This window comes from Wenyingzhuangia sp. 2_MG-2023 (assembly GCF_030548295.1).
Lineage (GTDB): Bacteria > Bacteroidota > Bacteroidia > Flavobacteriales > Flavobacteriaceae > Wenyingzhuangia.
Map to the genome: position 1 here is coordinate 115,343 of NZ_JAUOSB010000001.1, position 57,671 is coordinate 173,013.

Sequence of the window (57,671 nt, forward strand, 5' to 3'; positions counted from 1 at the left end):
CTTTGCTCCATTTTCTCTATACATAAAAGTAACCTTCTTCTTTTTCTTTGTCTCAGAAATCACCGTTGGAACGGTTTCTTTATGTTCTATGTTACCTTTGTAGTTTGGGTTGTATGAAGGGTAGCTAGCATTCATTTCTGTCAACATAGCTGTAAGTTGAGCATTCATTTCAGCTGTTCTTTTAGGATCTATAGTCGCTAGGTTATTAGCTTCTTCTATATCCAACCGATTCATTGTTCCTTGAGTAGAATCATACAATCTATAAAGTTCAAACTCAGTAGTTCTTGGATTGTTTTTGTAATCGTAATTTCTGATGAATTTATAGTCACCAACACGTAAAGTACTTTGGTAAGAAGAGTGAGGGAAATGCCACATCATAGTAGTTCTTTTATTTCCACTTTTATTTGTTACCAATTTTGGGTTTGTAGGATCTTTTAGTAGTAAGGTCGATAAATCATCACCATCTAAAAGTTTTCCACTTGGTTTGTCAACATCTAATAAAGATAAAATAGTAGGATAAAAGTCAAGGCCATTTACTACAACATCAGACTGTATTCCTTTTTTAATTCCAGGTCCTGCAATAATTAAAGGGACTCTGGTTCCTCCTTCTTTGGCATTAATTTTACCTTTGTCTAAAGGATAGTTGTCAGTAAATACTTCTCCTGGATGCCCTTCCATTCCTCCATTGTCTGAAGTAAATATTATATAGGTGTTTTCGCTTAATGTATGTCCTGGCCAACGTGGATCGTCAGTTGTTTCTAAATAATTAAAAATTTGTCCAACATAATAATCCATCATTTCTACCATAGCACAGTAATAAGGATTGTTTTGACCTTCTAAATCCCAATGATTAGGGTCTGTTGGAAAAGCCACTCCTAACTTTTTACAATATTTTTCTAAAAGTGCTTTACTACGTGTGTGTATAGGTGCGTGTACTAAAAATGTAGCAAAATACAAGAAAAATGGATCTTGTTTGTTTTCTTTTATAAATGTTAATGCATCTTGACTGTTTTGATGAAAAGGAAATCCATTTTCATCCAATCGATAAGGATCTGACTTTTTATTTGTTGCAAAATCTGTAAGCCTATTTGGCTTTTGTGGAATTGTTACTCCACGATTTGCAGTTGAAACATCAAAACCTTGATCTGTAGGTTGTGGGTAGGCAAAGTGATCTATAGCCATGTGCCATTTTCCGGTATGACCTGTCGTATATCCTTTTTGTTGCAGCACTCTAGCCAATGTCATTTCATTTTCTGGCATACGTCCACTATACCAAGGATCCATAACACGCTGTATGTCTTTGCTAGCATAAACCGTAGGAGGGGCACCACCTACAACATGTGTTTTTTGAGCTCTGGCTGGGTGTGTTCCACTCATAATGGCACATCTACTTGGTGCACAGGTAGGTGCAGGTGAATAGGCTTGCCAAAACTGAACCCCTTTTTTTGCAAAGGCATCAATATTTGGGGTTTCATATGGAGACGGTTCATCTATATCATAGACTTTTACATCTTGCCAACCTAAATCGTCCGTAAGTAAAAGTACAATGTTTGGTTCAGGTCTATTTCCTTTTAAATCTTTGTAGCTAGATGTTTTTTGAGCATTTGCAATAAAAGAAATACTAGATACAATAATTAATAATAGATGTTTTTTTAAATGCATTAAGTTCAAATTTATTTCACACATAATAGTATGTATGGTTATTAGTAAAAAAATGCATTAACAAATTAATGTTAATGCATTTTATAACATTTCGATTACTTCAATATGGTAATTTATTTATTTTTCTTCTTTTTACCAGCATTCATTATTTCAGTTGCTCTCTCTTTACCAAAAGCATCATTTAATTTTTTTATTAAATTATTCTTGTTTGCTTTTACTTCGGTTTTGTATTTAGCAGGATCACTTTTTTTTAAGGCTCTTAAATCTAAATGCTTACTTATATAGGCTTTATTAAATTCAATAAATGTTTCTTTTTCAGACTCGGATAGTTCAATGCTTTTTTCTATTAGTTCAATTTTGTTATTTGTTATTTTTATAGCACGTTTTTCATTTTTAGACTGTGCCATAGTAGATACACTAATTAATAACCCTAATACGACTGTTAATAAAATTTTTTTCATTTTTCTGTTTTTAAATTATTATTGAGTTACGAAATAACAACGTTTTAGTGTTATTCATTGTCGGTAATCGTTTGAATCTTTGCTTTATTCTAGCATTTGGTCAATTTATTGCAATTTTTATTTTTAAAACCTCTTTTACCAGCTTTGGATATAGAATTAAACAATCATGTGTTTTCATATGTTCATTTGCTATTAAAGAGTTTATCTAATAATATGATTGCTGGGAGTTCTAATTAAAAAACATCAATAACAGTAATCTAATTAAAAATATTGAATAAAGGTTGTTTACCTAAACCAATCATAATACCCTTAGAGATTAGAATATAACACTATTCACAAAAGTCAAAAGGCAGCAATTTAAAATTGCTGCCTTTTGATTATCAGTTATTAAGATTATAACGTTGCCTATAAAAAAATATTTATTTTTTTACAATCTTTAACGTTTTAGAGCTTGATGGTGTCTTAACATTTACAAGATAAATTCCTGTTGCTAAATCACTAATATCATAATTATCTTTTGCATCAAATGTTTTTAATAAACGACCTGTAATATTATATATTTTTACGTTTTCAATAGCTGTATTAGCATTTAATTGAAAAGTATTGGTTACAGGGTTAGGGTATGCTGTAATTGTTGTCTCTTGAGTAGTAAGATCATCTGTAGATAAAGTTTCAGCTGCTGGAGTCTGTACCGCATCTATATAAAAAACGGCACCATTTGAAGCCTCACTACTATCACCTTGATTTACTAGAAATACAATTTCATCGTATAAATTATTAGGAACCCCTGAATCTGTTGGAGTTTCTGCTGATAAATCTATACTAACTTCATTCCATGTATTGTATACAAGATCAGTTCTTGAAGTTACAATTTGACCATCACCTGAACTGTTAGCTCTAACACGAATTTGCACATTAGGATCTGCTACATCTGGATTACATTCTGGATAAATTCTAAATTTTAAATTACCAGTTGTATAGTCAAAAGAATAGTTACCTGTTATTTTAGCTCCTGTTGATGATCTGTCATCACCTCTTGTTATTTTTAAAACAGTAGGGCTGCTATTACCATTAGTTGTTGGTGTAGCTTGAGCTTCTTCTACTGTAGAAGCAATAAAATCGCTTGCAGTTCCATTAAAAGCATCAGGACTATTATTGTACAACCATTGATTTCCTGAATCTAAATCAGCTGTATCATCAGCAAGAACTGCAGGTAAAGATGTATTTACTCGTGACCCTTCAAAAGCATCAATATACATAGGCTCAACTACAGCTGCTTGTAATGAATGTATAATTAACATTCTGTTATACCCACCAGCATCTGTAATACTTGCAGTAGCACTGTTTTCTGCAACTACTTCATCAATTATTTGCCATGAACCTCCTGTATTGTTTATTGCTACTACTTGATTTCTAGCATCTGATCCGTTTCCTAAAACGTCATTAAATAATCGAACACGTAATCTTCCTGATCCAACACCATTAGCTCCATCATTTGCTGTGTAATATTTCATTTTAAAAGTATCACCAGGAAAAAGAGCTTCTGGCAATATAAATGTAACTGTTTTACCTGCTGAACTTGCTTCAATACTCGTTACGTTTGTATTCATATTGTTTACATCTGGAGCTGGGTTTGCGACAGAATTAACTGTTGTTACCCCGTTGTTTGTGTCTTCTACAAAAAACACACATTCATCAGCAGCATGATAAGTGCTTTGTGAAAATCCAAACAATGATGTAAGGGCTAATGTTAAAGTAAGTAATCTTTTTTTCATAATTTAAATATTTTTAGATTAATAATATAGCAAAATTAAAGGACAATAGTTGTTTAAAGTTGCTTAAATCGGTCAATACTTTGCTTTTTTCTGCTTCACGCCGTTTATAAATTTCCGTAATAAAGCTATTTGTCTTTTATCATTATCTTTACTCAAAAAACTGTTTTGAGAATAATATTTAAGTGATTTTACTTTTTCACAAAACGAAAAACTTCTGTTTCATTGTTATTTAAATCAGCCTGTAATATATATTCCTTTAGTTAAAACTGAAACATCAATATTTTTATTCTCTTTATAACTTCCTACCAACTGCCCAAGTATATTGTAAACTTTTATAGATTTAGTGTCTAAATTTATATTCAATACCTCTTGTACTGGATTTGGAGACAGAAAACTACGAACTAAAATATCATAAGTTAATTCTTGTTGAGTTGCTTCAGAAAAATCTAACGTGTATTCCACCCATTTTTGACCAACACTTACTATTGAACTAATACAAATATTAGGATTGGTTTAAGATGTAGAAAAAACTCCTAAAGCTTAATTATTCACTGTTAAAAAACCTGATATTGTCTGATTGTAATATCATGAATTCCCTGCAATAAGCTAACCCACTTCAAGATCTTCCATACTTACATTTCTAGAGAATCCATCAAAATAATAAGTAGCTGTTGGATTTGCTTGAGTTCCTTGATTAAAGAAAAATTGGATATCATCATACTTTGCATTAAAATTTTCTGAAGCATCTCCTGAAACAACACTAAAAATAAAAGTATATTCTTTCCACACACCTTCGTCTGCAGCATCAAAATTTACATTACTAATCACAACAAAAAAGCACAGCTATAGTATAGCTGTGCTTTTTAGATTTAAAGAAAATTGTTTTAAGAATTATTTTTTAAATAAACAGAAGGAGATACACCATATAGTTTTTTGAAGGAAGTAGAAAAATATGAGTTAGACTCAATTCCTATTTGATACATTACTTCTGCAACGTTATATCCGTTATTCCCCTTTAACAATTCTGCTGCTCGTTGCAACCTAAAGTTTCGTAAATACACATTAGGAACTTGCCCCGTTAATTGTTTCAACCTACGATAGAATTGAGAAGTACTCAAACCTATTTTACCAGCCAATTCCTCTACTCCAAAATTAGAATCAGATAAATTTTCTTCCATAGCCTTAATAACATCGTCTAAAAACTCTTTGTCTCTTATAGGTAGTTCAATTATTTTTTCATCTGGGATAGAACTATTTTTAGAAAAATGATCTATTTTTTTAAGATTGTTTTTGATTAATTTATCAATCCTTAATTCAAGTTCTTTTAAAGAAAAAGGTTTTTTTATATACTCATCTGCCCCTAGTTCTAATCCTGAGATGGTATCTTCAACCTCTCCCAAAGCTGTTAACAAAACTAACGGAATGTGACACGTATCAGAATCTTTTTTAATTTTTTCACAAAACTGAAAACCATCCATTTCGTGCATCATTACATCACTAATGATTAAATGAGGTTCTTTTTCTTTCACCTTTTTCAACCCTTCAACACCATTACTAGCAAGTATAATGTTGTATTTTACGGATAAAGATTCTAATAAAAAATGTTGAATATCTTCTTCGTCCTCTACAATTAGAACATTGTACTTTTCAGATGTATTCTCAATTTCATTACTAGAAATTGACTCTGTTTTTGGTTTTATTAAAGGCACCCAATCTTTGATAAAAGACCTTCCTTCTTTAGTTACTTCATCTACATTGTAGTCATTTAACTTTTTTGAAGGCAATACTACTGAAAAACGTGTTTCTATTCCCGGTTTGCTTTTAGCTGAAATCTTACCTCCTAGCAATTCTATCAATGATTTACAAAAAGCCAACCCAATACCACCTCCACTAATATTGTCTCCTTTTTTCCCTAACTGATAAAAGCGTTCAAAAATATTGTTTATTTTTTCTTTAGGAATTCCTTTTCCTGTATCAACAACATCTATATGAATTATTTTTTCATCACCTATATTATTGATAAAAGTTTCAATACTGATACTTCCTTTTACATCTGTATTTTTAAAAGAATTAGAAAGTAAATTAAATAAAATACGTTCTGTTTTTTCTATATCAATTATAATTTCTTCGTTAGGAGAATTTACTTTGTAGAAGAAATTGATGTTTTTTTCTATTGCATAATCTTCAAAAGCTTCTGTAATAGAGTAGATAAATTCACTCAATGTAGTTTGGGTAAGATTCAGGTTAACATACCCTTGTTCTGCTTGTCTAAACGTTATTAACTGATCTACCAAACTTAACAACCTCTTTGTATTCTTTTGAATAATTGCTAAATATTTGGCATTATTAGGATCGTTATTTTGTTCTATAACTCTATCTAACGGACCTGATATAAGAGAAAGTGGAGTTCTAAACTCATGAGAAATATTGGTAAAAAAACGAAACTTGTTTTGATTTACCATATCCATTCTTTCTTTATCTAATTGCTCGTATTTTAAATTTTGTTTTAGCTTTTCTAATCTAATAAAATACGTAAATACTCCATAAATAGAAACCAAAACAATAATTCCAAAAAGCAAGAAACTCCACCATGTTTTGTACCAAGAAGGCAAAACATCTATCTTTAAACTTGTTGCTTTTTCACTCCAGACACCATCATTATTAGCTCCTTTTATTTTAAGCTCATAACTTCCTGGAGATAAGTTTGTATAGGTTATGGTTGTTTTACCTGTATTTTCTTCAATCCAATCATTGTTAAAGCCAACCAATTTATATGCTAATTTATTTTTAGTTGGTATAGCACTATGATCTACAAAAACATCTAAGGCAATAATCTGATCATTTTCATGAATACGAATTTCTTTTGTTTCAGATATTGATTTTGAAAGAATTGAATTAGATGGATTTGATTTATCCGCATTAATTGCTACTTTTTTATTTTTTACTTTTAACCCCGTAATTACTACCCTAGGTTGTTTTGTGTTTAGTTTGATCTTTTTGGGGTTAAAAACAGTTAAGCCATTCAAACCTCCAAAATAAAAATAACCTGACTTGCCTTTAAAATAAGACGATTGTCTAAAGTTATTATTTGTCAAACCATCTCTAACATCAAAAAAATTGAGTTCTTCGGTATCAATATTAAATTTACAAATTCCAGTATCAGTACTTATCCATAAATTATGTTCATCATCTTGTAAAATTCCATAAATAGCATTGTCTTTTAGCAAGTTGTTTTTATTATACGATTTGCTCTCTACAATCTCATCATTCTCATCAATTTTCATTTTATTCAAACCATTCCCAAAGGTACCTTCCCACAAATTGCCTTGAGCATCTTCTTTTAAAGTAAAAACCTTATTGTGATTTATTCCAGAAGGCATATGTCCTATGTAACTTTTTTTTATGGCCAGTTCATTGTTATCATAACTTAATTGCAACAATCCTTTATCTGTTCCTAACCATAATTTTTTCTTACTGTCTAACAAAACTTTATACGCTCTGTTGTTTCCGAGTTTTAAAAAACTTTCAACCTCTAAAACTTGTTGTTTTTCTTTTAAAATTTTCTGCCAAGGATTGGTCACCAACGTAAAATCATTTCCACCAAACACCATAGTGTCCTTGTTAATTTGGTAAATTCCAAAACAAATACCTAGCGTCAAAATATTGTTGTTGTTTTTTAACTGTATTTTTTGAAATGTGTCCGTTTTAGGGTTGTAAAACAGAATAGAACGATCTGTTCCTAACCAAATATATCCTTTTTCATCTTCATAAATAGACCTAACAACTTCTTTAGATGTTATTGGCAACTTCGCTTTTAAACTTTCAAACTCTATATTTTCTAATGTTGAGTCTGTAATTGTTTTTCTACTTCTACAAATAGAATTATTATAAGTTGCTACCCACAAATAACCTCTACTATCTTCTAAAATTGATGTTGTTAAATTTCCAGAAAGAGTATGTTTTATATAGGGGTTACTCTGATAGGAATAAAAAGGTTTTTGTGATACATTCAACTTATTCAACCCTCCTTGTCCTGTCCCAATCCACAAAACTCCATACTTATCTTCATAAATATTGTTGACAATCTGGCTACTAATTCCCTTTTTATTATCTACGCTGTACTCAAAAGACTTAAACTCCTCCGTATCAAACTCATAACACCACAATCCGTTCCCTCTAGTTCCTATCCAAACATTACCATTTTTATCTTCGTATATGTAATTAATGAATAACGGATACTTGTTTTCAATAGCAAAAGAATCTTTACTAAAATCTTTTAAAACATAGAGTTCTTTTTCATCAAGGCTCATTTTAAACAAGCCTAGTGAGCTTCCAACCCACAACACATTACCAATCAACTTGATTGATGAAATATGTCTCTGAGAATTTTTATAGAAATAAACATTACGTATTTTTATTTCTGCTAGTTGGTTGCTGTTTTCTATACTTAAATTCACCAAACCTTTTTGGGTCCCTAAAACAATCGAATTTTCACTAAAAACAAAACTATTAATATTTAGAATTTCAGGATATTTTTCTAATAAATTATCTGACAATTCAAAGGTTCCTTTGTATTTATCAACCAACTTGCACACGTATAATTTATTTTCTCCAGTAATCCAAACATTCCCTTTTTCATCAGAAACAATATCACTTATTTTTAAGTTGCCATCTAAAGGAAGCTTGTATTTTTTATCTAGAGAAAGAACGTTTACCACAACACCTTCTTGGGTACCTATCCACAACTGGTTGTTTTTATCATTATACAACTTAGTTATATGTGTGTTAAAATCGATCCTTACATTTTCAAAATCATACCCATCATATTTGATCAATCCGTTTGCTGTACCAATCCATAAAAAGCCATAAGCATCCTGTTCTATTGTATTTACCGTATTCTGATTGAACCCTTCTAGATTAGAAAACTTTTCTATTCTTTGGGCATAAGAAGTATATATATTAAAAAACAAAATCATACTTAACTGAATAATAAGTATGATTTTATAGGAGTTTGTATTCTTAAGCATTTATTATAACGTTATAAAGGTGAAGATTACATATTTAAATGTAACTTTATATAAGTTCAACAAAAATAACTTCTATATTTTATCTTTAATATGTTTTTTGAAGATTTTATTTAATATTTTCAATATTCATCAACAAATTATTCTAATTTCTCAAACATCTCTTTGTTTACATAAAAAAAGAGCATTATTTGTTAGTGCTTGTAAAATTTACAGTTATCATTTGAACAAAGTTTTTTAGATTATTTTTCTATTAATAAATTCTCTACTATTGATTTTTGTACTTTGTTTCTAATTGCCACAAACAACCTTTTTGCTAGGTTGTTAGACTTAGCTAAAAGGTTGTTCTTCTTGTGTTCTTACTAAAATTTATAAATCTACTCTTAAAAAGATTACATAGCTAATTTGTAAATAGCAATACATTCTAATGTTACTTCTCTAGAGTTACCATACCAACATCAGATGGTGCTTTTTAAACATTTCCTCAAAATCACCTTCTTTAGCATCTAATTTTCTTAGACCAGAAGGAATTTCAATAGCTTTTAATAATACGCTATGATAACTTATAAATCTCCTTAGGAGATTATCTATAAATAGTCTTTCATTAACAAAGCAGCCCCTAGTGCACTTTCATTTTTACAGTTTGGTATTTTAACCTCTACTCCTTGTTTCATTTGGGCAATGAACTCAATAAACATTTCATTTCTATTAAACCCTCCAGAAACATAAATTTCTTTTAAAGCATTGTTCTGATCTAAAATCAAATCAATACCCGCAACAACCTTTTTACTTATTTCATATGTTAATTGATAATAAGCTTCCTTATAAGACGAAAACTGAGATAAAAGACTTGGATTAGCCTCAAAATCAGTATCAATTCCTTCTGCTAAATACACTCTTTTACCTGTAGCAATTAACTCTTCACAATAAGATTTATCTAATTCTAACTCTAAATGTGTATCAATATGCACATCAAAATAGGTAGCTAATGGTTCTAAATATACTTCATGAATACGACCTAAAAATTGCATAGATGATTTTACCTGTTGCTTTTCTGGTGTCATAAAACACAAACAGTTATTGGTTAACTGGTGTTGTGTTAATTTTTCATGGCTATAAGGATTCATAGCAATAATCCAAGTTCCTGTAGATAACAATACAAATTCTTTGTCATTACTATTTTGTAATACAGGAATAATAGACGAAGAACTATCATGCAAACCTGAACCTACAGCTATTTTTTGACCGTTAATAGTTGACACTATTGCATCCTTACCATTACTTGGTTGAGGAAGTTTTATGTCTTTATCCTGAATCCATCGGTGATACTGCATGGTGTCAAAATCCCAAATTGCCGTATGTGCTCCAATAGATGTAAAATCCGCAGTTATTTTTTTGGTAAAAAGGTAACTTAAATACTGTGGATAATGTAAAACAGCATCTACCCTATCCCAAAACTCTGGTTTTTCTTTTTGCAATCTTAGTATCTGAAGTCCAGCATTTAACATTCCGTAAGCAGGAGATGCCGTTTTTCTAGAAAACTCTTCTTTACCTCCATAAACCTCATAAAGTTCATTATACTCTTCTAAGTTTAATGGCTTTAAATAATTGTATAAAGGCGTAATTCTTTGCCCATCCTTATCTAAATAGATAAGACTAGCTCCGTGAGTTGAGAAATTGATCGCTTTGATCGTGAATTCACCCTCTTCTTGTATTTTTTTTATTTCATTTTGAATCCAATTTTCTATAGATTCAATATCATCACAAGGGTAACCATCTTCGTCAGATACTTCGTCAAATCTAGTTGCATTTCTGTATACTATATCAAACTCTTCATTGAACAAGAGTATTTTTTTATTTGTTTTCCCTATATCGATTACAGCTATTACGTTCACCATCACAATTCAAAATTAAAAAAAGGTGTTTGATCCTTGTTTAAAAGGACCAAACACCTTTTTAGTTATTCTTTAAATCCGTATAACGGACCATAATTTTTACAAGCTCTATAATCAGCCCCTTCTATTGCTTCTCCAAATGCAGACCATGCACTAGGTCTAAACACGTCATCTTCACTAACATTATGCATGTTTACTGGAATACGTAACATAGCTGCTAAAGAAATTAAATCAGCACCAATGTGTCCGTGAGAAATTGCTCCGTGATTTGCTCCCCACTTAGCCATTACCGTATAAACATCTTTAAAACAACCAGTTCCTGTAAGTCTTGGTACAAACCATGTAGTTGGCCAAGTTGGGTTGGTTCTTTCATTTAAAATTTCGTGAACATCATCTGGCAACTCAACACTCCATCCTTCTACTATTTGTAAAACAGGTCCTAATCCTTTTACTAGGTTCAATCTACACATAGTAATAGGCATAGATCCTTTGGTTTTAAATTGAGAAGAGAAACCTCCACCTCTAAAGTATTCACCAATAGCTGCAGGCCATTTTGTATTGTCTAAACATTTTTGAACTTCCTCTTCAGTAATCTCCCAGAATGGTTTCATTGTAGGATTTCCTTCAGCATCTGTTTGTTCTGCTGTTGCATCTAAAGTTGTAGAACCAGAATTGATTAAGTGAATAATTCCATTCTCAGCAATTCCTGTTAATTTTTTACCTGTAACTCTTTCTACAGACTCAGGACTCCAGTATGTACGTACATCAGAGAACAGTTGAGCTTTGTTGGTTAACAAGTGTCCAAACAACATAGAAATTGCATTTAAACAGTCATTTTCTGTAGCGAAAGTATATGCTTGACGAATTCCGTTCCAGTCAAAAGAAGAGTTTAAGATAGACTCCGTATAATCTGCATTTGGTTGATAATCTGTCCACTGACGTTGCCCTTGGAAACCTCCCATAATTGCATTTCTACCTTTAGACTCTTCACCGAATCCCATTTCTTTTAACTTAGGGTTTCCGTTCATTAAATCTTTACAGATCAAAGTCATTTTTACAACTTTTTCCCACTCAGCATCTTTTACTTCTGCTGATTTTTGTGTTTCTGGAGTGTTGTAATCTTTTCCTTCTTTACAGTTTTCTTTTGTCCAAGCTAAAGCTTTTTCAAATTCATCGTGATCGTAAATACCTTCATCCATACGTCTTAAAAGCTCTACAGACTCTACAAACTCTGCTCTAACTCCTAAGTAATCTTGTAAAAAGTTAACATCAACCATAGATCCTGCAATACCCATAGAACTATAACCTATAGATAAATAAGATTTACCGTTCATTTGAGCTACAGCTAACGCTCCTTTTACAAATCGTAAGATTTTTTCAGAAACATCTTGAGGAATAGTTTGATCACCACCGTCTTGAACTTCTTTACCATAGATTCCAAAAGCTGGCAACCCTCTTTGAGAATAACCTGCCAATGCAGCTGCTAAATATACAGCCCCTGGTCTTTCTGTTCCATTGAATCCCCAAACTGCTTTAGGAGTTAACGGATCTGTATCCATAACCTCTGTTCCATAACACCAACATGGAGTTACTGTTAATGAAACCTCTACTCCTTCTCTTTTAAATTTATCTGCACAAGCTGCTGCATCTGCAACACCTCCAATAGTTGTATCTGCAATTACGCACTCTACTTTTTCTCCACTAGGAAAACGCAATGTTTCTTCAATTAGTTTTGCTGCAGCTTTAGCCATGTCCATTGTTTGAACTTCTAAAGACTCTCTAACTCCTAATTCACGTCCATCAATCACCGGACGAATTCCTACCTTTGGTAGTCTCCCAATTAATCTACTCATGATTATAATGCTTTTTTATTTATATAAACTGCTCTAATTCTGTCAACTGCTCGTTAGACAATCCTGCTGGTTTAAATCCTGCTGCCCAACATGTTAACAATAATTTAGCTCCTTTGTTTGACACATCTAAAAAGTCCCATGCTTTCTCTACATCTGGTGCAGTTGCAGTTGCCCCGTGCTTTTCCCATAAAGAAACATTTCTTGTTTTAAAAGCCTCCATAGTAACCTCAGCCAATGCAGCAGTACTAGACAATGCATATGGTGTACAATGAACTCCTTTAGGTACAAATACTCTTACCTCAGGACACATCATCCACAATTGTCTGTTTAATTCTTCTTCGTTATCAAACAACTCATGGTGACTCATACAGATCAATTCAATTGGGTGTGTATGTACAACCGCTAAGTTTTCAGGATTGTTTATAGAATTAAATAAATGGATACTTGCATGAGAAATTAATTCACACGTAGGTCCAAAATTCGGTCTTTTTCCACCCCATATAACCGAATAAGCACTTGCTTCTTCATTAATATAAAGAATACATGACACCTCTTCTATCATATCTACTAAATCTCTTAAATAACATCCAGTTCCTGTAATGTAAATTACAAAACCTGCACATCCTTTAGGAAAATCAAAAGGAACTTCTTCTCCAATTCCTTTAACCTCTTCTTTATCAAAAAAAGATGTTAAGTTCATTGAGATATTTCCTGCGTTTCTTTCCGCCCATTCTCTTTGCCATAAATATCCTGCTACTTTAGATACTTTTTTCAACTCTGCTTGTACTTCTAATGGAAGTTTAATATTGCTCATGATATATTTTTTCTAAATTGTTATTTATTTTGTAAAATTAGAACGATAGGTTAGATTTATAGATATTTAAAACCTGTATATTTGTGTATAATTCAAACATTGCCAATATGAAATTTGTCCAAAACACAGAATTAGGAGATCCATCTGCTAACAAACAAAATTTTATAGATGTTAAATTAAAGCTGCTTTGCTGCCGTTACTGGTACTTGGATTTGTGGGATTGTCACGATATGATTTTTCCCTTTTGGAGACTGTACTGGAACAAGAATACCGGAGGACAATTAACCTTTCAGAAAAAAACGTATGAAATAGACCCTAACTATCTATACATTATATCTCCCTTTACTTCCTTTTCTACACAATTTTCAAAGAATCACAAATACAGTTCTGGAATACATGTGGCTGGAAAAAATCTATCCGAAAGACACAATATTGATTATTATGAAAAACGTTCTCTAATTCACTTTTTCACACATTTTAATTTAGGAACTCCTTTTGACAATGTTTTTCCTGGAATTTTTAAAATTGAATTGACCGATTATTTAAAAGACAAACTAAACTACTTAACAGAAAGACTAACTATTGAAAACCAAAACTTTAAACTCACCTTTAATTTAAAATTACAATCATTTGTAAGAGAAGCTATTTCTAACATAGGACCAGAGCTCTGGAAAACCATTAACATTGACGATCGTGTATTATTTGTACATAGATATATTGAGGCTAATATTGATAAAAAACTAAGCAACACTCAGCTTGCAGGCCTCGTAAACATGGCTCCAAATTCTTTCTCAAGACTCTTTAAAGAAGAGATGGACATTACATTACACAACTTTATTCAGAATAGAAAAATTGCAAAAGCTTGCGAATTATTTGAGCACTCAAACGCTACTATAGAAGACATCTCACACAACCTGGGCTTCTCAGACAGGTATCATTTCTCTAGAGTTTTTAAGACCATCACAGGTATTACACCCGCCAGTTATAAGTCTGGAAAATACACATCATAGTTCCAACTAACTTAACCTTAAAACAGCTATTCCGTAAACTTTTCTTAATCAACAACACAAAAAACAAATGTTTAAATTATACATAAAGTAGTTTGTTATAGATAAACACTAAACAGCATTGGTTATATAATTTTGAAACTCAACTATAATTTTTAAATTGAAGTCATTTTTAAACAATATTTAATTTTGTCTTTCCTTTATTAAAAATTAAACAATTTAGTCTTAAGAACACTATAACAACTATAACAATTTAACAACATTATGAAAGAATTTAAGCAATACATTAATGGTAAGTTTGTAAACTCAACTTCTTCTGACGTTACAGAAGTATTAAACCCTTGTACTGAAGAAGTTATATCTATCATTCCTGGAGGTTCTATTGCAGATGCTCAAGCTGCTGTTGATGCTGCATTTCACGCACAAAAAGACTGGAGAAAGCTAGCTGCAATTGAAAGAGCTAAATACTTAAACCAGATGGCGGATATTATCCGTGACAACAGAGTGTTTTTAGCAGAAACTTTAGCTACTGAACAAGCAAAAGTAATGAGTTTAGCACAAGTTGAAATTGATGTTACTGCAGAGTACTTTGACTATAGCGCTGCATGGGCAAGAAGAATTGAAGGAGAAATTATCCAAAGTGATAATCAAAAAGAACACTTATTCTTACACAAAATGCCTATTGGAGTTGCTGTTGGTATTTTACCTTGGAACTTCCCATTCTTTGTAATGGCAAGAAAAATGGCTCCGGCTTTGGTTACAGGAAACACAAGTGTAATTAAACCAAGTTGTATTGCTCCAAATACTGTTTTAGAATTCTTTAAATTAATTGAGAAAATTAATTTACCTGCAGGTGTAATTAACTACGTATGTGGACATGGTGCAACTGTTGGTAACTCTTTAAGTAGTAATTCAAAAACAGGAATCGTTAGTTTAACTGGTTCTGTATTTGCTGGACAAAAAGTTATGGAAGCTGCTGCTCTAAATATTACTAAGGTGTCTTTAGAATTAGGTGGTAAAGCTCCTGCAATTGTATGTGCTGATGCTGATTTAGAATTAGCAGCTACTGCTGTTGTAAACTCTAGAATTAATTTTAGTGGACAAATTTGTAACTGTGCAGAAAGATTATATGTAGAAGAGTCTATCCATGACCAATTCTTAGATATGTTGAAAGAAAAAATGTCTGCTGTAAAAGTAGAAGACGCTTTTTCTGAAAACAACCCAGACATGAGTGCTCAAGTATCTAAAATGCAATTAGACAAAATTGCAGAAATGGTAGAGTTCGCTAAGAAAGAAGGTGCCGAAGTAATTGTAGGTGGTGGTAAAGATGGATCTAAAGATAAAGGATACTATTTCCAACCAACATTATTAACTAACGTTAATAACAATATGCAAATTGCAAGAGATGAAATTTTTGGACCTGTTTTACCTGTAATGACATTCTCTACTTTGGACGAAGCTATTGCAATGGCAAACGACTGTGAATACGGTTTAACATCTTCTATTTTCTCTGAAAACTATAACAAAATTATGCATGCATCTATGGAGTTAGAGTTTGGTGAAACTTACGTAAACAGACAACACTTTGAAGCAATTCAAGGATTCCACGCTGGTTGGAAAAAATCTGGTATCGGTGGAGCTGATGGTAAACACGGTATGGAAGAATACTTACAAACAAAAGTTGTATACTCTCAATACAGATAATTTAAAGTAACTATTTAAATAAAAACACTATAGTTTACAAAAGCTATAGTGTTTTTTTTAAAAATTCAATAATAGCACATAAGTGCATTCATCTATTAACTATTCTTTACTATGAACAGCCAACAAAAAATACCTGTAGTTTCTAAAGAGGTTTTATTTCCTTTTATATTAATTACTTCATTATTCGCTTTATGGGGTTTTGCGAATGATATTACCAATCCTATGGTAGCTGCCTTTGCAACCGTTATGGAAATATCTACAGCAAAAGCTGCATTGGTACAATTAGCCTTTTATGGCGGTTATGCTACTATGGCTATTCCTGCAGCTTTGTTTGTTAGAAATTATAGCTATAAGAAAGGAATTCTTTTAGGTTTAGCTTTGTACGCTATTGGTGCATTATTGTTTTATCCTGCTGCACAATTTGAAATGTTTGGATTCTTTTTATTATCACTATACATTTTAACATTTGGATTGGCTTTTTTAGAAACAACAGCAAATCCATATATATTATCTATGGGTGATGAACGTACAGCTACACAACGTTTAAACCTTGCTCAAGCTTTCAACCCTATCGGGTCTTTATTTGGAATGTTTGTCGCTTCTAAATTTATTTTAACCGCATTAGATTCTGACAAAAGAAACGAAATGGGTGAATTGATTTTCACAAAACTAGATGAGGTTCAAAAAGTAGTAATTAGAACACACGATTTAGGAATTATTAGAAACCCATACGTAATACTTGGTGGGGTTGTAATCCTTATGTTTATTGTAATTCTTGTTTCTAAAATGCCAAAAAGAGATATTACTACTAAATACGGACCTGCTGCAGATTCATTCAAAAGACTTTTCAAAAACGGAAAATATAGAGAAGGAGTACTTGCTCAATTGTTTTATGTTGCTGCACAAATTATGTGTTGGACATTTATTATTCAATATGCTGACAACTTAGGTATCTCTAAATCTACGGCACAAAACTATAACATTATTGCAATGTCTATCTTTTTAGGTAGTAGATTTGTTTCTACTTTCTTAATGAAATACATCAACTCTAAAAAATTATTGACCATTTTTGCAATTGGTGCTATGATTACTATGCTAGGAGTTATTTTTATAGAAGGAACCTTAGGATTGTATTCCTTAGTAGCAACGTCTGCTTTTATGTCTTTAATGTTTCCTACCATATATGGTATTGCCTTAAACGGTCTTTCTGCAGAAGATTCAGCACTTGGTGCTGCCGGATTGGTAATGGCTATTGTAGGTGGAGCTTTAATGCCTATTTTACAAGGGATGATTATTGACATGGGAACTATCGGATCATTTGCTTCTGTAAACATATCTTTCTTTTTACCTTTTATTTGTTTCTGTTTTATTGCTTTTTATGGTTATAGAACTTTAAAGATTCATAGCAATTAAGAAATACATCTGATATTATATTACCTTATAGGCTAATAGTTCTTTCATGAATTATTAGCCTATATTTATATATAGTATTTTTAGTTCCTAAAATCTTAAACTCTAATACCGAATTATGAAACTTCATTTATTAGACAGAGGCAACCTTAACAATAGATCTTTTACAACCAAAGTGAACGATTATCCATATTTCTTAAAAATATGGCACTACCATCCTGAGCTAGAACTTGTCGTTATTTTAAAAAATGAAGGAACCTGTTTTGTGGGTGATAATATAGAAAAATTTGAGTCTGGGGACATTGTTCTACTGGGTAAAAACCTACCACACATGTGGTTAAATGAAGATGATTTTTTTAAAGCAGGAGTCAATCAATCCGCCATAGCAATACATTTCAAAGAAGATTACCTTGGAACAACTTTTTTTGAAACTCCTGAAATGGAACATATTTTAGCTCTTTTTAAAAAAGCTCGTTTTGGTTTAAAGTTTTTAGAAGTACCTAAAAAAACAATTAAAGAAATAAAATCTATGTTAAAGCTAGAAGGATACGAAAAAACAATTTCCTTTCTAAACATACTAAATAAATTAGCTAGGAGCAAACAAACAAAGTCGCTGACTAATGAAGGCTTTATCAATTCTTTTAAAACAACACAAAATCAGACACAAGACAAAGTGTTGACTTATATATTTAAAAACTTCAACAGAGTAATTACGTTAACAGAAGTTGCTGAATTAGCACATATGAATCCTACAGCATTTAGTCGTTATTTTAAACGAACAAATCGCAAAACGTTTTCAAGATATTTGGCTGAAGTTCGTATTGGATATGCTTGTAAATTACTTTTAGAAAACAAACATAACATATCTTCCATCTGTTACAAATCAGGGTTTAATAATATATCAAACTTTAACAGACAATTTAAACTTATCATGAATTGTTCCCCCTCAACGTACTCAAACAAACACACAAATAACCATTAAGAATTAAAACCAAACTTAATAACTGATTTTAAACCAATTACACCTTATCTTAAATTTAACAACAAATGCAATAATTGCTATTATTCTAAGTAAAATCAAGGATTAAAGCAAAAATAGTATCACAAATTATTAAATATTAAGAAGATTACCACTTCTATTCATTGTAAATTTGGAGCAAATAGTTATGCATTATAAATGGACAACTTAATCAAAAACTACAAAATTATATTTTTTAAACTAAATAAAATATGGAATTAACAATTAATCCAAAATATCCATCAGTAGATGATTTACGAAAAAGAGCGATGGTAAAAATGCCAAAGTTTGCTTTTGAGTATTTAGATGGAGGATGTAATGAAGACATCAATTTAGATAAAAACAGAACAGATATTCAGAAAATAGAATTGATGCCTCAATACTTGTCTAAGTTTGAAAAGTCAGAAATGAAAACAGAATTATTCGGACATACATATGATGCTCCTTTCGGAATTTCTCCTGTAGGATTACAGGGATTGATGTGGCCAAATTCACCAGAAATATTGGCTAAATCTGCAAAGAAACATAATGTTCCATTTATATTAAGTACCGTTACCACTTCTAGTATAGAGCGTATTGCTGAAATTACAGAAGGTAAATCATGGTTTCAATTGTATCATCCTGCAGAAGAAGCTATGAAACGTGACTTATTAGACAGAGCTGCTGCTGCGGGTACAGATGTATTGGTTATTTTGGCAGATGTTCCAACTTTTGGATATAGACCACGTGACGTACGTAATGGACTAGCAATGCCTCCAAGCATGAGTGTGAAAAACATTATTGAAGTAATGAAAAAACCTGATTGGGCTTTGCAGACTTTGATACATGGACAACCTAGTTTTAAAACTTTAGAAAAATATATGCCTAAAGGATTAAATTTAAAGAAACTAGGAGAATTTATGGACATCACTTTTTCAGGTAGATTAAACGAAGACAGAATTGCTTCAATTAGAGATCAGTGGAAAGGTAAATTAGTTATCAAAGGAGTTGTTAGCGAAGAAGATGCTCAGAAATCCATAGACTTAGGTGTTGATGGTATTATTGTTTCTAATCACGGAGGTCGTCAGTTAGATGCAGGTCAATCTTCTATTGTACCCATGACAAATTTGGCTCAAAAATTTGGAGATCAAATAAAAATCATGGTAGACTCAGGTTTACGTGGAGGTCCAGATATTGCAAGAGCAATGGCTAGTGGAGCTGAATTTACTTTTATGGGAAGAAGCTTTATGTACGGAGTTGGAGCTTTAGGTAATGAAGGAGGAGACCATACAATCTCTTTAATGAAAAGAGAGTTGTTACAGGTTATGGAGCAAATTTGTTGCCAAGAAACAGGTTCTTTCAAACCACATTTAATTAAATAATTGATACATACCCCTACCCTAGTTAAAAAGGCCAAACACAATATTGTGTTTGGCCTTTTTCTTATTTTATACTAATTGAAATACTTTTTCCATTTCAATCCACTTTTCTCCGTTCTTAGCCCAAGGCAAACCTTGTTGGTATTTCCACATCAATTGTTCCCATTCTTGCACTTTAGGATTGTTAGCATCCATTTCTGCTTTTTTATTCGGATCAAAAGTTTCATCACATTCCATAATCATAAACATTCTGTTTCCAGACAAATAGATTTGCATGTCTACAATTCCAGCATCTTTAATACTTGCCGTAATTTCCGGCCAAGCATTTCCTGCTGCATGATATTCTTTATATTCTGCTATTAACTTGTCATCATCTTTCAAATCACAAGTCAAACAATATCTTTTTATACGCATCTTTCCTTTTAATTTTTAGATTTTTTATAAGTTACCATTCCATATCTAGCAACAACAATCAAACAGATTAATGGTAAAACGAAAGAGATATTAACTTCAGGAATATATCCTAAAATTTTCATATCAGAGAACCCTGGTCCTCCCCAGTCTAAAATACTTCCTTGCAAAACAGGCATTAAAGCTCCACCTACAATAGCCATCACCAAACCAGCAGAACCAATTTTAGCTTCATCCCCCATATCTTTTAATGCGATTCCGTAAATAGTTGGGAACATAATCGACATAAATAAAGAGACTCCTACCAAAGAATATAATCCCAAAGTTCCTGGAAGCAAAATTGCTCCAGAACAAGCCAACACACCACCTATACCAAACATCATTAATACTTTAGAAGGATTCATTGTCTTCATTAATCCAGTTCCAATCCATCTACCAGATAAAAAGATAACCATGGCCGCTACGTTAAACCAAGTAGCTGTTAACGCTTCACTTTCTGTTAAACTCTCATTGATGTTATCTACATATTGAAAAATATAGGTCCAACACATAATTTGAGCTCCTACATAAAATGCCTGAGCAATAACCCCCTGAACGTAATTATTATTTGCAAATAATATTTTAAAAGATTCCGATAAACTCATTTTATCTTCTTCTGCAGTTTTAGGAATTTTTGTAAAAATAATTAGAACCGTAATGGCTACAACCACCAATCCTAAAACAATATAAGGAACACTAATCACACCCAAATCATTTTCTCTTACTATTGCTTTAGCAGATTCAGATAGGGTATCATAAACTAATTCTCCTGCTTCATTTTTATCATCAGATCTTAATGCAGAAATTACAAACTGTTGCGCAACAATCATTCCCATTAAAGAGCCAATTGGGTTAAAAGCTTGTGCTAAATTTAAACGTTGCGTGGCTGTTTCTTTATCCCCTAAAGCTAAAATTAAAGGATTAGAAGTAGTTTCTAAAAAGGCCAAACCACAAGTAATAATCCATAAAGACACCAAGAAATAATTGAACTCTTGAAAAGCGGCCGCAGGATAAAATAAAAAAGCTCCAATTGCATACAAAGCCAATCCTAAAAGAATTCCAGATTTATAACTAAATTTTCTAATGAACAAAGCAGCTGGCAATGCCATAAAAAAGTAACCAAAATAAAATGCGAATTGTACTAATGATGCTTGCATGTTAGACAATTCTGGCATTACTTTTTTAAATGCAGAAACCATTGGATTGGTTAAATCATTTGCAATACCCCATAATGCAAATAAGGATGTGATAATAATAAAAGGAAATAGCAATTCCTTGCTTACTACCGGTTTTTTAACTGTGTTGTTCATTCTTTTGTTAATTTTAATCAATTACGAATTACTGACAATATCCGTTATCTTGTGAAATCATATGTCTTTGAAAGTATTACATATGTCTTTTTAGTACTTTATCTTCATAAACTACTATTGATTCACTTAGATCAACCTTTAATCTTTTCAATCACTGTAGTAATTTCATTAAAAATTGACTCTTCTAACTTTCCTTCTTCCCAAGCATTTAACAAATCTATCATTTGTTCTTTTTTACTAGGTCCTACTACAACCCTATCAGCTTCTTTAGTAGAGAACACATATCTTAATGCCAATCTTGATAATGGAATATCGTGCTTTGTAGCAATCTTATTTATTTCAAGCGCTGTATCTACATCTAAATTAGTCACCCATTCGTTGTTTGGTCTTTCTTCATTGTATTGATCCAGTCGTCTACCTAACAATCCCATGTGTAGTGCAGATGCAGCGTAGTATGCTATATTTTCTTTTTGAATTTGAGGAATGTCTCTTTCAAAACCAGATAAATTACAAGCATCCATTTTTAAGAATCCAGAAAGCACATCAAAATTATCTTTGACCATATGTGGATAAAATGGCTCTGTTGGATTCCCTCCAATTCCTAACATACCTACTACTCCTTCTTTTTTTAAACCATTCAAACAATCCATAATCTCATCCATTCTTTCTACAGGCACCAAATGTGGTTCGTGTAAAAACAACAAATCAATTTTATCCACTCCAATTACCTCTAAACTTTCGTAAACGCTTTTTCGCATGGTTTCTGTTGAATAATCTACAACACAATCATCAGCTCTATCTGCTTTTAAACGTCCTACTTTGGTACTTATAAATGGTTTTTCTCCAGTCCATTCTTTTAAAGTTTTCCCTAAAAACTCTTGAGATCTATTGTAAGAAGGTGCAGTATCAAAAACACGAACTCCGTTTTCTAAAGCATAAGTTAATGTTTCCACAGCATCTTTTTCTGCGATAGGTCTCCAAACACCTCCTAACCCAGAACAACCACAAACTAATCTACTTTGGTTGTTAAAAAATTCACTTTTTGTATAATCTCCTTTTATGTAAGTTGGTTTTGTTTTCATTTTTTATTCTTTTATAAATTGTAAAACTTTACAGCATTTGATCCCATTATAGATTCTTGTTCATCTATGGTTAATGGAGCTATAAAATCGGTTGTTATTTTTCTTACTTTTTCATAATTACCGGCTACTAAACATACAGGCCAATCAGATCCAAATAAAATTCTATCAGCTCCAAAAACATTTAAAACCAATTGCATATAAGGCACCAATTCATGATAAGACCAAGTTTTGTAATCTGCTTCAGTAATCATTCCAGACAGTTTACAATACACATTAGAGTAACTTGCTATTTCTTTCATTAGCAATGCCCAACCGTCATAAAAACCATCTTTAATGTAGGGTTTTGCTATATGATCTATGACAAATTTGATGTTTGGAAACTTTTTCACAAACTCTAACACCGACCCTAATTGATGTGGAAACACCAAAATATCGTAGGTAAAATTGTATTGTTCTAGCTTAGCAATTCCGTTTAAAAAATCAGGTCTTAACAAAAAGTTAGGATCTGATTCTCCTTGAACTACATGACGAAATCCCTTTATCTTTTCAAACTGACTGTAGTGTTTCAAAACTTCATCAATATCAGCTCCTCTAAAATCTACCCAACCAACAATTCCTTTGATAAAATCGTTTTTAGTAGCTAAATCTAATAAGAAATCTGTTTCTGCCAATGTTTGGTCTGCTTGTACAGCTACACAGCCATCAATGTTGTTTTGTTGATAAACACTTTTTAAATCTGAGGGCATAAAATCCTTTCGAATTACTGCCATCTCATCGTCTATCCAACTATGTTTTACGGGTTCGTATTTCCAAAAATGTTGATGTGAATCTATATTCATAACTACGTTTTTATAAGTTTTCCAGGCAATATTTCACCCCTTTATTTTCTACTTCTTGGATTCTTTCTGTTACAAAATCTACCAATCCGTTGTAGATAGACAAATCATCTCCTACTATGTTTTTGTTTGCTAAAGTATGTGCTACCAAATCTTTTAATGTTTGATTTCCCTTATCTACTTTATCCCATTCCGTTTTAAAGAATTCCAATGCTACTGCATCATCATTTACAGCAATGGTTTCATTGTCAAAGCTTCCTTTGTAAAAACGAATCATACAAGCTAAAGAGAAAGCAATACGTTTGGGAAAAGTTCCATTTAAAGTGGTGTATTCTCTAAAAGCAGGTAACAATCTGGCCTGAAATTTAGAGGTACTATTTAGAGATATTGCTAATAAAAAGTGCTTTAATGTTGGATTCTTAAAACGATCTATCACCGCATTGACAAACGCATCTACTTCACTTTCAGAAAAATTAGTCAACGTTGGTTTTATTTCTGATGACAATACTTGCAATACATGATTGCTAACCAAAGCATCATCCATACTTTCTTTTACGGTTCTTAATCCTGATAAATATCCTACAGGAACCAATGAAGTATGAGCTCCATTTAGAACTCTAACTTTCATCTCTCTATAATCAGACAAATCATCTACAAACTGAACGTTCAAATCTGTTTTGGCAAACGGCAATTCTTCTTGCACCAAAGCAGGCCCTTTAATTACCCAACTATGATAATCTTCACCTGCGACCAACAAATCATCATTAAAACCAATTTGCTCAGTAATAGCAGCTTTTCTAGCTTCTGGAAACCCAGATACAATTCTATCTACCAACGTGCTGCAAAAGTAATTATGATCTACAATCCATGCTGCAAACTCTTGACCTAAATCCCAAAGTTTTATGTATTCTAAAATAGTTTTTTGTAATTCTACACCATTATTTTCTATCAACTCACAAGGCAATAAAACACACCCCTTGTCTGCTGCTCCATTAAAATGAGTAAATCTATGGTGCAGCCATAAGGTTAATTTTGCAGGGAATTCATGCGGAGGACAATCTGTTTGTTTATCTGTATTAGAAAATTTGATTCCCGCTTCGGTAGTATTAGACACTACAAAACGCATTTCCGGCTCTTCTGCCAAAGCCAAATATTCCGTCCATTGTGTATAAGGTTGAATAACTTTACTTACAGATTCTACCAAAGTAACTTCTGAAACCAACTTTCCATTTCTAACTCCATCTAAAGCTACATGAAACAAGCCTTCTTGCTCTCTTAACTCTGTATAATCACCTCTTTTTGTAGGTTTTACTACAGCAACACTACCATTAAAATCTGTTGATTTGTTCAATACATCAAACATCCAATCACAAAAGGCTCTTAAAAAATTACCTCCTCCAAATTGCATTACTTTTACAGGATATTTGACTGGTTTATTAGCTGTTGTTCTATTTAATGAATTCATTTTTTTACTAAAATTGAGTAATGAGTACACTTCACAAAAGTTTGTCTCATTATTTTTAACATAATTAATTAACTATCCATTCTAATACTGAGTCATCGTATGCCAATAACTCAGTATATTATATTTACAGAGACACTCCTCTTTTCCAAGGAATAAAATCATTATTTCCGTGCAATACAGCTTTTGATGGAGTTTCACCACTAGCCACTCTAATTACGTGATCTAATATTTTTTCTCCCATGGTTTGAATAGTATCCTCTCCTGTAATAACCGTTCCTGCATTGATATCGATAATATCGACCATGCGTTCATATAAATTGGTGTTGCTAGACATTTTTAATACGGGTGCTACAGGATTTCCTGTTGGAGTTCCCAACCCTGTAGTAAACACAACAATGTTACATCCAGAACCTACCAAACCTGTAGTAGACTCTACATCATTCCCTGGTGTACATAACAAATTCAACCCTGGTTTGGTCACCTGTTCTGTATAATCTAAAACTTCAACCACTGGAGAAGTACCTCCTTTTTTAGCTGCTCCTGCAGATTTCATAGCATCTGTAATCAAACCATCTTTTATGTTACCTGGAGAAGGATTGTTTTCAAATCCAGACCCCACAGCAACTGCTGCTGCTGAATAAGCTCTCATAATATTGTAGAACTTTTTAGCATCGTGCTCTGTCACACACCTATTGATGATTTCTTGCTCAACTCCATTTAATTCAGGAAATTCTGATAATACTGGACTACCCCCCAAGGCTACCAATAAATCTGATGCATATCCTAAAGCAGGATTTGCAGAAATACCAGAAAATCCATCAGAGCCTCCACATTCTAAACCAAGAACCAACTTACTTAATGGTGCCGGTTGACGAGTTAGTTTGTTTGCCTCTGCCAAGCCTATAAATGTATGTTTTACGGCTTCTTCTATCAAAGCACGTTCACTAGCACTTTGCTGTTGTTCTAAATAATGAACTGGTTTGTCATTATTAGGGGCAATAGCATTGATAGCGTTTTGCAACATTTCTATTTGTGCATTCTGACATCCTAAACTAAACACAGTAGCACCTGCTACATTTGGATTGGAAATATAACCCGCTAATAATTTACACAAAGTTTCAGAATCTTGACGAATACCTCCACAACCACCATCGTGCTTTAAGAACTTAATTCCATCTACATTTGGAAAGATTCTGTTTTTAGACATTTCTTCTTTAGTAGTAATGATGGGTGTATTGAAAATTTCATCAGTACTCGCTCCAGATTTGTATTGTTGGATTAAAGCATCTGTATCTACTGCAAAATCTTTTTTGGTTTCGTATCCTAACTTTTCTGACAAAGCTCCTTCTAAAACATCAATATTTCTGTTTTCGCAAAACGTTAAAGGAATTACCAACCAATAGTTAGCAGTTCCAACTTTTCCGTCTTTTCTATGAAAACCGTCAAAGGTTCTTCCTTCAAAATTAGAAATATCTGGAGCCGTCCAGGTAAATTTCTCTGCACTTTCTTTGTATGCTGCCGATGCGTGTTTTACGTTTTCAATAGTAATTGCGCATCCCGCTGGAATTGGTAATACTGCTTTTCCTATCAATACTCCGTACATAAAAATTTCATCTCCAATAACGAAATCGTACAAAGAAAATTTGTGTTTTTGTTTGATGTCTTCTTTCAACATCAAACTCTCTCCTGCTACTTCTACAAAAGTGTCTTTTGCCAATGCTTGAATGGCAACAATTACATTATCTTTTGGATCTATTTGTGCGTACTGAGTTGACATATATTTACCCTCTTACTTTTTTTATTGTTTCTAAAGCTTTTGCTACTGTTTTTTCTAAACCTGCAAAGTCTTGATCTGCTAAAATTTGTTTGCTAATTAATTGAGACCCCATTCCAACACAAACCACACCAGCATCAAACCAGCCTTTTAAGTTATCTTCTTCTGTTGTAACTCCACCTGTAGGCATGATAGATGTCCATGGTTGAGGCCCTACAATTCCTTTTACAAAATTTGGTCCGTATAAATTTCCTGGAAATAATTTTACAATTTCACATCCTAGTTCCTCTGCTCTTGCAATTTCTGTCAACGTTCCACAACCTGGATTCCAAGCTACTTTACGTCTGTTACAAGCAATCGCAATATCTTCTCTAAACACAGGTGTTACTATAAAATTAGCACCCAAAGACATGTACAATGAAGCAGCTGCAGCATCTGTAATAGATCCTACACCCATAATCATCCCTGGTAATTCTGCAATGGCATATTTTGTCAATGCAGCAAAAACTTCGTGAGCAAAATCTCCTCTAGCGGTAAACTCTAACAGACGAGCTCCACCATCGTAACATGCTTTTAATACTTTTTTTCCTAATTCAATATCTGGATGGTAAAACAAAGGAACCATTCCTGTTTCTTTCATCACTTGTGCTACTTCTATTCTTGAAAACTGTGCCATTTTTTTAATCTTTATTCGTTTAACTTTTTAATTTGTTTGCCTAATCTATTGTTTAATTGTTTGTTTTGCATTTAACAATCAAACCACATCACCTTACCTGTCTACCAATGCAGATCCGTCACTTTCCATAAAATCGATGACTTCTTGTTTAGAAGCTCTGTTTACATCTCCAAAAATGGTGTGCTTAATTACACAAGCAGCAGTTGCAAAAGCTACTGCTTTTTGCAAATCGTTTTTATAATCTATCAGACCATATAACAATCCTCCCATAAAAGCATCTCCTGTACCTACTCTATCTACTACTGGTGAAACTTCATTAATTCTTGCTCTGTATAACTGATTGTTTTTGTACAATAGACCACCAATACGTTGGTGAGATGCATTTACGGAATTTCTAAACGTCATTCCGATAGTGTGTACATTTGGCAACAACTCTATAATTTTGTCAAACTGTTTTTTTACTTCTTCATCTTTGCTATAATCTGGGTTGATTTTAGCTTTTCCTAGCATAAACATTGCTGTATCAACATCCGCTAAAATAACATTGCTGTATTTCAACAAAGCTGGCATCACCTCTTTCGGTTCTTTACCATATTTCCAAAGTTTACTTCTATAGTTTAAATCTGTAGAAATAGTCAAACCTCTTTCTGCTGCTGCTTTTACAGCTTCTAAGCAAGTGTCTGCTGCATTTTGAGACAATGCAGGAGTAATACCACTCCAATGAAACCAAGTTGCTCCTTTAAAAATTGTATCCCAATCAAATTGACCTGGTTGCACTTCTGACATAGCTGAATTGGCTCTATCGTATACAACAGCACTGTTTCTTCCAGAAGCTCCGTGTTCTAAAAAATACAATCCTAATCGGCTTCCTTGTCTTAAAATATACTTGGCTCCTACATTTCTACTTCTAATGCTTTGCAGCACACAATCTCCAATAGCATTGTTGGGAACTGCTGAAATAAATTGAGCTCTAATTCCGTAATTTGCTAAAGAAGCTGCTACGTTAAATTCTCCACCTCCATAGATAACTTCTAAAGAATTGGCTTGACTAAACCTTAGGTGATTGGGAGGAGACAATCTTCCCAAAATCTCACCAAAAGTGATGACTTTATGCTTTGTTGAGAACATAGTAATTGTTAATTTTTGGTTTGGTTAATTTCTATATAAAATCTACAGTTGCTTTGATAACTCCAGTAGCTGGTTTTGTCCAACTATCAAAATTTTCAATCATTTCTGTAAAAGGAACATTGTGTGTAATAAATGAGCTTGTTGGGAATTGGTCTAACACACTAATTACATGTTCAAAATCTTCGGTAGTTGCATTTCTACTACACATAATAGTAGTTTCCTTTGCATGAATTTTTGGATGTGCAAAAGTCAAATCACCCTTAGACAATCCAACCAATACATAACGTCCTCCATGAGACATATAATCTGGTCCTATTTCTAATGCACCTTTAAATCCAGTAGCATCAAACACAGCAGTTGCCATGTCTCCATTTGTAATTTCAGCAATTTTCTCAACAGGATTGTTGTTTACATTAATTACATAATCTGCTCCAATTTCTTCTTTTGTATATTTTAAACGATCATCATTTACATCCAAAACAATAACTTTAGCACCTGCAATTTGTGCTAATTTCACCATTCCTATTCCGATAGGTCCACAACCCACAACAACAACTGTTTCATCTTTCTGAACATTTGCTCTACGAATGGCATGTGCACCAATTGCCAAAGGTTCTACAATAGCCATTTGATCATCTGACAACTCATTTGCTGGCAACAATAAATCTTGACGAACTGTGATAAACTCTTGCATACCTCCATCAGAATGTACACCTAGCACACTAATATTTGTACAACAATTTGTTTTTCCATTTCTACAAGCAATACACTTTCCACAACTAACGTATGGCATAACCACTACATTGTCTCCTGCTTTCAATCCTCTTTCATTTTCTCCAATCTCTACAATTTCAGAAGCCAATTCGTGCCCTAAAATTCTTGGATACGTGAAAAATGCTTGGTTTCCAGAATAAGCATGCAAATCTGTACCACAAATCCCTACTTTTTTCACTCTTAACAAAGCTTCATTTTCTTTACGAACAGGAGCTTCTTTTTCCTTTAATAAAAACTTTCCAGGTTCTTCACAAACTATGTATTTCATCTTATTATTTGAATTTAAATTCTTTGTTCAAACGTTTGAACAAAAGGGTTAAAAAAATTAACAACCGAAAAAACATCAATTATTAATCTCACAACTTTCGCACATTAAACATCCTATATGTTGAATAAAACAATTAGAATATTTACATTTGCTCAAACGTTTGAACAAATATAGTAATATTTTGAATATGAAAAAGAAAACCACAATAAAAGATATTGCTAATGTTTTGAAGATTACCCCCTCAGCTGTTTCTAGAGCTCTACACAACCATCCTAGAATTAGCGACAAAACCAAAGAAGCCGTAAAAAAAGTAGCCAAAGAACTTGAATACCAACCCAACCAATTGGCATCTGCTTTGCGAAGTGGAAAAAGTAAATTGGTAGGAGTTATTGTACCTAGAACCAATAGTTATTTCTTCTCTTCTGTAGTAGAAAACATGGAAGAAGAATTGAATAAAAAAGGCTACAATGTAATCTTTACACAATCTAACGAATCTTACGACAAAGAATGTAGAAATATCGAAACTTTACTACAAACTCAAGTTGATGGTATTATCGCATCATTAACCAACGAAACCGTTGACTTTAGTCATTATGAAAAAATTAAAGCTAAAGAGATTCCTCTAATTTTATACGATAGAGGTGATAATGACATTGGTGTTGATTATATTGGTATTGACGATTACAAAAGTAGTCACATTGTGGTAGACCATATGGTAGCACAAGGATGTAAAAGAATTGCTCACATTGCTGGTTACAGACATACACGAATATACAACAACCGTATTAGAGGCTATATTGATGCGCTTGAAAAACACAATTTACCTCTTGAGAAAGAATTGATACTAGAAGGAGATCTTACTGTTGAAGGAGGTAGACAAAAAATGAAAGAACTTTTAAAACTTCCTAAAAGACCTGATGGTGTTTATGCTGCTGGTGATTATGCTGCTTTAGGAGCTTTACAAGTTTTGCTAGAAAACAACGTAAAAGTACCCGAAGAAATTGCCTTGGTCGGTTTTAGTAACGAGCCCTTTACCTCTTTGGTTACACCTGCCATATCTACCATTTACCAACACAACGAAGAAATTGGAAAATTAGTAGCTAAGCAATTTTTAAAAAGAGAAAAGGACAAAACATGGAAACCAAAACTAAATAAAATTATTTTAGATGCCGAACTTATAGTCCGAGCATCCTCTAAAAAAAAGAATTAAAAAAGGTTTTGCCCTAAGACAAAACCTTTTAACAAAACCAAAAATTAACTTATATTACAGTGTTAATTCTAATACGTAAGCATAATCTCCTGGTTTATCTTTTGGTAATTCTACCTGTAAACCATCAGCATTTTGCTTCCATTGTAAAGTATTCCCAGTACTCAACATTTTAATAGATTTCACTGTAATATCTTTTGAATACTCATTACCTAACCCCAATGAATGAATTTTTACACTTCCTATAGTTGGCCACTCCATTAAAATAGCATACAACTTTGTTCCATCTTCACTTTGTGTAAAACGGATATCTTGCCCCGTAAAATCTTTATTTTTTCCTTCTGAATGATGTCCTTTTTTAACCTCTGTAGGTCCTTCTCCAAAAGTTCTCCAATATTTTGTGTTGTAAATTGCATCACCATTAGTACCTAGCCATTCTCCCATTTGCAATAATATTTTTGCCTGGTCATCTGGGATTGTACCGTCTGCTTTTGGTCCTACGTTTAATAATAAGTTTCCGTTTTTAGAAACAATATCAATTAAATTATCTAACAAATCATTGGTTGTTTTAGATTTCCAATTAGAAACGTGACTCCAAGAATTTTTACCAATAGAAGTATCTGTTTGCCAAGGTAATTTTCTAATATCAGCCAATTTCCCTCTTTCTAAATCATACACAACAGTTCCTTCTGGAAAAGCTTGTTCGTAAAAGTTTTTGTCTTGCAACACTACTTCTTTACCCCACTCAATTCCTTTGTTATAGTAATATGCGGCTAATTTTGGACGGTATTCTCTAAAATCAGGAGTATCTAACATAAAATCAAACCACAAGATATCTGGCTTATAATTATCAATTAAATCTTTCGTTCTATCCCACCATCTTTTCTTAAACGCCTCTGAAACTGGCTCTGTTAAATCTTTTCCTTTTGATGAATATAAATCAGCATATTCAGGGTCTGTAGTATCAAAATGATCTTTTTTGTTAAAGAAAGACCAGTTGAACGCAAAGTGAGAAGAAGCACCCATAATCAACCCTTGCTTACGCCCTTCTGCCATTAACTCTCCTAAAACATCTCTTTTTGGCCCCATATCCACAGAGTTCCATCGAGTTGTATTTGATTTGTACATCGCAAAACCATCGTGGTGATCTGCAACAGGGACTATATATTTTGCTCCAGCTTCTTTAAACAACGTAATCCATTCTTTTGGATTGAATTTTTCTGCTTTGAACATCGGAATAAAATCTTTATATCCAAATTCTTTAGGATTTCCATATGTTTTCACATGATGCGTATAAGCCTCATGAGGTCCAGTTTTTTGATGTTTTAACTGTGCTGTAAACACCGCAGTGTCCATGTACATGTTTCTTGGATACCATTCTGAAGAATACGCAGGAACCGCATAAGCTCCCCAATGGATAAAAATCCCGAATTTCTGTTTGTTAAACCATTCTGGATCTTTGTAGTTTTTCTTGATAGATTCCCAGTTTGGTTCAAACACCTTCTTAACTGCAACCTCTTTTTTTTTCTCACTTGAACCCTTGCAGGCTACCAATAAAAATGCTCCTACAAATAGAGCTAACACGATTTTTTTTAACATTTTCCTTAAATATTATTTGAAATAGAAATCCTTATCAATACCAAATATCGATTTAAAGCAAAGATCATTTTTTAATACCTTTTATAACAAAACAAAAGGTTCATTCACTAAAACAAATGATTTAATTTTCATCAATTACAAGTATATACTACATTTTAGACCTATAAATCAAACACCTGTGGTAAATTTAAAAACTGATGAAATGGAAACATTTCCTGTATTGTCTTTTGAATGTACTTTCCAATAATAGGTAGTATTGGGACTTAGAGACACATTTTCTAAAATAGATTTATCTAGAATTGTATGTAATGTTGATGGATTACTGTCAGTATCTAAATACACCTCATAAGAAACAATATCATTATCCAAATCATTAGAACTCCAAGACAATGTTATAGTTTTAGTTGCGGTAACAATTCCCATAGATGGTGCTACCAAAGTTGCTGGATACGGAACATGACTTTCGGTTCCTTCTGCAGCGTTGTAAAATATCCAAATTTCACTTTCTGAGGTTTTAGATGTTGTGTCTGATTTAGAAACCACATGCCACTTAAAAGAAATTCCTCTTGACAAATTCACCGATGCTGTAGTACTACTACTCACTATTTGTTTCACACTATTATCTTCCAAACTTTCTATCACCACAATGTATTGATCTGTGTTTTTTGAAGCCTCCCAAGAAAAAGTAATTGTGCTTAGCAATTCTGACAACACACTTCCCTGATTGCAAGGCTCATCTTTTAGAGGAGACACCAATATTGCAGCTGTAGGTATTGCTACAACTTTTTCTACTTCTTTAGAACTATCACCTCCACAAGCAACCATTAAAAAAAGTATAACGGCAACAGCTACTATTTTTGTGTATTTTGACTTCATAATTTTCCTTTTTAATATACAACTCAACCTTGAAAACTATTTGATAAGTAATTTTGATTTCACGGTCATTTCCTCTGACTTCACTTCCATTTGATACAAACCTGTATTCAATTCACTTGTATCTACTACCAATTGTTGATTGTAATTTTGAAAATTTTCAGCTAAAATTAAACTTCCTAAAACAGAATAAATCTTTACGGATATTTGAGAATTCCACTTCGTATCAAATTGAATATTCACATAATCTTTTGCTGGGTTTGGAAAAATTTTTGTTGTTCCATATGCAATAAGATCTGTGAAAAAACCTTGACAATCTTGTGCTCCTTTTATTTCAATTGTATTTTCACCTTTCTCAAGAACTATATTGATAATTTCACCACTGGTTACATACGTATTATCATTGTGCTGAATGGTAAAAACATCACTTCCTTCTAACTGATATCGCACCTTATTTTTGACAATATTTTTGTTGACAATCTTTATATTTTCTGGTTCAGAAACCACTACCACATAGTGTTCATCTATCAAATTGTCTTTTGATGAAACAGCTACAGAATACGATCCTGAAAGCAACTCTGTAAAACTAATTTCTTTTTGAAAATCCTTAATTTCATTAAAATTCTCACCATTTATTTCAACTTCATAATCCCCACTATACAAAGCATCCACTTTTATTACACCGTAATTCACCCCTTCACAAGGATTGTTTACTATACTTACTTTTATCGTTTTTTCATTGGTTTTATACACTCCTTTAGCCCAACCACTTCCTTTTAAAGCAATCCAAAAAACATTTTCATTTTCAGGATCTGGTTTAAAATCAGTAATAGTATCTGGCTGACCTAAATTTTTATTCACCTTTTCCCAAGTAATACCAGCATCAAAAGAAATATAAGCTCCTGGATTAAAAGTAGTAGCTCCTTTATTTTCATGTGGTAAAGCAACATTAACAGTAATAATATTAGGATTTATAGGAGAAGTTTCTGTTTGCCAGATATATGGCATGTCAAAAATTTTCTCCCAATTAGCACCATTATCCCTACTTCTCCACACACCACCTTCTACAAAAGAACCTTCTTCTCTACCACAAGAAATATAAATATATTCATTCGTCTTATCTACAAACACATTGTTCACCGCTTTTATGCTTGATGGAATTGTAACTTTAGACCAATTAGTTCCTTTGTTGGTTGTTGTATACAAGCCTCCGTTACCTCCATCTGTTCCTATATTTAAAGCCGCATATAAAACTTCTGGATTTTTTGGATCCATTTTAATTCTACGCACACTTGCTTTTGTTGGCAAACCCGTATTTTCTATAGACCATGTAAGACCTCCGTCTTGACTTCTATAAACTCCCAAACCGGTAAAATCATCTGGCAACAACTTTCCTGAAACTTCTGCAATCGGATTCGCTATTACACAGAAATAAATATTATTAGGATTGTTATAATCAACGGTTAATGAATATTGAAAAAGATTGTCTGATGACAAATTCCCTCCATACGGCACAGGATATGAAAGATTTGACCAAGTTTTTCCACCATCAACAGAACGTCTAAATTGCCCTCTATGATCTTGTCTAAACTGTAACGTATAGATTTCATTAGGGTTTTTAGAGTTTACGGCCACAGATGAAATGGAAGTAGCTCCACTATGATTTACTTGACCTTCTATCTGTTTTACAGCAATAGCATCTTTATCAGGATAATCACCTAAATCCGCAGATTGCCACAAACCATGTTCTCCGCTACAAAACAGTTTTCTATTGGCAACCCCTGTTTCTAGCAACATAAATCTACCTGGTAAATTACTAGCACCTCTACCTACCCAAGCATCAGAACCAGGAGCTGTTTCATTATCATCAACTTGTTTCCATGAAACTCCTTTGTTATTAGATCTCATCACTTGCTGATCTAAACAAATAAAAACCTCTCCATCTTTATTAATTTCTAAAAAACGATTTCCATAAAACTCTTCTTGTTCGGCTTTTTCATACTTTAAATGTGCAAACTCAGTATTTATTCCTTTAGGATTGTTTCTGCCCGTCCAATACGTACCGTTTTTATCTTCTGACCAATATGTTCCAGATCTTGCTGTTGCGAACCAATTTTGACCTCCATCATTTGTTTTCCAAACATCACCAGGACCAAAAGCATAATCGTGTTTTACGTTATGAGAAATATAAATATCATTTTTGTCTTTAGGATTCACTACAATTCTATTATACACCGAATACACACTTGATGGATAATCTGGATACATACTTTTAGCTTCGGCTTGAGAAACATCAAACCAATAAGCAATAGCTCTCCAATACTTATTTTGCGTATTGTAATTGGTTATTTCAGTTAAATCCATCGCTAAATTCCCTGAAATACTTTCCCAATTAATTCCTCCATCTAAACTTTTATAAATTCCTCCTTTAGAAATTACTGAGTTTCCAGATTTTTCATAAAACGTTTGCTCTACCAGGTACAAAATAAATTCTCCTGTAACAGCATCGTAATAAGAAGTCATATCTCTTGGCGAATTGTTTGGCAATCCTGCCCCGCTTAACTCCCAAGACTCCCCTTTATTGGTACTTCTATAAACCCCTGAATTGGTTGCTATAACTACATTGTTATTGTTTGTAGGATCTACAATAATCCTTCCCACATCTAATGTACTAGGCAATCCTGTTTTTTTCTTTTGCCATGTAACTCCTTTGTCGGTACTCTTGTATACATGACCATAATCTGCATAGGCATATACATATCCACGTAAATCGTTGTGTTTTCTATGATTTGCTTTTACGTTCCAAAAATCACCAGCACCCATATACCAAATAGCATCATCGGTAGGGTCTACGGTTAACTCGGCATGTTTTCCCCCCATGTTTTTCACAAAAGACCAAGTTCTACCCCTGTCTAGAGTTTTGTACAATTCTCCTCTTACATCAATTGCAAATCCAAAATCTGCATCTTGATGAGAAAAAATAATCGACTGGATTCTTCTCATATCTTTTCCAGATCCATCAACATCTTTAATCGTTTGCCAGGATTTTCCGTTATCCCAACTACCATAACTATTATACATATCTGGAGACATAAATAGTACATTTACATCTGTAGGATGACACCAAAACTCCTCACAATAACCAGCCATACCTGGACCAAATTGTTTCCATTCTAATTTATCACTAGATGCTATTTTCTGTGATTGTAATTTTTGAAAATAAGTGGTATTTAACTGTGCGTTCACTAAAGAACACGTGCAAAAAAAAATAAAAATGCTTTGAAATATCTTCATGTTATTGTTCTTTAAAATTATTGAGATACAAATTCTACAGTAGCAGTTTCTAAACCGTTACTTTTTGCTACAAATTCTATTGTTCCAGATGCTTCTGAAGTTTTAACAATAGCCAAACATTTTCCGTTAAATGCTTTTCTTTTGGAAGCTTGGAAAGAATCATGATTCATATTATCTCCATTTCCTACTCCAATTAAAGTAGCGGCTCCATTAACTTCAAACTCAATTAAATTAGCTGCTTTTGGGACTACATTTCCATCTTTATCTAAAATAGTACACTCTACATACGCTACATCTTTTCCGTTTGCTTGCAATTCCGTTCTTCTTACAAATAATTTAATTTTAGCCGCTTTACCTGCTGTTTTCACTTCTTTTGTAGCAAACTCTTTTCCGTTTTTGTATGATATTGCCTTTAAAGTTCCTGGCTGATAAACAACTTCCCATTGTTGGTATTCTACTCCATTAATATCATTTTTTTGTTTCCCTAAAGATTTTCCATCCTGAAACAATTCTACCTCATCACCATTAGTGTATGCATATACGGTTACTTTTTTTCCTTCTTGTCCTTCTAAATTCCAATGAGGGAAAATATGCACCATAGGTTTATTAGACCATTGAGATTGATAAAAATAGTATCCGTCTTTTGGAAAACCACATAAATCTATAGGAGCAAAAGAAGAAGATCTAGCTGGCCAACCATAAGGAATAACCTCTCCCAAATAATCCCAACCTGTCCAAATAAACTGCCCCATAATATCAGGTCTGTTTTTAATATCTTTCCAAGCTTGTACTCCTCTATAACCTATTAATTCTCTTTGCTCTACCCAATTGTACGCATCATCGTATTTATAGCCTAATTTATCCCACCATTGTTTTTTCTCATCTCCATACAAATAAGTACCTCTAGGATAGTAAGATTGTGCAGAAGCACATTCTGTTACAATTCCCATAGCATTTGGAGCTATTTTATCTTCTCTGTCTAAACCATTTTCTTTAATGTAATTATACCCTCTAATATCGCTTGTAGATGCAGCAGCTTCACTTGGCCAAGCATCCCAACCGTATCCAATTAATCCGTTGGTTACAGGTCTATCATCTAGATTGTGAATAATATCAATCAATCTATTGGCAATAGGCACACCTTCATCGGTTTTCATTTGATCAATTTCATTCCCAATACTCCACATAACAACTGATGGATGATTACGATCTCTCAATACAAAATCTGTTAAATCTTTGTCTGCCCATTCTTTAAAAATATCCGCATAGTATTTTACAGGAATCCGTACTTTTTTACCGTTTTGAATCGTAGCAGGTTCTTTCACTACTTCCCATTCATCAAACATTTCGTTCATTACTAAGAATCCCATTTCATCACAGGTATCTAAAAACTCTGTAGAAAATGGATTGTGCGATGTTCTTACCGCATTACATCCCATTTCTCTTAAAATTTCCAATTGTCTCTGGATGGTTCTTTTGTAAATAGCCGATCCTAAAGGACCTCCTGCATGATGTAAACAAACTCCTTTTAATTTAATTTGTTCTCCGTTTATAGAAAAACCAGTGTCTTTACTGTATCCTAAAGTTCTAATTCCTGTTCTAGTGGTTTCTTTTCCTACTAAAACGCCTTCATCAAATAACTCTACTTGAACAGTGTACAATTCTGGAGTTTCTGGAGACCATAACTTTGGATTGTTAATAGCTAAATCTACCTTAACTTCTGTAATTTTTTCTGATGAAACTGTTTGATTTACTTCTGTAGAAGCCACTACAGCTCCATTATTAATAGCACTGATTTTAGCGACTATGTTTTTTGTTTTAGCAAATTCTGTTTGAATATTAAAAACAGCATTTACCGTTGCTTGTTCTTTAGTAATTGTAGGAGTAGTTACATATAAACTCCAATTAGGAATAAAAGTTTTATTTCTAATTTTTAAAGTTACATCTCTATAAATTCCTGTTCCAGAATACCATCTATGTCCTGGTTGAACCGAATTATCTAATGTTACGGTTAATACATTTTCACTATCAAAATTGATGTATTCTGTTAAATCGTACTGAAAACCAATGTAACCTAAAGGTCTATATCCTACTTTATTTCCATTTATATAAACTACTGAATTTCTGTAAGCCCCATCAAAATAAACAAAGACCTTGTTCTCTTTTTCATTAGCATCTACCGTAAAAGATTTTCTGTACGTACATTTTCCTGTTGGCAACCAACCTCCTCTAGAAAAAGAAGGATTGTCTTTAGAAAAAGGACCTTTGATACTCCAATCATGGGGAACATTTACCATTTCCCAACTAGCATCATTGTACTCTGGCTTAATTGCTTCTGCAACTTCTCCTTTGGTAAACTTCCAACCTTTGTTAAAATCTATATCTTGACTATAATTCTGTTTTTCATTAGAACAAGCTATTGTTATGAAAAGCACAAGAAGGTTCCATAAAATATTTTTCTTTGATTTTCTTTGGTTTGAGTAATTTTCCATTATTGCTTTTTAACGTTAGATAATTTAATTTCAAATTAAAACGAATTCTATATTCTTAAAGATTAGATATGATTTTTAAGCTAATACAAATGGTTTAATCGTGATACAACCTTAAAACAAAAAGAGACTACTCAGGAGCAGTCTCTTTTTATTACATCAAACAAAAACAATGAGTTTGATTTGAAATTTATTATGGTCTCTCTGAATATTTCTCAATGACAAGATCATCAATATAAAAATTAGCATATGCTGACCAAGTTGGTAATATTGTTAATGAAGTAGTTTCTCCAATAGCATCATTATCTCCCACAAAAGTAATTTCTGATTCTAACCATTGATCTAACTTAGTTGGATCTCCTTTCAAAACACTAAAACTTGCATCTTTTCTTATACTTCCTGTTTCAAAACGGAAAACAAGATTACCTGCACTATTTGCATTATCAGGATTACTTCCAATATATCTCTTAAAGCTAATTTTATAAGTAACATCTCTTTCCATTTTCAAACTACTAATAGTTTTTAGTTTTGCATTTGTAGTAGAAGTAGACATAGGATCATCTATATTAATAGTTGAACGGAATACATTACCCGTTGGTACTACAGTTCCTCCTGCTGGTGGATTACTTACTATTTCTGCAAAAGCAATATCTACCCCACCTACTTTTCCTGAAGTAGAACTCCAATCAACACCAATTTCATTGTTAAAAGCTCCTTTACCTCCTAAAACATCTATTCCAACATTTTCTACATTCTGTAATGGTATCTCTGCCAAAGCTCCACCTCCAATAGAAGTTATATCTCCTATTGCAGAATATGAAATTTGGATGGCATCGTTATCGTAAATAGGATCTGCCAATTCAATGTTAAGTAATTTATCATCGTCTTCACTCAAAGTTACTGAAACTACAGATGTACTAACACCATTCACAGTAACTTCAAATCCTTTAGTGGCATCATCTGAATTTGTTATTGAAAGAGGATCTACACCTTCATCTAATTTTAATGAAATCATCTCTTCTCCTCCATATTTTTTAATGGTTCCGACTACACCAATTGGTGTTGGTACATAAACTTGTACAGCCACATCTGTAAAAGACTGAAACGGTCTTAAATCTAAAGAAGTCAATCCGGCTACAGTACTATCATACGACAATGTCACTGTTTTTGTAGCATCGCTTGGTTCTAGTGGCGTTTCTAAAACAATATTTATTTTAGTTAGATTTCCTGCTGGTTGAGAAACAGAAGCTATAGATCTTGAAACACCATCCACTTTTAGGTCAAAGCCTGCCAAGGCTTCGTTTCCAAAAGTTACAAATTTAGAAGATCCAATAAATTCAATAATATCCGTGGGACCTTCTACAATATTTCCTTTTAATACAAAATCTTCATCTAAAGGTTCTACTTTAAAAATAACTGGAAAAACATAAGTATCTGTACTCGATCCTACCGTCTCTGTTCTATCTCTAGTCGCTTTTAATTCTCCTTTAAAAGTACCTATAGATTTGCTAAAAGTTAACGTGTCAATAGTTGTATTTCCAGACGCAATACTTACTCTATTTTTTATATCATCGGTAATTGTATATATTTTCCAACTTGTTGTTGTAGGTCTTGCATTGTTGTCTGGTAACTTTGCACTTAAATCTTCAAAAACCAATTTATCATCAAACTTTAATCTAATCGTATCTAAATTTTTATAATCAATTACATTTGCTGCCAAATCTCTAATCTCAGCCACCGCAACAACGGTATCATATACATCTAAAACAGTTGTATACTCATACACCCATTTATCACCTTTTTTTACTGTTCTTGTTGTATCTAATATCTGTTGATTAGCAACAGCATCCCATCCTACAGGTAACACAAACTCGGTATATTCATCAAATTCATTATAAATTGTGATTGGTGTTATGGTATTTCCTTTTTTAAATAAAACATTTACAGTTCTATCTGTAGAGACTGTGTCTCCAGGATTTATGATTGATTTATCATAGCTAGTAGACCCTACCTGAAGAGGTCCCTTTAAGAAAAAAGCTCCTTTAGGAATTCTCCATTCATGATGTGTTGCTCCTGCCGACAAATCCATAAACGTAGCAAACTTATTTACTTCGGACTCTTTAACTCCACCAGCAAAAGTACTTGTGAAAATTACATCTGTAAATGTATTGGGAGCCTCATATTCTTCGTTCTGACAACTAACAACTAGTAGTGTTAGAAATAGATATTTAATTATTTTTCTAAGATTTTTCATCTATTATTTTTTTTAGTTAAACAATCCAAAAACAGAAATTAGTCCTATTTTGTTTGATTCCATTTTAAGTTAGCAGTTACTTCATCAAGTGGTATTGGATAATAAGAATGCGTATTCTCGTCAAAGTTTTCAGCCCCTCTTATCATGTCTTGAATTCCTGTTGGTTGAGAGGTAACACTTAATCTTGAAGTATAAGTTGTAGGAGCTTCTCCTGAAATTGTGATAAAACACTTATATCTATCTCCATGTTTTCCATTAAAATTCTTATCAAAACTCCAATAGTCATATTTTATAGAGGCTATGTTTTCTAATTGAGTTTTGAATACCCCCCATCGTCTTAAATTCAACGCTCTCTCTTCTTCTAAAGCTAATTCTAAAGGATATTCTGTAAAACGTAAATGCTCTTTTAAATTGTCTAATGTTACTTCCTCTTCTCCATTTGATGAATCCAAATCAATATCATCCATATAAGTGGTCTCTGCATTTGCAAACTCTGCTCCTGCAATTTTTCCTAGTAAAATAAGATGTGAACGTTTTCTAATTCTATTGATGTATTTTAAAGCCTCAGTCAAATCTCCTTGCTCAATCATACATTCTGCATATGATAAATAGACCTCTGCCAAACGAATTACAGAAATATTAATTCCAGATTTATTGTTCATATTTATAGATCTATCTTCTCCTAGTCCCCCACCAATGGTATTCCAATGCGTAAATTTTTTCCACAAGTTAGGCTTGGTTCTAGCTAAAGGCGAGGCTCCAGCAGCATTACCATACTCCGCTGTCGTTACACCATAATACGGTGTATCAATATCATCAACCATTGCTATAGAATTACTTGCTCTAATACTATATCTTCTTAATCTATCTTCTGTACCTATAACTTCACCAGTAGCTGTGTCATAAATATCAGCTCCAACATGCATATTTTCTGGATCTGCTGGATCTATTTTTTCATCTCTATACTTAAGAGTAATCCATGAACTAGGTTGAACATTTCCTTGTGACATTAAGGCTGTTATATTATGATAAAAAGTTTCCTCTCCATCATTGGTTAAATTCAAATCTGTTGTGTAATTAATTTCAAAAATAGACTCTGTATTAAATTCATCAACTCCTGTTACACATTTAGAAATATTATCTGTTAGTGAATAACCATAATTCTCTATTACATTTTTAAAATAAGTTGCTGCTTTAGGAAAATCATTTTCTATCAAATAACTTTTCCCTAACATTGCTTCACAAAAACCACCTGTTACACGTCCTAAATTATTGCTCCCAACAGTCTCCCAATCAGAGTACGTTTTTGGCAAACTATCTAGGCCGTACTGTAAATCTTCTCTGTAAAAATCTTTGACTGCCTGTGAAGTTGACATTGCTTGTTGAAACTCATCTATGTTTTTAGGAACAAAATCTAGCAAAGGAACACTACCATTGTTGTAATATGCATTTAACAAATAATACAAATAACCTCTTATAGCTCTAGCTTCGGCAACAATTTTATATCCTTTATCCATTGTTGTTTTATCTGTAAATGTAGGTTTCAACTTCTCATAGTTTTCTATTACCTGATTCGCTCTAAAAATTCCTAAATACAAAGCAACCCATCTATTTCCTACTTCTTTTGTAGTTAAATCAAAATTCTGAAAATAGAAAAGTGTTCCTATTGAATTTTGTCTAAAACTACTTGGTACTGAATAATCTACTCTCGTTGATTCATAAGGAATCCCTAGAATATCCGTGTCTTTTAAAGCACTGTATACTGAGGTTAAACCTGCATCTAAATCTGTTATATTTTGCCAAAAATTACCTACTGTTATTTTATTTGGATTTGTTTGCTCCAAAAAATCATCGGTACATGCTTGCATTATAAAAGCAAAAAGCAGCAATGGAATCCATCTATTTATATTAATGATTCTATTTTTCATCTTTAAAGTTTTTTTATGTTTTCTTGTATTGTACATCTTCCTCTAATTGTTAAAATTGAAGTTGTAAACCTAATTTGTATTGAGCAGACACTGGATATGTTCCTTGATCTATACCTCTCGTACTCAATCCACTATTCCCTACTTCTGGATCAAATCCTGTGTACTTGGTAAATTTTAATGGATTTTGTGCTTGTATGTAAAATCTTAATCTACTCAATCCTAAAGTTTGTAAGACTTGTTTTGGTAATGAATACCCTAAAGCCACATTTCTCAATCTCACAAAGGTACCGTCTTCTAAAAAGTAATCGGATCCACCTCTGTAAGAAGGACTTGTTGAGGTTCCATTATACCATGGAATATCTGAGTTTGTATTTTGTACAGTCCACGAATAAAATAAATCCTTAGCAGTACCAGCCTGATTAGCATATGCTTTTGTACCATTCATAATTTTACCTCCAAAAGAACCGTACCATTGCATTGAAAAATCAAAATTTTTGTAATTCGCACCAAAGTTCATTCCCATCACAAAATCTGGAATACCACTTCCCTTGTATACTTTATCATCTTGATCAATTTTTCCATCACCATTTTGATCTACATATCTTAATTCTCCCATTTGTGCTGATGGATCAATCTTTTTATATGCTGCCAATTCATCAGCCGTTTTGATGACCCCATCAGTTTCACGTAAGAAAAATGATCCAGCCTCATATCCTTCTCTAATAACACTTACCAATTCTTTACTACCTCTACTAGATAAATAACTATTTGCCAAATAAATAACTGGGTTATTTTCTGGTGTTTTAGTCACCCTATTTTTGTTTTTTGAATACGTTAATGAAGCATTCCATTTAAACCCTTTTTTACCAACTTGTCTATATTTAATAGCGTATTCACTACCCACATTTGTCATATTTCCAATGTTCTGTACCGTATAACGATTACCTCCAGAAACACCAGTAGATGGTGGATTTACAACATTAAACAATAAATCCTTTTTTTCACTGCTATAATAATCTGCAGAAATCATTAATTTATTTTTGAAAAAACTAAAATCATACCCTAGGTTACGTTCTATAGACGTTTCCCATTTTAAATTTGCATTGGCATATCCTAATTGAGTAGTACCTATATTTACTGTCTCTGTAGTTGTATTCAAGCTTGTCTGACTACTTCCAAAAACATAATCTTGACCAATCCCTACAACTGATTGATTACTATAAGGACTAAATCTATCATTACCTGTACTACCATAACTAGCCCTAATTTTAAAAGCATTTACAACATGCTCCACAGGCTCCCAAAATTTTTCATCTGACACATTCCAACCAGCAGAAACAGAAGGAAACACCCCCCATCTATTATCTGGTCCAAATTGAGAAGATCCATCTCTCCTTACACTTGCACTAAAAAGATATTTACCATCAAAATTATATTGCACTCTTCCTAAAAAACCGATCAAGGTTTTCACATAATCATTACCTCCTGAATTCACTAAATCTCTTGAAGTATAACCATCAAAAACAGTAATAGAAGAATTTGCATTTCCTACTTTCTGTGCATAAAAAGATTCTCTAGTTGATTTTTGAAGTGAATTTGCCACCATAAAAGTAAAATTGTTTTTACCTATTGACTTTTTATAGTTTATAATCGCTCCAAATGTCAAATTTGAAGTATTGATAGCTGTAGTTTTATTAGATGTTACTTGCCATGGATTTGGAGGAATCAAAGCTCCACTTGAATCATAAATATCAAACCTTGGCACAATTCTAACTTGTTTTTGACTACCATAATTAGCACTTCCTCTAACAGTTACTGTTAAGTCTTTATTTGCCTGATAATCCATTTGAATATTTGCAATCGTTGTCTGTCCTCCGTTATTTTGTGTTGTTTTTAAATTTTGAATAGTTCCTTGAAGATTTTTTAAAATATTGGACACATCTCCTGCATCTCCAGCGTTATCTAAAGAGCTTGAACCTAAATCTACATCTGGCTTGTACGGTGCATATGTGTAAATCTGATTAATCAATCCCCAGTTAGGCAACAATTTTTCATCTTTCTGAAGTGTCAATCCTGTCGTAATTTTCCATTTATCTTTCACAAATTTTGTATTTGCTCTAAGATTGATTCGGTTATAATCAGAATTAATCAAACTACCTTCTTGTCCAAAATAATTTGCATTAAAACTATACGTTAATTCTTTTTTACCTCCAGAAACATTAACAGAATGATTTTGAATAGGTGCTGAATTATTCATTATAAGTCCCTCCAAATTAGTCTGATTTGTCAACCAACTAGCGTTTTGATTTATTGGAGCTGTAATTTGTCCTGGTGCTTTATTTGAATTCAAAGCCCCTCTTAAAACATCTAAATATGTTATTTCTTCCGATGTCATTGTAGGAACTCCATGTGAAACAATTTTCTGAATACCATATTCAGAATTTACACGAATCGTCATTTCTCCTGCTTTACCTTGTTTAGTCGTAATTAAAATAACACCTCCTGCTCCACGTGTTCCGTAAATTGAGGCCGAAGCTGCATCTTTCAATACATCAATGGACTCAATTTCACTAACACTTAGTTGAGGGTTCTGATCATAAGGTACTCCGTCTACCACATATAAAGGACTGTTTTGTCCATCCATAACAGAACTATATCCTCTAATTACAATACTGGATTGATCTCCTGGCTGACCAGAACTAGAAGTAACATTTACCCCTGCAATCTGCCCTTGTAAAGCAGTTGCTACATCAGATGTTGTTGTTTTTTCTAGTACTTCAGCCTCTACCTTAACTACGGCCCCAGTTACTTCTTTCTTTTTCTGAGTACCGTATCCTACTACAATAACCTCATCCAGTTCTGTTGCATCTTCTTCTAAAGATACGTTCATGGTATTGTTTCCATAAACTTTCATTTTTAACGTCTTAAAACCTATAAGACTAAATTCGATTACTTCTCCTTTTTTTGCTTGAATACTATACATCCCATCAAAATCTGTCATACTGGCTTTATTCGTTCCTTTCACAAGAACATTTACACCTAACAACGGCTCGTTGTTCTTATCTGTAACTAATCCGGTTACTCTATTTTTCTGAGCATTACCCGCCAATGTTCCCATCATAAATACAAGAACTGTTGTCATAAGACATCTACTGATAGATTTTCTATTGCTTTTTGAAAGCATTGATTTTAATCCATTATACATTTATATTTCAGTTTTTAGTTGGTTAATAACCTCAAAATTGGCTTTAATCTCTTGATAGAGCAGAACCATATGGGTAAAATAAAGATAGAAATGATTTAAAAATACACAACAATTCAACAAACAAACACCAATAAACCCAATAAAACCAGTGGTTTTTTACATTATACATCAAAAACCATATGTTTAACCCTAATTTCAACATTAAACCTTTGCAAAAAACCTCCGACAACATTTTAAAATGCTACCGGAGGTTTTTTGTATAAATAACTTCTTTTACTAAAAATAGAGGCTTAATTTTCTGCGTGAGTGTCTACAGCTCCACCAATATTATTTTCAACATAACCTTCCATGGTTATTTTATATGAAATACCGTAGTTAGAAGGACATGCTTTTGGTGCCTTTATAACCAATCCTCTTTCATTTCTTTCCCAAACAACTTTTTCATTGCTTCCTAACAATTCTACGTTCATTATTTTAGAGTTCAAAACTCCTAATTGAGTACTTAAAGATTTGATTATAGTTTCATTTTCTGGTACATCCATAACAATTGCATAAAACTCTTTCTCAGATTTTTTGGTAAAACGAATGTCCTTATTGGTATACTCAATTTTAATTTTCTCAACCTTATGCCCACCTTCTGGCAAACGTGTTGGTCCTTCTCCAAAAATAGTCCAAGGTCTTGTTCCGTAGATGGCATCTCCATTTATCTTCAACCATTTCCCCATATCTATCAATAAATTTTGCATCACCTCTGGAATGCTTCCATCAGGATTAGGAGGAACATTTAACAACATACATCCATTTTTAGATACAATATCAGCTAATATATCTACCAATTCATTTGGAGTTTTGAACCTAGCTCCAGGTCTATAAAACCAAGCCCCTGGAGAAGTATCTGTCAACCAAACGTCTTTTTTAGGTTGATTTGGCCTACCTCTTTCATAATCTTTTACTGCAGTATTTTCTGGAAACGTAGATTCTTTATAACACACAACTACATCTTTACCCCACTCTTTTCCTTTATTGTAGTAGTAAGCCAAAAACTTTTGTCTTGTTTTTTCGTCCATGTTTTCTAACCACCAATCAAACCAAACCAAATCTGGCTGATACACGTCAATAAACTCTTTCAATTTATCCCACCATTCTTTGTAAAAACGACTGTCTGGTGTCATAGAATTTAACTCATGAGGATTCGTGTACAAATCATAATCTTTGGCATCTACTCCTCCATATTTATGCGCAGGTGCAAAATATTGCCATGTAAAAGCATGGTGAAAAGATCCCATAAATTTCAAACCTCTGCTTTCTATTTCTTTTTTTAAGCTTGCTGATGGATCTATTCCTCCATAATTCATAGAGTTCCAACGTGTAGATTTTGCATTCCACATAGCAAAATTATCATGATGCATAGCTACAGGACCTGCAAATTTAGCTCCAGAGGCTGCAAACAAATCAGCCCATACTTTTGCATCAAAGCCAGAAGTATCAAAACTTTCTATAAAATTTTTATATCCAAATTCAGCAGGATCTCCAAATTTCTCTACTTGATGTAAGTAATTACTTGTAGGTTTTCCATTTTTTGTTGGTACTTTTTTACCGTCTTCATACATTTTCATTCCATGCCAACCTGCATAAAATTTCTTTGGATTGGTTCCTTCAAACGCTTGAGAAACGGGTCCCCAGTGTGCATAAATTCCAAACTTAGCATCCTGAAACCAATCTGGAGCTTCGTTTACTTTTGCTAAAGACTCCCAATTAGGTTTTACTTTTTTCTGAGCATTTACATTGCTAAAAGTCAATGCGCTAATTGCAGCTATGGTTAAAAAACCCTTATTAATTTTGCTATATAACATATTCTTTTTTTAATCTTGATTTATTATTTCTAAATGTGTTTTCCTGTAGGAGTTTTAGTATCTCTATAATGATTGTATTTGTCGAACAACTCTTTTACTTTCTCTTTATATTTTGGATTATTGACTAAATTTCCGCTTTCTTTTTCTTCAATATTCTCTTTTAGATTAAACAAGGATACTGGAGTTCTTGTCATCCATGTTTTGTCTTTTTTATCAAAATTGACAATCAACTTCCAATCATCTTCTATAATAATTCCTTGTTTACCAGAACCTCCTTGAACAATTAAGAAAGAATGAATATCATCACTTTTAGGATTCTTTAAAACGGGTAATAAATTGTATGAATCTACCGCTTCATTTTTTGCAATTTTAGTTTCTGTAATTGCCGCTAAAGTTGCCATAATATCCAATCCTAAAGCAGGTTTGTTTATGGTATGATTTTTTAATGTATTTGGCCAAGACACAATAAAGGGAACTCTATGTCCTCCTTCGTAAGGTTGATTTTTTGCTCCTCTGTAAATATCACTCACTTTGTGTCCAGATTTTGCTGTGTTCTTATCTACCAACAAACCTCCATTGTCTGATGTAAACACAAAAACCGTATTTTCATAAATCCCTTCTTTTTTCAATTGCTCTATCATCATTCCTATTTGCACATCCAATTCTTTAATCATGTCCATGTGTGTAGAAGGTGTGGTTCCCGCAATTTTAACCCCATTTAATTCCTTAGCAGGTGCATGTGGTTTGTGCACTGCCTGAGAACAGTAATACATAAAAAATGGTTTCTCTTTTTTCGCATTTTCTTTGATGTAATTAACAGCTTTATGAGCCAGTATAGGTCCTATCAAATGCGGATCCCAATTAGAATCTCCCAAACCTTCATCCTTATCCAAATGAATATTGAATTTTTGCATTTTCTGATTGGTAATCACATCAATTTTAGAGTCTTTTTGCAAAGGCATCCAAAGGTTATTTTCATAAACAGCATAAGGTACATCTTGTACTCCAGCAGGTAAAGTAAGACTGTAATCAAAACCATTAAACTGCGGTCCTCCTCCTACAATTTTGGTAATATCTACACCCAACTCCATTGCTTTTCCATGTCTTTCTTGGTAGATTTTGTTTGGATTTCCTTTTTCTCGAAAACTAGTTCCTAAATGCCATTTTCCAAAAAACGCTGTGTTGTAATTTGCTTTTTGCATTAATGTACCTAAGGTTAATTGGTCTGGTGTAAAAGCTGATTTTGCATACGCACTCCAAACTCCCCAAGGTAATGGACTTTGATGACAACTATTTCCTGTCATAATTCCATAACGAGAAGTTGCACACAACGCAGCAGGAGCGTGAGCATTGGTAAAAACAACTCCTTGATTAGCTAACTTATCTATATTTGGTGTTTCTAAAATAATATTGTTAGAATGCATTTTTCTGTAATGCGAAATATCACCCGTTCCTATATCATCTGCTAAGACAACAATTACGTTAGGCTTGGTGTGTTTTTGCGCTTGTAAAGACAGGATCCCCATCAAAAGCACAGCTAGTATAACTCTTCTATTTTTCATTGTTTTGATTAAAAATGTTTTCCTGTATTAATTTTACTATCACGTGTTTGATTGTAGTTTGCAAACAACTTTTTTACTTTTTTCTGATATTTTTTAACCGCTATAAGATTCTTCTGTTCATCTTCTGTCGGATTTAATTTTAAATTGAACAATGCAATAGGCTTTCTTTTTTGATTGGTTTGATCTTTTTTATCTATCTGAATGATTAGTTTCCAATCTCCTTCTATAATAATTGCCTCTCTACCTGTTCCTCCTTGAACCAAAATATTTTGACGAGATGGCTTTTTTTCTACTCCCGTTAAGAGTGGTAATAAGTTGTAAGAATCTAAAGCTTCTGTATTTGGAATTTTATATTCTGCAGCTGCTGCAATAGTTGCTAAAATATCCAACCCAATTACAGGATAAGATACTGTTTGTTTTGCCTTTATATGATTTGGCCAAACAGCAAAAAAAGGCACTCTGTGTCCTCCTTCATAAGGATCATTTTTCTTTCCTCTGTAAATATCACTTGGCTCATGTCCCACATTCCAAGTATCTCCATCTACATGCAAGCCACCGTTGTCTGATGTAAAAATAAACACCGTATTTTCGTAAATCCCTTGTTTTTTCAACTCTTCAACCATCATTCCTACCTGAACATCCAGTTCTTTAATCATGTCCATATGTCTAGATGGGGTGGTTCCTGCTATTTTTACTCCGTTCAATTCCTCCGAGGCCATGTGTGGTGTGTGTACTGCCTGAGAACAGTAATACATAAAAAAAGGTTTGTCAGATTTTGCTTTATCGGCTATAAAATTCACTGCTTTATTTGCTAACAAAGGCCCTATTTCACTTGGGTTCCAATTAGAATCTCCTAAACCTGCTTTTTTTTCTAATTCAGATCCAATTCTCTCCATAAAAACTTCATCAACAAAAGCTATTTCTGAATTCTTTTGCAAAGGGTACCATTTGCTGTTTTCAAATGCTGCGTAGGGCTCATTCTGAATTCCAGAAGGTAATGTAAAAGAATAATCAAAATGATGAGTCGCAGGTCCTCCATCAACTATTTTAGACAAGTCTACATTGATGTTTGATTTTTTTCCTGCTATTTCATAAATCTCATTAGGATTGCTTTTTTTTGCAAAGCTCATTCCCATATGCCATTTTCCTAAAAAGGCCGTATGATAGTTTGCTTTTTTCATCAACCTTCCTAAAGATATTTGTTCTTTGGTAATTTCTGTAGCTGCGTAACCAGACCAAACCCCCCATGGTTTAGGACTTCTATAATTGCTATTTCCTGTCATAATAGAATAACGAGAAGTAGCACATAAAGCTGCCGGAGCATGTGCATTGGTAAATGTAGTTCCCTGATTTGCTAGTTTATCAATATTAGGGGTTTCTAACACTACTTTTCCTTTGTGTAAATTTCTATAATAAGAAATGTCTCCCACTCCAATATCATCTGCCAAAACAACTATTACATTGGGTCGTTTGTTTTCTTGAGCATTTGACAAAACAATTACTCCAATAAAAAATGTAAAAAATACTAATCCTCTTTTCTTCATGTTACTTTTTAATTATTTTCTGTGTATAACTATTTGATTCCTTTTGCACAAACAATACATACAATCCATTTGCTATTTCTGACAAATCTATCTGTCCATTAAAGTTGTTCCCGTTCATTATTAACTCTCCCTGTATGTTGTAAATTTTAACCCAATCTCCTTTTCTTAGTTCTTGAATATTGACAACATCGTAGGTTGGGTTTGGAGACACAGAAAGTCCATTCACCATAATTTCTTCAATATATTCACCTTGACATTGCAAACCTGTATGTACCGCAAGTTTGTTTACTCCTGCTTGTAATTGCAACGCTATTGAATTCTCCGAAGTTGTAATTTTCTGATCGTTTAATTGAATGGTATATTTTTCACTTCCAGTCAAATTCAAATGCATTGTTTTTTGATCAACGTTAGAAATCACAGACAAACTTTCTGGTTTCGTAATATTTAAAACATAACACAACTGTTCTTTATTTTTGGGAGTGATACACAAATTGTAAGTACCCGATGCTAAATCCTCAAAAGCTCCCTTATTTGTAAATACTTTTGTTTCATTATAAATTTTGTCATTTGTTAAAACAGCCGTGTACTCCATTTCTTTTTGAGCAGTAATTTCTACCTTTCCATTCTTACTATTTGGACAAGTTTCTGAAGAACTTTTAATTTTCAAATTGTCCATTGACAAAACAACCCCTCCTGAATTTTGCTCTTTAGCCATGTACCAACCACTTCCACGAGTTGATGCATAATATTTTCCTGGCTGTGTATAATCTATTGCAATGTCATTCACTCTGTCTGATTGCCCGTTTCCTTTGTTGAACTTTACCCAAGTTGTACCACCGTCTTTGGATAAATAAGTCCCTGAATTTCTTAAATTTACTTTGGTGTTTGGTAACGTAGAAATCATAATTACATTGGTGTCATATCTTGCTACTTCAACTCTATTTACCCAAGGGTAATCAAATTTTTGAGTCCAACTGACCATACCATCTGTACTTACCCACAAGCCACCAGCATTGGTAGCAACATTTTTATAACCCGTAGTAATGTATGCATTTCCTGTCACATCAAAATGAATATCATTTACCCCAGAATCTCCAGAAAGTGAAGTTGTAGAAGCAACTTCTGCCCAAGTATTCCCTTTGTCAGTTGATTTATACAAACCTCCATCATTATCTATAACCGCTGCATAAAGTGTGTTTGTATTGTTGGGGTCAAAAGCAATTCTAGCCACATCTAACGAACTTGGCAATCCTGTATTTACTTCTTCCCAATCAACTCCTCCATTTGTAGACCTATGCACTCCCCAACTTTGAGCACTGTCTCCAACCCACTCTAAATCTAGTGATGATTTGGGTACACAGAAATACATATTATCTGGATTGTTTTTATCGATCAACAAATTTAATTGATGTACTGCTTGGTCACCACTTCCTGCAGGTGCTGGGTCCCAGGGTTCTGGAATTGGAGTACCAACTGCTGCCCAATTGACACCAGCATCAGTAGTTTTGTACAACTTACCTCTTCCTGCTTGCCTAAAAAATGTGGCAAACCAAGTATTTTTATCTGTAGGATGCACCGCAACCGAACTTACAGAATGTTCTTGTTTTACACCATTATTGTTATAGACTAGTTGCATTACTGAAGCTCCTTGTGCTCCAGCTCTTACGCTTTCTCCTTCATCATTGGTTATCCATAAACTATTTTCTCCCGAGGGACAAAACACTTTCCCTGGCCATAAAGAAGATTGATACAATCCATGACCTGGTACATTGCTATTACCAGCTCCTACCCAACCTTCTAAATCAGATCCAGACTCAACAGCTTCCTCATCATCAATATCTACCCAAGTATCTCCTTTGTCATAAGAAACAAAACCAATCTTTGCCATTTGTGTAAACAACACAGAACCGTCCGAACTAAATTTCACAAAATTGGATCCTTTGCGCTCATAATCATCTCTGTTTAACCAATCGTTCTTATATTTAAACGAAACATTTGTTCCTAAGGGATTTCCTCTTCCTACCCAAAAAGCATCGTCTTTTCCATTGTTCCAATTAGTTCCATTTCTTAGAGTAATGTACCAATTAGCACCACCATCTTTACTTCTCCATATTTGACCTGGTTTAAAATTATTGTCTGATGCATTGGAATAATTATTGATCAAATAGATGTTATCTGGATCTTGTGGATCTACACTTATCAAATTGAATCGCTGTGTAATTGCTGTTGGCAACGTTGAATAAGTTGATACCGCCTCGTCTCTACTACTCAACCCAAAATAAAACTCAATGGTATTGTAATAAGAGTCTTCAATTCCTTGATTTCCTTTAAAATAAGTCATATCTAAAACCAAATTATTGGTAATATTCACCCAATTTTCTCCTTTGTCTGTACTTTTAAAAATTCCTCCTTTGTCGTTGGTTACTTTGGTACCATCAGCTTTCCAAGTAATATTATTGATAACGTACAAAACTACATCATCTCCTGTCAAAGCATTGTTGTGATACATTACAAAAGAACGAATCACATCATGATTCATTCCGTTTTGTTTTAGTTCCCAATTGGCTCCTCCATCAGTACTTTTATAAAATCCATAATTGGTACCTGCATACACAATGTTAGAATCAACAGGATCTACAAGAATAGTTTCCACCTCTGCATTGCTATTCAACCCAGAATTTACCAATGCCCAATTATTTCCTGCATTGGTGGTTTTCCAAATTTTACCTTGACTATTAGTATCTGTATGACTTCCGTGAGGTTGTGATTGTGGAAAATCAACCCTTCCATAATCTCTCATTCTACCCGCACCTACATACCACACATCATCATTACTAGGATCTACAGCTACACAAGCCAAATATGAATTACCTCCTTGTGATTGAATACTATTTACTCTTGTCCATGTTTTTCCTTTGTCTGAGGTTTGAAATAAATCTCCTTTTAGCTTACCTGTTGTAAAACCAAAATTGGCATTGTTTCTAGAATAATCCATAGAATACGTTTCAATAGGGCCTCTTTCCCCGCTTCTGTACGAAGCAGCATCTTCATTTAAAATGGTTTCAAACGTGAAACCTTTATCTAGAGATCTGTATGAATTTCCCATATTGGGAGAAGAGTAGCTTACGTTTGCATCTGTAGGGTGTACAAAAAAAGAAGTATTATTACCACTCATTCCAGGCCCAAATTGTACCCACGGAATGGTATCCACAGAGACCACGTCTTTCGTTTTTAAATCGTCAAAAAAGCTAGATAAATCTTCAGACTCTGTAATGGTAACATCATCCATATAGATTTCACCTGCTCCAGAAGAATTTGGTCTTAACGAAAAAAGTACGTATCCATTGTTTGTGTTTGTATCTGGGATAAAATCAACAGAATATTCAGCCCAATTGGCACTGCTTAGATTAAAATTAAAATGACCTATTTTATTTCCATCTCCATCAAAAACTTTGATATTGGTTTCATTGTTTTCCAATGGTTGGATTGCTTTGTAATAAAAAGAAATTTTATATGTTTTTCCTACTTTCCAATTCTTGTTTTTTGGTGTCCAAAGGTTTCCTTTTTGAGAAGCATTATCAAACTGAATTTGAAATCCATTGCCTCCATTTCTTTTAGAAATTGTATTAATTTCAAACTTTGGCATTCCCGACCCACTGGTAGCAGCATCCCAATCAACATTTAAATCATTTTCAAAACCGCTCAAAAAAACGTGAGTCTGTGCAATACTCACAAAAGGTAAAAAACAAATTAGTAAAGTAGCGATGACAACTTTCATTTTTGATAAGTTTAGTTTTCTAATTATTTTCAACCACAACCTATTACAAAATAGTAGTTGTACGAAAAGCTAAATAAGTAAATAAGGCAGCGAATGAACATATCATATGTAAAATATTAGAATACATATGTGTTATTCTAATATCTTCAAGCGAATTCTGACAGTATTTTTGATGAACTAACATTTTAAAAAAGCCCAACTAAAATAAATTCAGTTGGGTTTTACACATTATAAAATTATGCACAAGTGTAGCTAATCTATTTAGTTTTCACTTCTATTTTAGCACTTCTTAAAGATTTAGACTTAGCTGTTAATTTGATTGTTCCTGCTTTTTTAGATGATTTAATTATAGCCAAACACATTCCGCTAAAAGCTTTTCTGTGATTTGCTTGAAAAGATTCCAAACTAATTTGATTTCCGTTATCTACCGCTAATAACTCACCAACTCCTCTTACAGAAAAGTCTACTAAATTATCCGCATTGGGACATAAGTTTCCATTTTTGTCTTCAATTCTAACAGTTACATATGCTAAGTCAGAACCATCTGCAGCAATTTCTTTTCTATCTACAGACAAACTTATTTTAGCAGGTTTTCCAGCTGTAAAAATTTGCTCTTCTTTTACAATTTTTCCATCTTTATAACCAACCACTTTAATGTTTCCAGCCTCATAAGGAACATTCCAAGACAACCTGTATTTAGATTTGAAAGTTTTAGGTTCATATCTTAAAAAACCAACTAAAATCTCTGACAAATCTTCTCCTTTTACTTTTTTACCCATTGATTTTCCGTTCACAAACAATTCAGCAGCATCTAAATTGGTGTAACAGTATACTGGAATTTCTTTTCCTTCCATTCCTTTCCAATTCCAATGTGGCAATAAATGAATCATTGGTTTTTCTGTCCAATGACTTTGGTATAAGTAAAATCTATCTTTAGGAAAACCACATAAATCTACCGCTCCAAAATAAGAACTGTGTGATGGCCAATCTCCATTCCAATAACCATTGGTTGAGTTGTCTTTACCACCATAAGGAGTTGGCTCTCCTAAATAATCAAAACCTGTCCACATAAACTCTCCCATAATATTTGGATTCAATTCTTGAAAATGAAATTCAATATCTGGTGGATATGCCCATGGTGGACCAATAATATCATAACTAGTTACATGAATAGATTTGTGTGTTTTGTATTTTTCTACTGGAAAATGATATACACCTCTACTACTTGTAATACTTGATGTTTCTGACCCATACAAAGGCATGTCTGGGTATTTTGCATGTAATTCTGCATAATTAGCAGGCTTGTAGTTAACCCCTGCAATATCTACTTGCTGTGCCATGTTATTGTCATACGGCCCGGGATAGTTATTAAACCCTGCCGATGTAGGACGAGTAGGATCTATTTCTTTACAGTAATCATTTAGCATTTTAGCTACTTTCCAACCGTTTTTCCTGTCTTTTTGCTCTATGATTTCGTTTCCGATACTCCACATAATAATTGATGGATGGTTACGATCTCTTCTAATCATATCCTTTAAATCACGTTCTGCCCATTCATCAAAAAACACATTGTATCCGTTAGGTACTTTTTCCATTTTCCAAACATCAAAAGCTTCATCTAAAACAACCAAACCTAATTCATCACACAACTCTAAAAACTCTCTAGAAGGTGGATTGTGACTTGTACGGATAGCATTTACACCCATATCAATCATAATTTGCAATTTTCTTTCATCTGCTCTTCGATATACAGCAGATCCTAAAGATCCATTATCGTGATGCAAACAAACTCCATTAAAACGAACTTTTTTTCCGTTCAAAAAGAATCCATCTTTAGTATAAGCAATTGTTCTTAAACCTATTTTAGTTTCATAGCTATCTACAATTTTACTGTTTTGAGTAACCGTAGTAACTGTTTTGTACAAATTTGACTGATAAATATCCCAGCGAATTGGATTTTTAACCTTAGCATACAAAGCAGATATTTTTGATGCATTTGCTTTAATCGTAATCTCTTCATCAACAGTTGCTACACTTTTCCCATTTGGATCAAAGTATTCGTGCTTTACTGTTACTTTTACTGGTTGATTGCTTTTATTTTCAATGGTGGTTTCATTCTGAATTACTGCCAATTTTTCTGTAACCGTTGGTGTTGTAATGTAAGAACCCCATTGACCAACATGAACTTGTTCGTCAATTTTTAACCAAACCGAACGATACAATCCTGCACCAGGATACCATCTAGAAGATAAATCTTGCGGACGTAAACGCACTGCAATTACATTTTCTTGATCTCCATATTTTAAATACTTAGAAATATCAAATTCAAAACCAATATATC

General features: G+C 33.1%; 36 protein-coding genes (2 of these 36 running past the window's edge). 6 read left to right on the forward strand and 30 right to left on the reverse strand.

The features are described from left to right. The 9 genes from Q4548_RS00435 to rhaD form a co-directional block, all read right to left on the reverse strand. On the reverse strand, positions 1–1,662 hold the 5' portion of the coding sequence (locus Q4548_RS00435) for a sulfatase (protein ID WP_303450094.1). 249 nt of this gene lie to the left of the window's left edge; the window shows 1,662 of its 1,911 coding nt (coding positions 1–1,662); its start codon is at positions 1,660–1,662; its stop codon lies off the left edge, out of view. 113 nt (positions 1,663–1,775) lie between these two features. Next, a complete protein-coding gene (locus Q4548_RS00440) occupies positions 1,776–2,123 on the reverse strand; it encodes a hypothetical protein (RefSeq protein ID WP_303450096.1) in 348 nt (115 codons plus the stop codon). A gap of 419 nt (positions 2,124–2,542) precedes the next feature. Next, positions 2,543–3,898 carry a T9SS type A sorting domain-containing protein gene (locus tag Q4548_RS00445; protein WP_303450098.1) on the reverse strand — a complete coding sequence of 452 codons (1,356 nt, stop codon included), beginning with the start codon at positions 3,896–3,898 and terminating at the stop codon, positions 2,543–2,545. Between the two features lie 234 nt (positions 3,899–4,132). Further along, positions 4,133–4,360 (reverse strand): T9SS type A sorting domain-containing protein, encoded by a 228-nt coding sequence (locus Q4548_RS00450; RefSeq protein WP_303450100.1) that lies wholly within the window; start codon positions 4,358–4,360, stop codon positions 4,133–4,135. A gap of 144 nt (positions 4,361–4,504) precedes the next feature. Further along, positions 4,505–4,726 (reverse strand): hypothetical protein, encoded by a 222-nt coding sequence (locus tag Q4548_RS00455; protein WP_303450102.1) that lies wholly within the window; start codon positions 4,724–4,726, stop codon positions 4,505–4,507. A 56-nt stretch (positions 4,727–4,782) separates the two neighbouring features. Then, positions 4,783–8,925, reverse strand: coding sequence for a two-component regulator propeller domain-containing protein (locus tag Q4548_RS00460; RefSeq protein ID WP_303450104.1), 4,143 nt, complete (start codon positions 8,923–8,925; stop codon positions 4,783–4,785). A 584-nt stretch (positions 8,926–9,509) separates the two neighbouring features. After that, positions 9,510–10,820, reverse strand: coding sequence for an FGGY family carbohydrate kinase (locus tag Q4548_RS00465; protein ID WP_303450107.1), 1,311 nt, complete (start codon positions 10,818–10,820; stop codon positions 9,510–9,512). Between the two features lie 62 nt (positions 10,821–10,882). Further along, positions 10,883–12,670 (reverse strand): L-fucose isomerase, encoded by a 1,788-nt coding sequence (locus tag Q4548_RS00470; protein WP_303450109.1) that lies wholly within the window; start codon positions 12,668–12,670, stop codon positions 10,883–10,885. Positions 12,671–12,689: 19 nt separating this feature from the next. Further along, entirely contained in the window at positions 12,690–13,484 is a 795-nt protein-coding gene (gene rhaD / locus Q4548_RS00475) for a rhamnulose-1-phosphate aldolase (protein WP_303450111.1), read from the reverse strand. A gap of 107 nt (positions 13,485–13,591) precedes the next feature. On the opposite strand from rhaD, the gene Q4548_RS00480 reads away from it, so the two are divergent. From Q4548_RS00480 to Q4548_RS00500, 5 genes are all read left to right on the forward strand, one after another. Continuing rightward, positions 13,592–14,494, forward strand: a complete 903-nt coding sequence (locus Q4548_RS00480; RefSeq protein WP_303450114.1) for a helix-turn-helix domain-containing protein — start codon at positions 13,592–13,594, stop codon at positions 14,492–14,494. Positions 14,495–14,755: 261 nt separating this feature from the next. Next, entirely contained in the window at positions 14,756–16,195 is a 1,440-nt protein-coding gene (aldA, locus tag Q4548_RS00485) for an aldehyde dehydrogenase (protein ID WP_303450117.1), read from the forward strand. 111 nt (positions 16,196–16,306) lie between these two features. Then, positions 16,307–17,608 carry an L-fucose:H+ symporter permease gene (fucP, locus tag Q4548_RS00490; RefSeq protein WP_303450120.1) on the forward strand — a complete coding sequence of 434 codons (1,302 nt, stop codon included), beginning with the start codon at positions 16,307–16,309 and terminating at the stop codon, positions 17,606–17,608. A 115-nt stretch (positions 17,609–17,723) separates the two neighbouring features. Further along, positions 17,724–18,587, forward strand: a complete 864-nt coding sequence (locus Q4548_RS00495) for an AraC family transcriptional regulator (protein ID WP_303450122.1) — start codon at positions 17,724–17,726, stop codon at positions 18,585–18,587. Positions 18,588–18,835: 248 nt separating this feature from the next. Then, positions 18,836–19,984: an alpha-hydroxy acid oxidase gene (locus Q4548_RS00500; protein WP_303450125.1), complete on the forward strand. Its 1,149-nt coding sequence runs from the start codon at positions 18,836–18,838 to the stop codon at positions 19,982–19,984. A 66-nt stretch (positions 19,985–20,050) separates the two neighbouring features. On the opposite strand, the gene Q4548_RS00505 is transcribed toward Q4548_RS00500, so the two are convergent. From Q4548_RS00505 to Q4548_RS00545, 9 genes are all read right to left on the reverse strand, one after another. Continuing rightward, the gene (locus Q4548_RS00505; RefSeq protein WP_303450127.1) at positions 20,051–20,395 is read right to left on the reverse strand and encodes an L-rhamnose mutarotase; all 345 of its coding nucleotides are present in this window, start codon (positions 20,393–20,395) and stop codon (positions 20,051–20,053) included. 8 nt (positions 20,396–20,403) lie between these two features. Beyond that, a complete protein-coding gene (gene fucP / locus Q4548_RS00510) occupies positions 20,404–21,741 on the reverse strand; it encodes an L-fucose:H+ symporter permease (RefSeq protein WP_303450129.1) in 1,338 nt (445 codons plus the stop codon). 131 nt (positions 21,742–21,872) lie between these two features. Continuing rightward, positions 21,873–22,823, reverse strand: a complete 951-nt coding sequence (locus Q4548_RS00515; protein ID WP_303450131.1) for an aldo/keto reductase — start codon at positions 22,821–22,823, stop codon at positions 21,873–21,875. Positions 22,824–22,834: 11 nt separating this feature from the next. After that, positions 22,835–23,662 (reverse strand): amidohydrolase, encoded by an 828-nt coding sequence (locus Q4548_RS00520; protein ID WP_303450134.1) that lies wholly within the window; start codon positions 23,660–23,662, stop codon positions 22,835–22,837. 10 nt (positions 23,663–23,672) lie between these two features. Next, the gene (locus Q4548_RS00525; RefSeq protein WP_303450137.1) at positions 23,673–25,124 is read right to left on the reverse strand and encodes a tagaturonate reductase; all 1,452 of its coding nucleotides are present in this window, start codon (positions 25,122–25,124) and stop codon (positions 23,673–23,675) included. Positions 25,125–25,248: 124 nt separating this feature from the next. After that, positions 25,249–26,901, reverse strand: a complete 1,653-nt coding sequence (locus tag Q4548_RS00530; RefSeq protein WP_303450139.1) for a UxaA family hydrolase — start codon at positions 26,899–26,901, stop codon at positions 25,249–25,251. Positions 26,902–26,905: 4 nt separating this feature from the next. Next, positions 26,906–27,574 (reverse strand): bifunctional 4-hydroxy-2-oxoglutarate aldolase/2-dehydro-3-deoxy-phosphogluconate aldolase, encoded by a 669-nt coding sequence (locus tag Q4548_RS00535; RefSeq protein ID WP_303450141.1) that lies wholly within the window; start codon positions 27,572–27,574, stop codon positions 26,906–26,908. Between the two features lie 93 nt (positions 27,575–27,667). Then, complete coding sequence (locus tag Q4548_RS00540) at positions 27,668–28,702, reverse strand: sugar kinase (RefSeq protein WP_303450143.1); 1,035 nt, start codon at positions 28,700–28,702, stop codon at positions 27,668–27,670. Positions 28,703–28,733: 31 nt separating this feature from the next. Further along, positions 28,734–29,744, reverse strand: coding sequence for a zinc-binding alcohol dehydrogenase family protein (locus tag Q4548_RS00545; protein WP_303450145.1), 1,011 nt, complete (start codon positions 29,742–29,744; stop codon positions 28,734–28,736). Positions 29,745–29,931: 187 nt separating this feature from the next. On the opposite strand from Q4548_RS00545, the gene Q4548_RS00550 reads away from it, so the two are divergent. After that, entirely contained in the window at positions 29,932–30,954 is a 1,023-nt protein-coding gene (locus Q4548_RS00550; RefSeq protein WP_303450149.1) for a LacI family DNA-binding transcriptional regulator, read from the forward strand. Positions 30,955–31,008: 54 nt separating this feature from the next. Here the strand turns inward: Q4548_RS00550 and Q4548_RS00555 are convergent, their stop codons facing one another. The 12 genes from Q4548_RS00555 to galB form a co-directional block, all read right to left on the reverse strand. Beyond that, entirely contained in the window at positions 31,009–32,550 is a 1,542-nt protein-coding gene (locus Q4548_RS00555) for an alpha-L-fucosidase (protein WP_303450151.1), read from the reverse strand. 168 nt (positions 32,551–32,718) lie between these two features. Further along, entirely contained in the window at positions 32,719–33,426 is a 708-nt protein-coding gene (locus Q4548_RS00560) for a hypothetical protein (protein WP_303450154.1), read from the reverse strand. A 36-nt stretch (positions 33,427–33,462) separates the two neighbouring features. Beyond that, the gene (locus tag Q4548_RS00565; protein ID WP_303450156.1) at positions 33,463–36,717 is read right to left on the reverse strand and encodes a VPS10 domain-containing protein; all 3,255 of its coding nucleotides are present in this window, start codon (positions 36,715–36,717) and stop codon (positions 33,463–33,465) included. 17 nt (positions 36,718–36,734) lie between these two features. After that, the gene (locus Q4548_RS00570) at positions 36,735–39,209 is read right to left on the reverse strand and encodes a glycoside hydrolase family 2 TIM barrel-domain containing protein (RefSeq protein ID WP_303450157.1); all 2,475 of its coding nucleotides are present in this window, start codon (positions 39,207–39,209) and stop codon (positions 36,735–36,737) included. Between the two features lie 190 nt (positions 39,210–39,399). Then, positions 39,400–41,460, reverse strand: coding sequence for a hypothetical protein (locus Q4548_RS00575; RefSeq protein ID WP_303450159.1), 2,061 nt, complete (start codon positions 41,458–41,460; stop codon positions 39,400–39,402). A 44-nt stretch (positions 41,461–41,504) separates the two neighbouring features. Beyond that, positions 41,505–43,388: a RagB/SusD family nutrient uptake outer membrane protein gene (locus Q4548_RS00580; protein WP_303450162.1), complete on the reverse strand. Its 1,884-nt coding sequence runs from the start codon at positions 43,386–43,388 to the stop codon at positions 41,505–41,507. Between the two features lie 49 nt (positions 43,389–43,437). After that, positions 43,438–46,530 (reverse strand): TonB-dependent receptor, encoded by a 3,093-nt coding sequence (locus Q4548_RS00585; RefSeq protein WP_303450164.1) that lies wholly within the window; start codon positions 46,528–46,530, stop codon positions 43,438–43,440. A gap of 353 nt (positions 46,531–46,883) precedes the next feature. Further along, positions 46,884–48,446 carry an alpha-L-fucosidase gene (locus Q4548_RS00590; protein WP_303450166.1) on the reverse strand — a complete coding sequence of 521 codons (1,563 nt, stop codon included), beginning with the start codon at positions 48,444–48,446 and terminating at the stop codon, positions 46,884–46,886. A 29-nt stretch (positions 48,447–48,475) separates the two neighbouring features. Continuing rightward, positions 48,476–50,008, reverse strand: a complete 1,533-nt coding sequence (locus Q4548_RS00595) for an arylsulfatase (protein ID WP_303450171.1) — start codon at positions 50,006–50,008, stop codon at positions 48,476–48,478. A gap of 8 nt (positions 50,009–50,016) precedes the next feature. Continuing rightward, positions 50,017–51,552 carry an arylsulfatase gene (locus tag Q4548_RS00600; RefSeq protein WP_303450173.1) on the reverse strand — a complete coding sequence of 512 codons (1,536 nt, stop codon included), beginning with the start codon at positions 51,550–51,552 and terminating at the stop codon, positions 50,017–50,019. A gap of 1 nt (position 51,553) precedes the next feature. After that, positions 51,554–55,330 carry a T9SS type A sorting domain-containing protein gene (locus Q4548_RS00605; RefSeq protein ID WP_303450175.1) on the reverse strand — a complete coding sequence of 1,259 codons (3,777 nt, stop codon included), beginning with the start codon at positions 55,328–55,330 and terminating at the stop codon, positions 51,554–51,556. Between the two features lie 257 nt (positions 55,331–55,587). Next, positions 55,588–57,671, reverse strand: partial view of a beta-galactosidase GalB gene (gene galB, locus Q4548_RS00610; RefSeq protein WP_303450178.1) — the 3' portion only. It continues 379 nt past the right edge of the window; only the last 2,084 of its 2,463 coding nucleotides appear in the window; its start codon lies off the right edge, out of view — the gene reads right to left on this strand; its stop codon occupies positions 55,588–55,590.

Bases quoted from the DNA above. Each gene is read 5' to 3' on its own strand.
- Q4548_RS00440 (WP_303450096.1), bottom strand. From the start codon at position 2,123: ATGAAAAAAATTTTATTAACAGTCGTATTAGGGTTATTAATTAGTGTA.
- Q4548_RS00445 (WP_303450098.1), bottom strand. From the start codon at position 3,898: ATGAAAAAAAGATTACTTACTTTAACATTAGCCCTTACATCATTGTTT.
- Q4548_RS00460 (WP_303450104.1), bottom strand. From the start codon at position 8,925: ATGCTTAAGAATACAAACTCCTATAAAATCATACTTATTATTCAGTTA.
- Q4548_RS00465 (WP_303450107.1), bottom strand. From the start codon at position 10,820: ATGGTGAACGTAATAGCTGTAATCGATATAGGGAAAACAAATAAAAAA.
- Q4548_RS00470 (WP_303450109.1), bottom strand. From the start codon at position 12,670: ATGAGTAGATTAATTGGGAGACTACCAAAGGTAGGAATTCGTCCGGTG.
- rhaD (WP_303450111.1), bottom strand. From the start codon at position 13,484: ATGAGCAATATTAAACTTCCATTAGAAGTACAAGCAGAGTTGAAAAAA.
- Q4548_RS00480 (WP_303450114.1), top strand. From the start codon at position 13,592: ATGAAATTTGTCCAAAACACAGAATTAGGAGATCCATCTGCTAACAAA.
- aldA (WP_303450117.1), top strand. From the start codon at position 14,756: ATGAAAGAATTTAAGCAATACATTAATGGTAAGTTTGTAAACTCAACT.
- fucP (WP_303450120.1), top strand. From the start codon at position 16,307: ATGAACAGCCAACAAAAAATACCTGTAGTTTCTAAAGAGGTTTTATTT.
- Q4548_RS00495 (WP_303450122.1), top strand. From the start codon at position 17,724: ATGAAACTTCATTTATTAGACAGAGGCAACCTTAACAATAGATCTTTT.
- Q4548_RS00500 (WP_303450125.1), top strand. From the start codon at position 18,836: ATGGAATTAACAATTAATCCAAAATATCCATCAGTAGATGATTTACGA.
- Q4548_RS00505 (WP_303450127.1), bottom strand. From the start codon at position 20,395: ATGCGTATAAAAAGATATTGTTTGACTTGTGATTTGAAAGATGATGAC.
- fucP (WP_303450129.1), bottom strand. From the start codon at position 21,741: ATGAACAACACAGTTAAAAAACCGGTAGTAAGCAAGGAATTGCTATTT.
- Q4548_RS00515 (WP_303450131.1), bottom strand. From the start codon at position 22,823: ATGAAAACAAAACCAACTTACATAAAAGGAGATTATACAAAAAGTGAA.
- Q4548_RS00520 (WP_303450134.1), bottom strand. From the start codon at position 23,662: ATGAATATAGATTCACATCAACATTTTTGGAAATACGAACCCGTAAAA.
- Q4548_RS00525 (WP_303450137.1), bottom strand. From the start codon at position 25,124: ATGAATTCATTAAATAGAACAACAGCTAATAAACCAGTCAAATATCCT.
- Q4548_RS00530 (WP_303450139.1), bottom strand. From the start codon at position 26,901: ATGTCAACTCAGTACGCACAAATAGATCCAAAAGATAATGTAATTGTT.
- Q4548_RS00535 (WP_303450141.1), bottom strand. From the start codon at position 27,574: ATGGCACAGTTTTCAAGAATAGAAGTAGCACAAGTGATGAAAGAAACA.
- Q4548_RS00540 (WP_303450143.1), bottom strand. From the start codon at position 28,702: ATGTTCTCAACAAAGCATAAAGTCATCACTTTTGGTGAGATTTTGGGA.
- Q4548_RS00545 (WP_303450145.1), bottom strand. From the start codon at position 29,744: ATGAAATACATAGTTTGTGAAGAACCTGGAAAGTTTTTATTAAAGGAA.
- Q4548_RS00550 (WP_303450149.1), top strand. From the start codon at position 29,932: ATGAAAAAGAAAACCACAATAAAAGATATTGCTAATGTTTTGAAGATT.
- Q4548_RS00555 (WP_303450151.1), bottom strand. From the start codon at position 32,550: ATGTTAAAAAAAATCGTGTTAGCTCTATTTGTAGGAGCATTTTTATTG.
- Q4548_RS00560 (WP_303450154.1), bottom strand. From the start codon at position 33,426: ATGAAGTCAAAATACACAAAAATAGTAGCTGTTGCCGTTATACTTTTT.
- Q4548_RS00565 (WP_303450156.1), bottom strand. From the start codon at position 36,717: ATGAAGATATTTCAAAGCATTTTTATTTTTTTTTGCACGTGTTCTTTA.
- Q4548_RS00570 (WP_303450157.1), bottom strand. From the start codon at position 39,209: ATGGAAAATTACTCAAACCAAAGAAAATCAAAGAAAAATATTTTATGG.
- Q4548_RS00575 (WP_303450159.1), bottom strand. From the start codon at position 41,460: ATGAAAAATCTTAGAAAAATAATTAAATATCTATTTCTAACACTACTA.
- Q4548_RS00580 (WP_303450162.1), bottom strand. From the start codon at position 43,388: ATGAAAAATAGAATCATTAATATAAATAGATGGATTCCATTGCTGCTT.
- Q4548_RS00585 (WP_303450164.1), bottom strand. From the start codon at position 46,530: ATGACAACAGTTCTTGTATTTATGATGGGAACATTGGCGGGTAATGCT.
- Q4548_RS00590 (WP_303450166.1), bottom strand. From the start codon at position 48,446: ATGTTATATAGCAAAATTAATAAGGGTTTTTTAACCATAGCTGCAATT.
- Q4548_RS00595 (WP_303450171.1), bottom strand. From the start codon at position 50,008: ATGAAAAATAGAAGAGTTATACTAGCTGTGCTTTTGATGGGGATCCTG.
- Q4548_RS00600 (WP_303450173.1), bottom strand. From the start codon at position 51,552: ATGAAGAAAAGAGGATTAGTATTTTTTACATTTTTTATTGGAGTAATT.
- Q4548_RS00605 (WP_303450175.1), bottom strand. From the start codon at position 55,330: ATGAAAGTTGTCATCGCTACTTTACTAATTTGTTTTTTACCTTTTGTG.